Here is a 53329-nt window from a genome sequence, read left to right as displayed (position 1 = left end):
CAGGAAGATTTCCTATCATTTGGATTCTACTGTTTCTAGAGAAAAAGTCACAGCTTTCCCCTCCTCGAAAATCTAAAACGGTATAACCACCTTTATTACCTATGTAAGCAAATGCTGCTGATGAGCATGATCCTTTTGTTCTATCTCCACCACCAACAGCATCAATGATTTGATTCTCTGTTAGTTTTTTACGACTTTTTTTAATAGGGTTCGAAGAAATTCCTTCTTGAAGCGCAAGTCTTCTCACTTCGCTCATTTGAGATTTCCCATTGATATCTTTTCTTGCTTCTATCTTATCACTTTCATCTGTTTTTCTCCAAATTTTGCTCCAAATGTCTTTAACTTTCCCGCTTTTTGGATCATAGTCAACAATACAACGACAATGTTGATGTCTTCTATATACATTTTTTGGAACTTTTGGATATTTATAGCTACCTTGAACCTCTTGACACCAATCACAGCAATGGAGATAAGATTTTCTAATAATTTCGGGTTGTAATCCAGATTTATGATGAAACTCAGCATTTTTTTGAATACTATCATCAATAATTGATTGCGTGAAATTGACAATAGGCTCACCGAGCAGCCACCTTACATCTTCAAAATTATCTTCAGACGAAAAGCGATTTACGATACCATCTATTCGATCTTGATTTAGTAAAGGAATTTGAACTTTAAGCCCTATTTTTGCCTCTCTGTTCAAATTTTCCTGAACATCTCTAGTATAAGCGCTTATTATCTCATAATTACGACCCAGCACGTCCATCAACAAACGTTGAGCAATATTGTAATACATTTTACCATCTGGTAATTTATCGGCGCTTAGAGAAGCTTCCAGAGCCTTAGAGAGAATTTCTCCAACTTCGATAGCGAACTCATTCGCTGTCTTATAAGTTGCTTTTTTGGCCTGAAGTTCTGCAAAAGCTCGACTGACAACTTCGCTCTTCCCATATTCACTTTCAAAAAGATGCTGTACTTCCTTTAGAATACCAGGTAATACATCATGTTCCATCTGGTTCTCCTTCATTTGTCACAGGAACAGCAGACATATCACCAGCAATACCTGTAAGATCTCGAACCGTTTCAGCATTGATATAGCCAGGCAAGGCTTGATTCAATTTAAGAGCACCATCACCAATCATGGTCATCATATTAGCATCCGCTTCAAATAATGGTTCCCATTTCACGGTTGTTTTCACGAATTGGCTTCTTTCGTAATGAAATTCATCACGCAAACAAGCAGCTACATAAGCTACATTTAGGAAACCAGCACCTAATGATCGCTGAGCCTTTCGACCTGCTAAACGCAAGTTCTCATGACTAGCTTTAATCGCTTCTACAGATGATGGGTTATCTGAAACGAATCCCAAATCATCCAAGGTCAAACCCATTTCTCCAGCAAATCCAGCTGCTGCTGTCCTCAATTGCTCTGTGAATGGTGTCATGCTAGCAGTCGTAAACTGTCCGATACTTGGTTTTTCTCCAGTATCACTTGCTGAGATAGTTAGTAGGCTAGAAACTGTTGCTTTCCACTTTTCTAATGGTTCTGCATCAGGATCCAGGCCAATGATATATTTTTGTGGCCATGAGTAAAATTCAGCAGTAATATCAGCACGTTCTAGAGTCCGTTTAGCGTATTTTTGATAATACATCCCTGCCCTAGTAATCCGTGAACGACCAAAAGGACGAACTGCATCTGGCCTGTGAATAACAGGGACCAATAAAGGAATATTAGCAGGGTTCTTGACTGAATAAGGCTCTTCATCTTTTGGAATGAAGTGAGTGGCATTCGACTCAAAATATGCTTCCAAAGTTGGTTGTCCGTAATCATCACGAGCTAATACTGCATACCCTTCATTTAACAGTCCAGTGATCGGATCAATAATTCCTGTTGCATTGCTTGATTCAATCACCTGCAATCGCACTTCTTCATTATCCCCTTTCGAAAGGTAGATAAAACTACACGATCCAATCAAAGCGGATAAGATTGCACTATCAAAAAAGATATCCGGGTTATTTTGTTCAAAAATCTCAGTAACTTCAAAATCATCATTTTCGAACTTTCTAAACACTAGACGATCTGCAAGGCTATCAACCCCCTTAGCAGTCCACCCCAACGTTGATTTGTATTGAGCACGGACATTTATAGGGATAGTAATCCCTATGGGGTTGTCATTATTTTTCATAGCATAATGCTTATACCGCAAATTAACTCTAGGCCTGCAAAATTCTAATTTTCTTCTGAGATATTCAATTCCTCTTAGTTCCAATTTCTTATCCTTTCGTTTTGGCACGAGAAAATATGTACAGTGACGGCGTGAAGCTCGGCCAGAACCGAGGGGAGGGGGTAACCCCCCCTATCAGTTCTGGGTCAACTGTGGTATTTCAGCCAATTGGTTGATTGTGGCAAATTGCGATTTCCAACAATTGCATTTTTTTCAAAATTTTGTTCAGCATATAACTTATCAGACTTTTGTCTATTGCATTGCCAATGCGCAAGCTGTAAGTTCTTGATGTCTGATGGATGTCCATTCCTATTCACTGGAATGATGTGGTCTATCACTGGGGATAGTGGGTGAGGGTACCTGAGTGATTTATCTACAGGCTGGCCACAGATCCCACAGGTATTCTGAGTCTTGAGTAGTATCTTCTTATTCTTTTCAAATGCTACTCGATGTGGTCCGTTACGGTCTGCCCGTAGTTCTTTCATTGTATACCTCGATTGTCTTCTCTGTTTTATATCATCCTGCACACCTTATCCTCGTTCCCTTATTCGGTATCAATACCCTGGTATTGAATAGTGGGGGGTATTATTTTGTTAGATAGGGGGGAGTAAATTAATAAGGGAAGGTGTAATAATTAGGCCTGGTATTTTTAAGTTGATGGGTGTTATTTTATTAGAGGGGGAGGGTCTTTGAATTTAACATATCTTATATTCTGTTAATTTGAATCATAAGACTTTCCACCTTACTCTCTCATAGTTAAGTAGGCCATCGTCAATAAATGAATTTACTTTATTTCATTTTGTTAAATACATAGCCTTAATAAGCAAAATTCAGCATGCTATTATCTAGCTCATCTTGCTTGAACCCTATATAGCCCAGTGTGATATCTGGTGAAGAATGATTAAATAATTCCATCAATATCCCAACATTTTGATTCTTTCTGTAGTGATGGTATCCAAACGTTTTCCTCATGGAATGTGTTCCGATATTTGTTAAACCAATATGCTCTCCTGCATCCCTCAAGATCTGATATGCTGCCACCCTGCCAATGTGTGTTATTCTAAGTCCTTCATTGCTTACTTTTTTTCTCGAAGGAAACAAGTAATCATAATCCTTTAATTCATTTTCCTTTATATAATGATCCAGGGCTTTTCTTAGAGCTGGGTTAATAGCGAACCTTTTTGTTTTACCTGTCTTTCGTTCGGTAACTTCAATGTGAGTTCCTTTAACACTTCTTACTTTCAAGGGCAGGATATCACTAACTCGCATTCCTGAATACAGCCCTGTAACCATCATTACATAGTCTCGTTCATTCTTACTCTTTAAGTAATCCTTCATGCGTTCAATATCATCTGTATCACGAATCGGTTCTACTTTACGCATTTACCTACTCCTTTCAAATAAAAATAGTCAGTCCGTTAGAACTGACTTAAAATATTAGCTGTATGGGATTCGAACCCATGCCACCCCGAATTTCTCCTGGTGAACAGCTAACCAAAAAATACAATTAGGAGATTCACAAAAAACTACCCGGCTACCGCCTTCATTTTCTGATAATACTATTTTAAGTCATAATTTGTGTTATGTTTACCGTATTTTTACCGCAAAAATACCGTTTTTTTATTACATACTAGCACAGCATCTCGATACTGTTCTGCGAATGCTAACAAAGCATTATTGTATAGTTCCTGAAATTTAGTCCTCTCTATACCTAGATAGTTGTAAATTTCGTAGTTTAGATCTTTTTGATTTTTTAAAAACTTGGAAAATAGTATGTACCGATAAGTAGGATTGAATAGCCTGCTTACCGCTTGTTCAATTTCTTCTAACTCAATCATTGCATCCACACGTCGAACAGCTAAATTTTCAACAGCTTTATTAGGTCCTGCTCCTCCCCTTGGTTGAAATGTGAATTCCTGCGTTACTTTTTGAATTGGGTCATCACATGCTATTTCTCTCCAGCGTGGATATTCTGAGAGCTTTTTCTTAGCCCTTCTTATTGTTTCTTTTTCATCGATATCATCAAAAAGCTGCATTCTTCACCTCCGTTTCCTGAATCGCTATATCTGTTAGTTTATCTTGCTTTCCACTTCCGATTTTGTTTCTTAATCTTAAAATCTTTAACGATCTTCTTCCACTCGTTATCACATGAAGAATGTATGAAGTGACTTATTCTTTCTTTAAGTTTTTTATTTTCTACCTCAAGAGCTTCAATCTCTTTGTAGCATCGTCGAACTTCTTCACGATAGAAATCATCAAATATAATCATATATACCTCCTAAAATGGAAGATCATCGTCGCTGATGTCCATTGGATTTGAAGCATGAGAAGGTGGCATTTGTTCCATCATCGAATTTTGATTGCCGGAATTATCACGTTTTTCTAGAATTTGAAAATTCTCTGCTACAACCTCTGTGACATAAATACGTCTACCATCCGTCCCTTCATAGTTTCTTGTTTGGATACGTCCAACAATTGCTACAAGGTTCCCTTTCTTGGTCCAGTTTGCAAAGCGTTCTGCTTGTTCACGCCACATCACGCCATTTACAAAATCCGCATCGTATTCTCCGTTAGCATTTTTAAAATTACGATTGCAAGCAATTGTAAATTGTGCAGTAGCAATATCTGAAGGAGTACGTTTCAACTCTACATCCTTTGTTAATCTTCCGATCAAAGTTACATTGTTAATCATTATTCTTATCCTCCTACTCCGTTCTGTTCGGCAATTTCTTTCAGCTTCTGAGCTCTTTCATGCTCACGCATTTGATATTCTCTATTTAATTTATTAAGAATAGTATCCTGCATTGTATTTTTTTCAGCCATGCGCTGGATGCTTAATTCGTGCTCTTCTACTTCCCATTGCAAATCCCTATTTTCTTGCTCAAGTTTTCTTATTCGTGTGTTTAGATTTATGCTTGATAGAAAGAGTATTAAAAATAGAGCTGCAATATTAACAATCAGTAATTGATTTTTGTTCATACTCTTCAATCTCCTTGTCTAAATCTATGACTTTACGTTTCATCCATTCTTTGTTCGCTGTGGCATTTTGTTTTCCTATTTGATTACATAAAGATATGAACAATTTCTCATCTTCTAGTCTTTTTTGATAGGCATTTCTTGTTTTAACTAATGTCTCTAATTTCATCTTTTTTATCATCCTCTGTATTTGATAGAATAGCCACCAAAATGGCCCAAATCAAGCCAGATAGCCAGACTGCTGTGAGTAGTATGTAGATAAAGTTTTGAAGGGTCATTGGTTATCCTCGCTTCCGTATCCAACTAAATAAACTACCTCTTTTGGGTTAATGCATACATTCTTAACACGCATTAAATGTCCATTGTTGAATTGACTAACCAATCTAGTTAAATCTTTCTCACTGCATCCATGTGCTTCAACCTTATTGCCATTTTTTAAATAAAATACAATATTCATCATTTCTCCTCCGACACAGTTATGTTGAACGTGTGACTGTCTAAAACAAACTTTCCATTGCTGCCCAAAAGATTATCGTCTACGATAATTGCTTTTGCTGTATCTACTACAAGTTTTCCTACTTGTAATGCAAACACAAAATCGTCTATCTTGGGCATTTTCTCTTTTTTCATCATTTTGTCACTTGGTGGTTTTGGATATCTCATCCAGAATACTGTGTCTTCATCAGTATCCTCAAAACCAATTCCTTCCCCATAATCAATCCAAGTATCTGTTATTATCCGCTTTGTCGTTGGATTATAGACAAGGACCTCTTCGTCGATTTCCGGGGTTTTACCTTCCCAAACAAATTCAATGCCACCATTAAAATATTCCTTTTCATCTTCAGCAATATTTCTTGTTGTTAACTTATTCCATTCCATCACTCTACCTCCTCAAAATTTCTTTGGTTTATTTCTTTTGAAAATAGGATTTTTCTTTTCTTTTTTCTTCTGCTTGTGATATTCACTGTCTTTATTGAAGATAATATCTTCATCTTCAATAAGTTCTCTAATAAATTGGTCGTCTGGAATCATCCTTCCAACTCCTCTACTTATGCTTCGTTCAAGTATTGGTTAAATACATCTTCATTAAGAACTCCGTTTTCAATTAAGTTCTCAACAGCAATTTCAATTTTAATCAAACGATTTAATTCTTTATTTGGCAATGAAGCCATAATAATTTCTTCCATCAATTCACCTCTTCAAACTTTACAAATGTCATCCAGTGGGTTGTCCCTCTTTGCTGGCCGAACAAAGGGGTAAATGGAATGACCTTTAGTATTTCTTTTACATTTACCTGGCAATCTGACCATTTGAAAATTAAGGTTCCCCCTGTTTTTAAGACCCGCATGCACTCTTCAAAGCCTTTAGCCAAATCTTCAGACCAAGTCTTTTTATCAAGTTGACCATACTGTGCTCTCATTATCGAATTTTGACCAGCCCATTTTAAATGAGGCGGATCAAAAACAACCAAATTAAAAGTATTATTTTCAAATGGCATATCACGAAAATCGCCGATAACATCAGGATCTACATTAACTTTTTTACCATGGATTTCAAACTTTTCTTTTCTTATGTCCATGAAAGTTGTATGGCTTTCGTTTTTATCAAACCAAAACATACGGCTTCCACAACATGCATCAAGTATTTTAGTTTCCGTCATTTATTCCACTTCCTCAATCTCAATCCCCGGGCAATCAAACACCCAGCCGAAGTTGGCTTCTTCTAATTGTTTTTTGGTGTGTTCTGTACGAAATTTTTTATCTAGCTTTATTGACGATAACACCCAAGCGTGTTGAAATTTGATAAAGTTTAAATAATTAAAATCATCACTTTCCATCCCTTTAAATCTTACGTAATACCGCTTCTCTTCCTCGACTGTGTGGCCATAAAGCCAAGCACGGGCTAAAATATTGCTTTCTTTCCTACACCATCTTATACATTTTCTAACATCTCCTTCAAAAGTTTCATTTACTAAACTTTCAAAACCGTTTTCTGGATCAAGACATCCAAATAATGTAAAATCATGTTTTTGGCAATACTCAATCCAATCTGCAACATACTGAGGGACTGTGACTTTTTTCGTATCTATTTCATTCAATTGTTCCAAGTCTCTTAAAAAGCATTGACGAGCTATTTCAGCGCCATTTGCGTCCCATACGCCCTCAAGGCCTTCATATTTTTTAATTAAATCTTCTTTATTCATCATCATTCCTCACTTTTAACCACAGTTAGATTTCCTGTTTTTTTACCTTGAGCATGCAATTCTGCATAATACTTAAGCATACCTGCATCTTTGCCGATAATACGACTCAATTCTTTAAGTGGCCCTCGACAGATGTATCTGCCATCTTTATATAATTTGTAATCTGCTAACTCTTCTGGATCCCCAACAATGGAACTTTCTGTCACACCAAAATAATCACAAAGGCATTGAACTTGAAACTTTCCTAACTGCACTCTACCATTTAACCATGAAGTAACTGCATCTCTCCCATATCCTAATTCAAAGGATAATTGATGCCTAGTCATACCTCGACTTGCTAGGAGTAATTGCACTTGTTGTTTAGCATGTTCAATCTGATTCTTTGTGTACTTGCTCATTCTCTAACTCCTTTACTAAAGAACTGAGGAATGCTAAAGATTCTTTTTTACCTGCGATTTCCTCAAGAACCCATACCAAATTGCGGAAGGCTTTTTTTACATCCTCTATGCCGTTCTTCTTTTGGAATCGTAAAAGGTATTTCATTGAATTGCCCCATGCCCAACCTGCCTTTCCTGCTAAATCACCTATGAAGTTTTCTATCACATCAATTGCTTCCATCCCATTTTTTCCATGATAATGGCTGGGGTTGTTGATAGTATCATACTGTTTCACTTTGTTTTCGCCCATCATAAATCCTCCTCTTTCACCCAAACACCGTCAACTAAGCGCCCTGTTCGATCTTTGATCTCCTCGTATGCCAAACCTAAACACTCTGTGAAATCGATATTCAAAAACTTAGATACTCGAATCAATTCAAATGCTACATTTTTTAATTGATAATTTTGGCGACTAAAGTAAGCAGCAACTGATTGATCTAGCAATAAAATAAAATGATCTTCTTCCTTGTTAGAATTCGTAGAAGGAACTGATTCTGTATCTGGAAATACTTCTTTCGTATCAATTCCTAATTGTAGAGTAAGGCCAATTAACACTACAGCAATGTCTCCGATGCTATCTTTTATAACGTCATCTTGTTTTTTTGCTAGCCCACTAGCTAATTCCCCAATTTCCTCAAACAATTTTAAAAATTGTTTATCAGGATTCTGAGTCTGTAAATTACGATCATAAAACCATTTTTGAGTTTTCTTAATTAACTCAATCAATTTTTTATTTTCCATTAATACCTTCTGCTTTCCATCCCATCAGGGAATTTAAAAATATGTTTACTTGCACCCTTAAAAATTCTATCTGCAAGTGCTGAATTATAGATTTTTTTGATTTCGATACTAGATAAGTTAGTATTTATAAAAGTTGTCTGTCGATTGTCTAAGATCTTGAATAGAACCCTTTGCCTCCATTCGTTTGCTTGTTTGAGGGTGTCACTCATGCTGCTCTCTTTTCCTAGATCATCGAGAAAGAGATAGTCTACATTGCTAAGCATTTCTACAGCATAACTTTCTGTAAAATCGCCTTTCCCACCAAAGCTATTTTCTATCTCAGTAAATAACCTAGTTACCGATATGAAAATAATACTTTTAGGACTACCTATGTCCTTGAATTTATTGTTCAGAGAAGATGCTAAAGCAATTGACAGATGACTCTTACCGACTCCAGGAGGTCCAGTGATAATAACGTTTCCAGTTTCTCCCTTAATGTAGTCTCTCAGCATCCTTTTTGAAAAATTTAAACCTTGCTCTGCACTCTGATTATCAGTGCTAAAGTTATCTAGATCTTTCCCAATCAACTCAGCAGGAAATAAGCTGAAGCGATTGAATACTTCAAATGTTTTAGCTAATTTTGAATTAATTGCTGACTCATTATTTAACTTTTTCTCTATTCGTTTAATTTCTTCCTTCTCACACTCTGGACAAACCTGCAAATATTTCAATTTTCCAGCAATAACTACTGGACTCTCCCATAATTGGCAAGAGTGCACTTCACAGATTTTATCTAGTAGCTTTTTTCTTTCAATATCTTTTAGAGCTTCCATTAGAATCCCAGCCTTTCATCAACTGCTGAAGCAAATGAGCGGATATTTTTTGGTATGCTACGATTAAGATAACTATCAAACTTATTCCCAAAAAGCGTTTGAGGTTGTAGATATCGTTCATAATCTGTTCCCATCCATGTAGCTGCCATAACATTAACCACATGTTTAAAGTCTTTTAGTTCATAACCTTCCTTCAAGCGTGCTTTAATGTATTTATGATGGCTAGCTGTATTTTTGTTGAAGTTCTTATTTGTAACCTGATTGAGATAAGTAATAACTTCCTGACAAATCGACTTAATATTGTTATTATCAGTATCGTTAATATCTATCTTGTTTGTCTGTACTTTTTCCAGTTCAAGAACTGTATTTTCTACAGCTCCATGCTGTACTTTTTCCAGTTCAAGAACTGTATTTTCTACAGCTCCATCAACTTGACTGATATAAATTCTATTTGGTAGATTATTTCCTTGTCGAACCTCTTCTAGTAAGCCCACCTCTCTTAATTCTTTCTTCACTTTAATGATTGTTTTTTCACTGCTATTTAAATCAATCATTAATTGCTCATTTGTATAATATTGAAAAACATCTCCCTTTCTGTCATGCCAGCCATTTTTTATCGATAGCTCAAGCCTACCAAACAGTAACATATACATTAGTTTTGCATTGTTACTAAGTTTTTTATATTTTTCATCATAAATAAATGGTTTAGGGAATTTAAAGAAAGCTAGAAAGCCTGCTACTTCAGATTTTTTAATCATTTATTGTACCTCCATATTTGTAAATTTTGTAAATTCTTTGTGGAAGAATAATTTGACGGTACCTAATCCCCCATGACGGTTCTTTTCAAAGATCACTTCTGTCACATTATCATCTTCCTCTTGTCCCTCACGACGGTAATAAGAATCTCGGTAAAGAAATGCTACAATATCAGCATCTTGTTCAATTGATCCTGATTCACGAAGATCTGACAGAACTGGCCTTTTGTCATTACGTTGTTCTACTCCACGAGAAAGTTGACTAAGTGCAATTACTGGCACTTTTAATTCCTTGGCTAAAATCTTTAATTGTCTAGAGATCTCAGATACTTCTTGCTGTCTATTTTCTTTTCCTCTGCCAGTAATCAACTGTAAATAATCAATAACAATCAAACCTAACTCTCCTGTTTTTTGAGCTAATTTCTTTGATCGTGCTCGGATGTCAGAAATTCTGATGCCAGCGGTATCATCAATATAGAGTTGAGCCTTTGATAACTGTTCCTGTGCTAAGAGCATCCGTCTCCACTCACTGTCAGATAACTTTCCTGTCCTGATGTGATAGGATGGAATCACTCCTTCAGCGGATAGCATCCGTTCTACCAGGCTCTCTGCCCCCATTTCCAGTGAGAAGATAGCTACTGGTTTACCCGCTCGTATTGCGACATTCTGTGCAATATTTAGAGCAAACGCTGTTTTACCCATAGCAGGTCTGGCTGCCAAAATAATTAAGTTGTCTTCGTGTAGTCCTGTTGTTATTTTGTCAAAATCGGTAAAACCTGTAGCAAGGCCAGTAACATCTCCAACGTGCTTAGATCGTTCATCAATTCGAATATTAGTGGAATCCAATACATCCATGATGTTTCTAAAACCTGAGTATTGATTGGCACTTACCGATGTCAGTGTATTTTCAAGTCTTACTATGACATCATCTAAATCTTGGTGATCTTCATATACTTTTTCAAGTGCTTTACCTAGATCATTGATGACCTCTCTTGCTTTAGCTTTTTCGGCCACAATCTTTGCATAATGTTCAATGTGAGCACTAGTGGGAACTGAATTGATCAAACTAGCAAGAAAAGCCATTCCACCAATACGCTCAAACTCTCCAATAGAGTCAAGTGCTGATTTTACAGATACAGGGTCAATTGGTTCCCCCTTATCTGCCAAATCTTCCATAACATTGAAGATAATACCGTGAGATAACTTATAAAAACTTTCCTGTGTAAGAAATTCTGATGCGATAAAGATTTTTTCTGGGTCAACGAAAATTGATCCAAGTACCGCCTGTTCAGCTAGTATGTCGTGAGGCAGGATATTTGTTTTTTCTGCCATTTTTATTTTTCCTTAATATTGATATAATTAAATTAAAAACAATAGGGGTCTATCTATGAGAAATAAATATTCATTAATTTTTCCTTTGCTTATCACAATACTAATGTCATATTTGTATTTGAAATATTTACCTACTAGCATGGAGTCAACTCTTGAAGTTTTGAAAGGAATACATTTTGAGACTTTATTTACGTTTTTAATTTTAGCTTTTATTATTTCATATTCAGTGTTAGTTACTGTATACAATTTCCTTTTGTTTTATGATCTAGTTGAAAAAAATGATATTCAACTTTCAACATCGATCGCAATGATTTCTTTTATCCTTCTTTTCGGTTGTTACCTTGTTAAGAGCTTGTCTGAGAAAGAGTTCAACCTGATCGCTATTTTTATCAGTTTCCCTTTTCTCTATTTGATCCCTAATACCTTCCAAGGTATTTTCAAGGTTACAAAGAAGTTTAAAAATATTAAAAAGGGTAAAGGAAATAATGAAACCGAAAGAGATGAATACTAATGTCTCGTTTCCCATACAATCCTCTCCTTATCTACGACGTCCAAAGCGCATAGCTTGCCGAGCTTCTTCGATTTGTTGTTTTTCCTTGATCAACTTTTTTAATTCCCGTTTCGACTCTTTGCATCGTTGGCTAATTGCACTTACCATGATCGCCTCAAATAACACCACGATTACCAATACACCAATAATAATTTCATTTAACATTTTCTGATCTCCATTTCTTGTTATATTCATCTAAATCAATTGCCAATACTGCTGCTAAATTCTTTTGTTCAGTTAGTATTTGCCTTTTGTAGGGTGCTAAACCTGCATCTCGTTCTTCCTTTGTTTTTGGCAAAAAGTATCCATTCGGCTTTTCTTTTTTTGCTACAATAGGATGGTTAAAGTTCACTTTCAGGCTTTCTACAATAGTTTCTAATTTTCGTTTACTTAAATTGAAACGTCTTTGTAAGACTCTGGCTTGAATTGGCGTTTCAAATGATGCACTTTGTAGGATTGTGTTTAGCACCTGTGTTTCTAATAATGTCATTTCTCTAGAAACTGCCATTTTTATCTCCTTTGCTATCTAAATAACGATATTACTTTGAATGAATTGATCTAATTCATTCTTGTCAATTCGTTTTGTTCCATCAATTTGATAAAGATTCAATCCCATCTTGATCCATTTTCTGATGGTGTTTGAACTGCAATTTGCATAGTGCGCTGCACTTTCTAGTGACAACCATCGTTTCTCTGATATCTCCTGGTCTAAGAATTCAGTGAAAGATTCTTTAAATTGAATTCGAACCACTGATCTTATTCCGTTTTCAAATTCTTCACTTAGAATATTCATTGTCATCTCCAATTTGTGTTATACTATTAGTAGTTTCTTTTTCTAGTGCGCCTAACCTCGTTAGGTGCCTTTTTTATATTCCCTACTCCTCAAATTTTTCCCATGACTCATTAATTCGCAATTTTTTGTTAATACGAAGCTTCAAGTCATCACTCCCTTTTCCATCTTTTAGCAGCTGTGTGATAGCTGATGGACTAACACCTACAACAATGGCCAAGTCCGTCTGTGACCATCCACGTTTTTCAATTCGCTCTTTTACAAGCTCGATCCACTTGCGATGTTGTTGGCTCATGTAACTTCCTCCTTTTGAAAATAAAAAATGCCCTATCTAACTGATAGAGCATGTGATATAATATTTTGTGGCACTTCTACACCGCCTGCGAAAGGAGGTGAGATAGCCCATGATGGAACTAATCCTTAAAACTATCATCGGACCGATTGTGGTCGGTGTCGTTCTTCGTTTAGCTGATAAATGGCTGAACAAGGACAAATAGTGTCAAAAAAGACCCCAAGCTTAATGTGGAAGTTAGCCTGGGGTCTTTTCTAGTCCATGATATAGAACTAATCCTTAATTCCCCTATATTATCTCACATGCTCTATTCAATTGTCAAGGGACAAGGTTAAAGAGTTAGTAAATTAATTTATAAAACGCTTGACAACTTTCACCCAAAAGGTTAAAATGTAGGCATAGTTAAAAACTTGATAAAACCTTACATCTATCAATTATCTTGCTCGCCAAAGCTATTTATTTTTAGATAAGTTTTAACTTCGTTTTTTACTAACTCATTAACTTACAAAAACTATTTTACACCCAATTAGGTGTATTGTCAACAGTTTTACACCTAAAAAGTTGAAATATTTTTTGTTATGCTTCTGAAAGGTTGATTTAACAATGTTTCCGACATACGAAAAAATTAAAGAACTTGCCGATAAAAGGGGAATTTCCCTCACGAAACTAGAAGAGGATTTAGGTTACAGCAGAAATACACTCTATAAGTTGAAATCTCAAAAACCTAACGCTGAGAGAATATCGGAAATCGCTGACTACTTCAACGTGTCCACCGACTACCTCTTGGGACGCACAGATAATCCAAAAATTACAACAGGCGGTGATGCTTCTGCACCGCTTGACCTTCGAGACATTGCTGCGCAATCTATGTTGTTCGATGGTAAACCACTTACTGAAGAAGATATTGATTTTATTACAGCAGTCTTGGAGGCACACTTAAAGAATAAATAGAGGTGCATTTATGACTGTAAAAGAGCTTTGTGCCCTTGAGGGTGTAAGCTTATGCTACTTTGATGGGAGCGAATGGCATAGTCCAGGCTTCTTTAATCCAGCATTGAATGTTCTTGCAATTGATATTAATCTATCAGAGCAAGATCAAAAGCAAGTTGCCCTACATGAATTGGGCCATAAAGAACATACTCCAGTCCAGTATGAGATTAATAGGGAGTTGTGTGAACTTCAAGCTGATCGTAGCATGATTCATCATCTATTAGAAGAAGAATTAAAAACTATGGATGATGTGTCAGAATTTAATTATATCCATTTTATGGAACGATATAATTTGAAAACCATCACTAATGAAACGATGGTGATTGATGAATATAGGTCTTTAATTGATTAAAAAAGGAGAAATTATTATGGGATTTTTTGATAATGTTAAACAAGAAAGTTCTTTTTCTGGTGCTTCAGGAGCAACTGGATTGAACTATGTTGTGCTTCAAGTGACACTAAAAGAAAAGTTATTTGGTACTGGATCTGGGAATCTCACTGAACTTGAAGATGTGATTAACAAACAAGCTGCCAAAGGATACCGACTCCATACCATCAGCACAGCTAACGGGGGTAGCAAAGGACTAGGTGGAGGAGATCGCATCCAGGCTACAATGGTGTTTGAGAAAATTATTTAGTTAGATTTTTTTTATTATCACCTTCACAAAAGATATTGGAGAAAATATGAAAGAAATAATTTATTTAGATACGAAGTTAATTAATTCTTTATTAGCTCAATTAGATCAAGGATTGATTTTAAAACAAATCGTAGAGGAAAACACTTCTCAGTCAAATCATGAGGAAACTTCCAGTAAAAAAGGAAAGTCTGTATCTGGAAGATTAGATGTAGCAGTTGCTTCGGGGACATTATCTAATTCAAAAGAAGAGATTGATAAATCTGCTCTTGTGTACTCAAATGGAAACCGTGAATTAGTGGAAACTGCCATTAATGACTATTCGTTGGACCTATTAATAAACAAAATCAGTCCTTTGATTTCAGATATTGATGGATGTTCGGAAGGTGATTTTATTAAGGAGGAAGATCATTTCAAATCATACGATTTCAGTTTATTAAAAAATGCTATGGATATAAAATCTCTCGAATTCCTTGTTTCAGATGAGAAGGAAAAATTCGATAAAGCAACTAACGAGTTATCTAAATTAAAGAAGGCTAACCAGACAAAAAATCAAAAAAGGATAGAAGAGTTGCAGAATGTTATAGAAAATTCTACTATATATAGTTTTGAAAGACTCAACAAATTATCATCCTATGTTGAATCATTGTTGTCTGATTGTAAAATTTTTAAATTAGGGAAAACACTTTCAATCTGCGAACAAGAGAATATAAGGATTCCGAGAAGTTCCTTATCATTACTTAACAATTCAAAAAGAAAAGCCACTATTATAGGAATAGTAGCTTCCGATATCGAAAATGAAACTAATTTTGAAAAATTTGCTGATGACCCTAATCAGCTTTTGGCACATGGTTCAAGTACATTCATTAATATTGTGACGAGTTCTTTTGAAATTACACAAAATGGTGATAAATTTATAAGACCTATTGCTATTTACTTTGAACAGTTGTAAGAGATATCTTTTTTCTCACTCTTTCATTTTGAAGGTTAAAATATTTCTCGTTTTCAGCAAATTTTAATGCATGGTGTTTACGCATTTGTGAATTAGACGATTGGAGATTTTTGAATTCTTCATTCATCTCATGTTGTGTTTTCTTTACAGAATTTAAAAATTGCAACATTTTTAACCTCCTTTTGAAAATGTATATAGTAATTTAAAACTAAATAAATTAAAAATCAAAAAATAGGAAATCCTCACACCGCCTGGCAGCTTGAATGTGAGGAAATGTGTGATAAGAAAAGCCATTAAAAAGGTCTTTTTCTTATACCCATTTTAACAAGAAATGAGGTAAAAATCAATGATCAAAAAATATAAAAAAGGTGATGGTTTCGCTTACTATTTTAAAGCCTATCATGGAATTGATCCTTTAACTGGAAAGAAGATTGTAACTCTTAGACGTGGTTTTAAAACCGAACGTGAAGCTAGACTTGCTGAAGCTAAGTGTTTGGCTGATTATGAGAAGAAAACATTTAGAACCAGAAATACAACCACTACTTTCAAACAGGTATATGAAACTTGGAAAGAGCATTATAGAAATACTGTAAAAGAATCGACCTATGTTAGTCAAATTGACAAAGCAGATAGACTTATTATCCCCCATTTTGGAGATAAGCCCATAAATAAAATTACTCTATCCATGTGCCAAGCTCAGGTCAATAAATGGGCTGAGGACTATAAGAGATTTTTTGGGATCATCAGCATTGCTAATCAGATATTTGATTATGCAATATCGATGGAATTGATTGACAGCAATCCAATGAGAAAAACTCTAAAACCAAAAAGAAAAAAGAAAGATAAGGAAGAGCTTGAACAATTCTATAATAAAGAAGAACTGAAAACTTTTTTTGAAATGGTCCAGGAGCTTGATGACATAGAAATGCTCACTTTCTTCCGTCTGTTGGCTTTCACAGGAATGAGGAAGAATGAGGTTGGTGCATTAAGATGGACCGATATTGATTTAGAGAGCGGACAACTAAAAGTTAATCAAACACTAGCCAAGGGAGAAAACAATAAAATCATATTTCAAACACCGAAAACGAAAAAAAGCCAGCGAACAATATCGCTGGATCCAAAGACTATTGATATTTTGAAAGATTGGCACAAATACAGTACAAAAGGCTTATTATTTAAAAATGAATCAGGCAGCCCTAAAAGTATTGTGCATGTAAATAATTTACTGAATAGAGTTTGGAGAAAGTATCCTGATTTCAAGCGTATCACTCCTCACGGCTTCAGACATACTCATTGTTCCCTATTGTTCGAGGCTGGAGCAACGATCAAAGAGGTCCAGGAACGACTAGGACATGAAAATATACAGACAACAATGGACATATATGCTCACGTCACCCAAAAAGCAAAAAATGAAGTTGCTGACAAATTTGCTTCCTACATTGGTTTTTAGAATATGGGTATCACCGTGGGTATCAAAACAAAAAAACAGGCTCTCCGAATATATCGGAAAGCCTAATTTTATGCTATTTAAAGCAATTATTTTGCGATTGGGTAAACAGAAACTTGTTTTTTATCGCGACCTTTACGTTCGAAGCGTACTACGCCTTCAACTTTTGCGAACAAAGTATCGTCTCCACCACGTCCAACGTTCACACCTGGGTAGATGTGTGTACCGCGTTGACGGTAAAGGATAGATCCACCTGTTACAGTTTGTCCATCAGCTGCTTTAGCTCCAAGACGTTTTGCTTGTGAATCACGTCCGTTTGATGTAGAACCTCCACCTTTTTTGTGGGCGAAAAGTTGCAAGTTAGCAAGATTCAATTTCAACATAATTGTTTTCCTCCATGTTAGTTTTCTGTGATAACTCTTGTTTGGACGAACTCTGAAGAGTTCTCCGATAAGTTTGCCATCCCTAAGAAAAATGATTCAAAGAATAGTTGGGTCATTTCTCTTTGATGTGGTGGAATATCTGTCGGGATTGTGACCCGAAGAAAGCCACCTTCTTCTTCGTTTAATTCTAGATCCGGTTCGTAGCCTGCAAATTTCTCAACAGAGTTGACAAAGTTAATGGCTAGAGTCGAAACCGATGCACACACGACATCAAAGCCATATTCACCGCTTCCAGCGTGCCCAGTGATTTCTGCACTCCTCAGCTCGCCATCTTCGGCTCGTTCAAAGACTGCTTGTATCATGTGTTCTCCTAAAAATTAAGCGTTGATAGCGTTGATGACAACTTTAGTGTAAGGTTGACGGTGACCTTGTTTACGGTGGCTACCTTTTTTAGGTTTGTACTTGTAAGTAACAACTTTCTTTTGTTTTCCTTGTTTTTCAACAGTTCCAACAACAGTAGCTCCTGAAACAAGTGGAGTTCCGACAACAGTGTTTTCACCACCAACAAGAACAACTTCGTTAAATGTAACTTCTTGACCAGCTTCAACGTTCAATTTTTCAACGTAGACTGCTTGACCAACTTCAACTTTAACTTGTTTTCCGCCAGTTTTAATGATTGCGTATGTGCTCATTATGCACCTCCTATGTATTTTTGGGTTTCCCCGTATTTTTGTGAAGACTCGCCTAGCATCGTGGGACGAACCACTTACTCTCATAGAAATGAGCGACGATGTTCGAGCGGTTGCACAGGCATGTGCATAGTCAACTCTCTAAGTATATCACTTCTATCAGACAAAGACAAGTATTTTTGCGCTTTGAAAGCGAATTTTCTTTGAAAAATCTATTTTTTGTATCTTGTAGTTTAAGATCGCATTCAAAACCTGCCTTTATCTACTTATCCTTAAATTTAAAGTCATTGAAGCTCATTTTGGCTTTAGACGAATCGTTCATCCCCTTCATTTTTTCTTCTTGTTCCTTAGTAATTTTTATCGGAATCGCTGCAGCAGTATTGGGTTTTAACACACCCGATTCGCTCACTTCATAGTCAACTGTGACATCTTTAAAAAGTGGCTCTCCATCATATTCCAAATTCAGGACAAAGGATCCATCACGATCGATGGTTGTGGTGGTACGATTCACAATAAAGAATAAGGCGAAGCGATTTTCCTCATTTCCAAAGGTATATCCTGGAAAAAAGACAAATAATTTTCCAGCTTCTCCAAGCGTTGGATGTTCCTTGATAAATTTCTCAGATGCTTCCAAGACTTCGTTGTCCTGATCTTTGTACTGGTCGGCTCTGACAAATGTGAGCGGTTCTTTTTTACTGCTGGTTGACTGGCTGGTCTTTTCTTCTTTTTTCGGGCCAGTAAATGATACTTTGACACAGCCTGTCAACAGAAGCAAACTTGTCATTAAAACGATAATTTTTTTCATCTTGTCTCCTTTAAGTTGGTTAGAAAAAGAGGCTGGATACTCCCAGTCTCTCCTATAGCAAATCCTCGATCAGGTCATCGACCTCATCTTTTTCTGCTTTTGGTGTGATCTCTGTTACGATGATACCTGCTACCGCACGCTCAACCAAAGCTTCCACATCCATCCGTTGCTCATACTGCTCCGCATTTTTGAGTTTCGGATTGGTCTTTGGACGATCCGGTGCAAAGATGGTACAACAATCTTCGAATGGCTGGATAGAGATTTCAAAGGTATCAATGGCTTGGGCAATATCGATGATTTCCAACTTGTCCATGGTCACCACCGGACGGATAACTGGCGTATTGGTTACCGCATTGATGGCCTGCATACTCTCTAAGGTTTGACTAGCCACTTGTCCCAAGCTTTCACCATTGATAATCACCAAACCACTGCGAACCTCGCGAATACGGTCTGTAATGCGCATCATAAAGCGACGGGTCAAAGTCATGAGGTAAGCTTCTGGCGCTTTTGCCTTGATTTCCTCTTGGATCTCTGTGAAGGGCACCTCGATAAATTGGATATTGCCCCCAAACTTGGTCAACTTCCGTGTTAAGTCATGGGCTTTTTTAAGAGCTCCTGGGCTGGTATAAGGTGGGCTAGCAAAGTGTACTGCCTCAATGTCCACACCCCGCTTCAAGGCTAGGTAACCCGCTACTGGAGAGTCGATCCCACCAGAAAGCATGAGCATGCCCTTGCCAGACGTACCAACAGGAAGGCCGCCTGCCCCCTTAATGGTTTCATAAGAAATATAGGCTGCTTCTTCTCGAATTTCAACCTGCAAGTTGATATCTGGTTTTTTCATCTGAGCTTGGATGGTTGGAATCGCTTCAAAGACAGCACCACCCAAGGTTTGATTGAGTTCACGGCTATCGAGTTCAAAAGTGTGATCGCTACGCTTACTTGAGATTTTAAAGGTCAAGCCGTCCTTGTAAATCTCCTTCATAATCCCTTGCACCGCAGCTTTCAAGGCTGGGACTGATTTTTCAATCTTGTAAACAGGTGAAAAATTTTGGATCCCAAAAACTTGCTTGAGGGATTCTGCCACCAGCTCATAATCCGTCCCATGTAGATAAGCATGGGCCCGATCGCGGTCCGCTGTCACTTTGACAGCCGGATAAATAGATAAAACATCTTGGATATTATTGCGAAGTTTATTGATGAAACGCATGCGGTTTTTCCCTTTAGTAGAAAGTTCTCCATAGCGAATCATAATTTCTGAATAGGTTAAGGTCATATTGATTTCCTTCTATATTTAACGTACTTTTCGTGTTTGTTCGTAAATCAGTTTGAACTTGGTCAAGAATTGCTCGACTTGGCTCATGTCATTTTCAATATCGAGACTGAGGCGAACTGCTGTCTGAGCGATGCTCTTGTCCACTCCCATGGCAATCAAGGTACCAGCTGGTTTTCCAGCCTTGGACGAGCAGGCACTGGTGGTCGAGATGTAAATATCAAACTCTTCAAAGGCATGGACCACTACTTCACCACGAACTCCCTTGATCCCGAAAGTCAAGATGTGAGGGGCAAAGTGATCCTCACCAGAAAAGACAGTGACATCTGGATAGTTGGCCAATTCTTTGCGGATGACTTCTTTCATCTGCTGGGTCTTGCTGGCAAAAACTTCTTGGTTTTCCATAGCTAAGCGTAGGGCTTTTGCGGTTGCTGCGATACCTGCCACGTTCTCAGTTGTCGAGCGCATTTCTTTTTCTTGACCTCCACCCGTTAAGAGAGGGGTGATCTTTTTGCCTTCTTTGATGTAGACAAAGCCAACTCCACGAAGACCATGGAATTTGTGACTAGAGAAGGTCGCAAAGTCCACGCGCTCTGGTAGATAAACTTCTGTTGCTACCTTGGCTAAAGCTTGAACAGCATCGACATGGAAACTAATCGTTGGGCGATCCTCAAGGAGAGCCGCAATTTCATGGATGGGCTGGATGGAGCCAATCTCATTGTTGACGGCCATGACAGAGACCAAGGTCGTATCTGGACGGAGAAGACTAGACAAGGCATCCACTTTGACAAAGCCACGCGCATCCACTGGAGCATAATCCACTTGGAATCCTTGCGTCTTTAACCAAGCAGCGGACTCCTTGATAGCGGGATGCTCGATGTCAGAGACAATGATATGCTTGCCATAAGGAGCTTTCTCAAAGGCGACACCCTTAAGGATCCAGTTGTCCCCTTCGGTCCCACCAGACGTGAAGTAAATTTCCTCAGCTTTCTTGCCAATTAACTCAGCAATCTGTTTTCTAGAAGCCTCTAAAATACGAGTAGCTTGACTACCTAGATTGTGCAAACTAGAAGGGTTCCCCCAAATCCGAGTGGCCACTTCTGTATAGGTCGCTAGGGCCTCTGGATAGGGTTTGGTCGTTGCTGAATTGTCAAAATAAATCATGTCCTACGCATCCATCACTTTCTTTTTACGTAACTTCTATTTTATCATTTCTAACCGCTTGGGACAAGGATTTGATAAAGAGAGATGAGGTAAAATCACTCCATAAAATTCAGTTCTTTTTAGACATTTTTCAGAAAATGACTTATAATAGGAAAGTGTTAAAAAACAATTTTTGATAGAAAGAGAATGAACATGTCACAATATTCAAGAAGCAACAAAAACCAAAAAACTGAGGATACTACAGATTCTAGACCCTCACGTGGTGAAAAAGTCAAACAAGGCCTATCCGTATTTCAAACAGTTGTAGCTACGATTGCTAGTCTTTTAGGGATTATCGTCACTTCCTTTACCATTATGAGCCTGCTCAATAAAGACAATCAAAAGACAGAAGATAAACCATCTAGCAGCACCAGCGTCGTCGTGGTCCACGATAAGGGATCTGACTCAAGCGCTACCAATACAGATGCTAATACCAATACGCAAACCGATTCAAGCAATACAGATGCTAGTTCACAAAAAGAAACCGATAGCTCATCCGCTACAGACACCAGTTCATCTGCAGCACAAGACCAAGGTTCCACAGCAACAGACAGTGGCGCAGATACAGCATCATCTGGATCCAACTAAAAAAATCAGTAAGGTTGCCCTTACTGATTTTTTTTAGCTTCTGATTCCAGCTTTTTCTGATTTTTATAGAATGCATCTATTTCATTGTCATACTCCCATTTGAGCTTTGAACGCTCTTCCTGTATTTGATCCAATTGTTCAAAGACGTCACGTCGAAATCGTTCACTATTTTCATCCATTTGGAAAAAATAAGTATGAACTTCTGCAGGTAACTCACCTTCTGCCATGCGATAGACTTCTTCTTTCAACTGGTCCGTTTGCTGTAGAAAATAAGAGAGATCTTCTTCAAGAGATTCCTCTTTTTTCTTTAACTGTTTCATTTTGCTATCAAATTCAAGTTCTAATTTATAAAGATCTTCCTTCATCTTCTGTCAATTCTCAATTTCTAAGCGGACTAGTCAGTTCTGGTTTACTCACTTTAGATAAATAGTCTTTTGCTGCAGTTGCGGCTTGCCCCTCAAGACCATCCGTGATATTTTCACTGTAAGTCTTTTTTGCATAGTTTTCTAATTCCTCTGCTTTTATATGCAGTCTTGCTTGGAGAGATATATTCTTTAGCTTTATAGTGTTCACTGCTACTACAACAGCCGCTTTTATTGCCAATCTCTGTTGTGCTTTCAGTCCTTCCAGTATTTTTTCATTCATAAACGGTAAACTTATTGGCATCGTTTCCTCCTTCTTTTATGATAGGGATCCAAAAATATCAGCAGCGCCTTGTTCGTCAACCTCTACAAGTTTCTGTGCACATTGAATCATACTCTTTGAGAAGCCACTCATTTTTTCTTTGTAGTTCTTTAAATTACTTTTATCGGTCTCCGCAATTCCGCTATCCCACAAATGTTCAAAAGTCAAGTCAGTCATTAAACTTTCTCTTTCACTTGCTGACAATGCCCATCCCAATCCAAAAATAACATTTCTAGATAATTCGACCGAAGCTTTTACATTTTCTTCCGCAGTCGTGATCATTTTCTCTGTTTCTGACACCTTCTGCTCAATATCTGCATCTGCCAATTGAACTGCTGCATATAACAATTCTGTGCGAAGTAAGATTCGCTCCGCATAGCTCCCAGCACTTTTAATTCTGTTGTGCAAATTATTAGGATTCTTGAGGTCTAAATTTTTTCGATCCCATTCCAAAGAAGCTTTCTGAGCATCTTTTATAATTTTATCATATTGATTTTGATAATCATAGTATAGCCACGCCAGATCTGGGAGATTGGAAGCAATCATTACGATCGCGTCACCATCTATTCCTAAACCAGAAAGCCCATCAAAAAAATCATCGTAATTATGCCAGAAATCTTTACTTCCTTTTTGTATTAGGGAAGCAAATTTACTAAATTCCTCTGGACTCATCGTTACGATTCGGTTGATTGTTTTTCTAGGAATGTATTCCTTTAGTTTATCAATTTTTTCTCTATTAAGTTTTGCAAGTCTCTGACCTGCAACTAACAACTCTGGATGATAGGATTCCGATGCCGTTAGGATATTGCCATAACTATCTATTTGATAGGCACCAAAATCATGGGAAGAATACTTGTCCGTCATACTAGTATACTTAATTGGGACAACTACATTAACTTGACCAAGTTGTTGATCCCAAGGTCTATCCCGATTGAGCATACTAACTGGATCAAAAGGGTTCACATAATAAACAATTTTTTCATCCAATATTTTCAGTTTTTCTGGGCTATATCCTGCTTTTATCAAGCTCAACGTTGTATCTGGTCCATCAAAAAGAACAGCTTTTCCAATGTGGTTTAATTCCGAATCATCTAATCCTGCTAAACCTTGAACAGATACCATTGTTCCAAGTGAATGAGCTGTCACATCCATCTTAGCATCCGGGGCAGCTTTTTCTTCTAATTCAGCGATCTTTTCTTTCATACCTTTTGTAGCATACTGTGCTTGAGGAACGATCGCATCCGTAAGAGCAAAAGCTGCATCATTATTGATCCAATCTTTGGAATTAAACTCCTTTAAATCTTCATCCAAAATATTTGAGAAATCAATACCAAAACCGTCACTTCCACGAATCGAAAAATACGTCTGGTGAGTATTCGCATTGATCGTCTCAGTATCTGTGACATAATAGGCATTGTATCCTGTTTCTTCATCTTCTAATAACTTTTTACTATCCGGTTGAAGATAAACCTTGCCACCATTCGGTAGATCCGTACCGCCGCCTTTAGTGGTTTGCCCCTTATATTTTCCGGATAACGAAAAATCAAAAATTACAGATTCCCCATTTGTAATTTTTTTCATTTGTTCATCATTTAATTCATCCGTGGGAAAATTTTTCGGGCGGTGATGATAAGCACTTTCAGCTATATTTGCATGCATATTATCAAAAGTTTTCAAATTCCAATTGTTATCAGCCATTAAGAATATCTCCAATCATTACTATAAAAAATGTTATTACGGAAAATTCGAACCAGAAATTGAATCTATTGAAATTGGATTCTCGATATTTGGTTTTGGGACAATAAAAAAAGAATAACCGTTGATTTCCGCATCATCCGCTCCGTAGACTTTCAAGCGTATGTCAAATCCAGATTCCGTAAAAGCACCACTGTCACCTACTTTCACGCTATCCCAGTCATACTTGACCCAAACAACTTCTGGATCATTCTCCTTTATGTAGTTCGTGATTTCTGACTCATGTTTTTTTAAAAAGTCGACTTGTTTTTGCTTCTTTGCTTCTTTGGTTGATGAAGAAACTGGATTTTTTTCTTGCTTCGCATCTTCTTTATGTTCCACGGTACATCCTCCTATACTTAGTAGTGCTACAATTGATGCAACTGTTATCATGATTTTTCGACTTTTCATGAGTCCTCCTATCATTATGTACAGATTATTCTCTAAAATTTCCACCTGTCATTTCTCATAACAAACTTATTGTAATAGTCATTCTCTCAACTCATACTATTATCTGCTAATTTCTATTCTAAGATTGGAAACTAGATAAATATTATTTTAATTATTATAGCATTTATAGTTTGAAAATCAAGTTATCTCACTAGATAGAGATTTTTAAATACGAGTTAATTGAGTATTTAATGATAATCATCAAAGTTTTAAATTAAAGAGCTATGATTTTAGTGACAATTTGCACTATTGTTCTATTTCAAACTCATAGCACATTTTTTCCTATCCTTTAAATTCCAATTACTCAAATAATCTTCCCCCTATATTAATGTCGGATCCCACATACATCTCATCTAAATTTAATGTATTGTCCTCATTAATTGGGATATATACTCCCCAACCCGATTCTTCAATATGATTTATACGTCCATAAATATTCATATAATATTCAGGAGTTGTCAGTCCACCATCACTCCATTGTGTATGATCCCAATCAATCTGAACGGATTCAACTTTTGAATTTTGTGCTTTGACTAAATCAATAACCTTCTGTTTGTGTTCTTTTAGATAGTTCAGTTGTTTTTTCTTTATAGTTTCTTCATCTTCCTTTAGGTCTTTCGTAGATGAAGTAGTAATCGTTTTTCCTTGTTTTGTATCATCTTTATGTTTCACGGTACACCCTCCTATACTTAGCAACACTGCAATTGAAGCAACTATTATCATGATTTTTCGACTTTTCATGAGTCCTCCTATTATTCTGTACAGATTATTCTCTAAAATTGGAAACTGGATAAATGTTATTCCGATTATGATAGCATTTATAGTTTGAAAATCAAGTTATCTCACAACATAGAGCTTTTTAAAACATGAGTTAATGATTTCTTTACCTTTAATCATCAAATCTTTAAATTTAAGAGCTATGATGTAAGTGACAATTTGCACTATTGTTCTATTTCAAACTCATAGCACATTTTTTCCTATCCTTTAAATGCCAATTAGTCAAATAATCTCCCCCCTATTCTAATGTCGGATCCTATATACATCTCATCTAAATTTAATGTATTGTCCTCATTAATTGGGATATCTACTCCCCAACCCGATTCTTCAATATGATTTATACGTCCATAAACACTCATATAATATTCAGGAGTTGTCAGTCCACCATCACCCCACTGCGTCTGATCCCAATCAATCTGAACGGATTCAACTTTTGAATTTTGTGCTTTGACTAAATCAATAACCTTCTGTTCGTGTTCTTTTAGGTAGTCCAGTTGTTCTTTTTTTATGTCTCCTTCTGGTTTTTGTACGACTTTCTTTGAAGATGGGGTCGTTATCTTCTGTTCGGGTCTTTTAGTCAGGGTCATGATTTTTCCTCCAAGAAAAACCAGTCCTAGGATCGGTAACAAAATGATCAAAAATAGTTCCATTTGTCTCTTCATAAATCCTCCTTACAGGCTTTGAATCTTCCAGTTCTTACTCAATATTATCACCCTTAATACTAATATGTTGGCCCATACTGAATGTCATCTTTTGATCAGAATCAAATACGACATCCACTCTCCATCCTGAATCTTCAAGTTGATTGACGGTACCAAAAATTTCTATGACCTCATCTCCACCTTGTGGTGTCCCATTTCCACCCTCAATCCATTGCGTTTCGTCCCAATAAATTTGAACAGATTCAATCTTTGAACTCTTTGATTTCACAAAATCGACGATTTCTTGCTCGTGATCTTTGAGATAAGCAAGTTGCTTTTGTTTGAGCACTTCTCTATCTTCTTTGGTGGAGGAAGAGGTGATAGTTTGTGCTTGTTTCGTATGAGCTTTTTGCTTTACCGTACAACCTCCAATACTTGTGAAAATAAGCATTAAAGCTAATAACTTAAGTGTACATTTCATTTTACTTTTCATTTTCCTCCTAACACTAATACTTCTATTTACTTAGGAAAAAATTTTCCAGCCACCATTTTCCTCGATATAGATATCATTAAGCATGCCCATTTTTTTGATAGTTGGTATGCTATTTTGATCTTCTAGATAAAAATCAACGGAGAATTTTGTATTTTCTAATTGATTAATCTTACCAGAAATAGATAAATTGTATCCACCACCCTGAGGCGTTCCATTTCCAGACTCTTCAATTTGCATACTGTTCCAATCAATCTGGACGGATTCAACTTTTGGATTTTGAACCTTCACAAAATCGACGATTTCTTGCTCGTGTTCTTTCAGATAAGCGAGCTGTTTTTGTTTAATGGCTTCTTTGCCTTCTTTAATTGATGAGGATGCGACAATTTTCTCTTGTCTGCTCTTTTCACGTTCTTGCTTCACACATCCTACTAGACATCCAAGTGTTGAAATGAAAGCAAGTGCGATCATCAGATTATTTATTTGTTTTTTCATAATTTTTTCGTTTAAAGGTGATTCCTCTATTGCATCTCTAATTGTCTAACGGACGAATCAATTCTTTTCTACTCGATACAAATTGTCTGAACCAATTGAATCTATTTTTGGCATCCTATTTTCGTCTAACGTAAAATTCAGACTAAAATTTGTTAGATCACTTCCATTGGCATAACCATAAACTAATAGTATTTCGTCACCTCCCTGAGGTGTTCCATTACCTCCTACAACTGTTTTAATACTGTCCCAGTCATAAGACACCTGATGAATATTGGCATTTTGTGCTTTCACATAGGCTGTCATTTCTTGCTCGTGTTCTTTCAGATAGGCGAGCTGTTTTTGTTTAATGGCTTCTTTGTCCTCTCTGCTTGTCGAAGAAGTTGCAATTGAGGCTTGTTTTGTTTGCTCTTTTGATTTTATAGTGCATCCTTCGATACTAAATAAAGCAACTATTGATGTTACTGTTAGCAAAATAATTTTAGTATGTTTCTTCATAATTTATCCTTAAATTTCAACATAGTTCAAAAAAACTACTACTCCAATATTTCTTCACCGATGGTTATATGGTTAAATATGGAAATTTTTTTCAAATCAATTGAATCGTCATCATTTATCGGCATAGAGGCGCTCCATCCAGAATTTTCAATATGATTTACTGTTCCATAAACTTCAATAGAATAATCAGGAAACAAGAATCCTCCATCACTCCATCTCACATCAGTCCAATCAATCTGAACTGACTCAATTTTTGAATTTTGAGCCTTCACATAATCAACAATTTCCTGCTCGTGTTCTTTGAGGTATGCTACTTGTTCTTTTTTTATTTCTTCTTTTGATTTTTGTACAACTTTCTTTGAGGATGAGGCTGTTACCTTCTGTTCGGGTCTTTTGGTCAGGGTCATGATTTTTCCTCCAAGAAAAACCAGTCCTAGTATCGGTAACAAAATGATCAAAAATAGTTCCTCACGTCTCTTCATTTAATCTTCTCCAATCCTTCCTTTCATGACTGAACGAATCAGTCACTTTCCTTACTATTATAGCATCTTTCATTTGAATCTCAATCTAACTCACTAGTTAGAGACTTTATGCAGCAATCATAAAAGAACCTGCGGTGTTCTGCTAGAATATAGATAATCCTTTTTTACAAATAACACCTAAGTGATGCTAAAAATTCAAATGTTGCATTTTTGTAGAGCATCTAAATATATAATGAAACTTTCCGCTGTGATAAAAGTGCTAGAAACACCATTGTTTCTAGCACTCGGGAGTTTTGGAACCTTAGATCCAAAACTAAGTCATGGAACTTCTTCGAAGTTCGCTTACGTCCGTACTCACTTAAGGAAAGTTTCTAAGAGGAGTTTATCTGCAATCAAAAAGGAACCCGGAGGTTCCTTTTGTGTTATTTTCGATACATCTTGACCTGAAGGTAAAGATCGTTATAGACTCCAAGCAATTTCTTGCCTAATTGTTGATAGACTTCCAAATGGTCCAGTGTTTCATCGCTTGGATAGAAGGATTGGTCATCTTGGATTTCTTTTGGCAACATGGCTTTGGCTTTTTTATTTGGCGTTGAGTAGCCGACATAAAGAGCATTTTTCAAAGCATTTTTAGGACGAAGCATGAAGTTAATGAAGGCATATGCTGCTTCTTTATTTTTCACGGTTTTTGGAATGACAATGTTATCAAACCAAAGGTTGCTGGCTTCAGTTGGAACGACATAGCGAAGATCCTTATTGGCTTCGAGCATTTGGCTAGCCTCTCCTGAGAAAGTAACCCCAATAGCCGCATTGTTTTGGATCATATAGCCTTTCATCTCATCGGCCACCAAAGCTTTGATATTTGGCGTCAAGGTGTAGAGTTTATCTACTGCCTCTTGCAATTTCTTTGGATCCTTTTCATTGAGGCTATAGCCCAAGGTATTGAGACCAATTCCCATGACCTCACGCGCACCATCGTACATCATGATGTCATTTCTGTACTCTTCACGCCAGAGATCTGACCAATGTTCAGGAGCATTTTTAACCATCTTGGTATTGTAGACAATCCCCAAGGTACCCCAGAAATAAGGTACTGAATATTGGTTACCCGGATCAAACGATTGGTTCAACAGTTTTGGATCAATATTTTCCATCCCTTTGATCTTAGATTGGTCCAACTTTTCAACCAGATGCTCATCCATCATCTTGGCAATCATGTATTCACTAGGAATCGCAATATCGTAGGTGGTTCCCCCTTGCTTGATCTTAGTGTACATGGCTTCGTTGGAATCAAAGGTATCATATTGCACCTGAATCCCTGTCTCTTTTGTGAATTCCTTGAGCAAGTCTGGATCGATATAATCTCCCCAGTTGTAGATGACCAGCTTGTCACTATTTTTGGTATTCATGCTCGCTTCGATCTGGTGGCTAATTCCCCAGAGGACCAGAATGACAAGGACAATCCCTGTTAGGAATGAATAAAGTTTTTTCATGCTGCTTCCTCCTTTTCACGGGTAATAAAGTAATAACCGATGACCAAGAGCACACTAAAGAGAAAGACAAGGGCGGACAAGGCATTGATACTGAGGGAAATCCCTTGACGCGCACGTGAGTAGATCTCTACAGACAAGGTTGTAAAGCCATTTCCGGTTACAAAGAAGGTCACGGCAAAGTCATCAAGCGAATAGGTAAAGGCCATAAAGTAGCCAGCAATAATGGCTGGTGTCAGATACGGCAACATGATCTCTTTGAGCATTTGCACTTGGGTAGCTCCTAAGTCATAGGCAGCATTGACCATATCCCGGTTCATTTCCTTGAGTCGTGGCAAGACCATCAAGACCACAATAGGAATCGAGAAGGCCACGTGGCTAGCCAGAACAGATAGGAAACCTAGCTGGTACTTCACCGTCGTAAAGAGAATCAAGAAGCTGGCCCCGATCATAACGTCTGGCGCTACCATGAGAATGTTGTTGATGGAGAGCAAAGGACCTTCTAACTTCTTCTTCGATTGGTAAATATAAATGGCTCCAAAGGTTCCAATCACTGTCGCAATCAAGGCTGACAAAAAGGCCAAGAGGAAGGTCTCTGATAAGATCAGCATCAGGCGACTATCTGCGAACAATTCATTGAAATGCTCAAGCGTGAAGCCTGTGAAGGCATTCATATCTCCCCCTTTATTGAAGGCATAAAAGATCAAATAAAAGATAGGAAGATAGAGGATCAGAAAGACGAAACCTAGATAGAAATGAGATACTTTTTTCATCGTTCTCTCCTTTCTCTAGTTGCCCACATGGTAAAGAGCATAGCAAGGATCAGAACAACTCCGATGGTAGAACCCATTCCCCAGTTTTGTGTTGTCAGGAAGTGCTGTTCAATCGCAGTCCCTAAGGTAATGACGCGATTTCCACCGATCATCCGTGTCAACATGAAGAGACTCAGACTAGGAATAAAGACAGACTGCACACCTGAGCGGACTCCATTCATGGACAAGGGGAAGACCACATGACGGAAGGTATCCCAACGATTGGCTCCCAAATCATAGCTGGCATTAATCAAGTTTGGATCTAAGTCATCTAAGACATTAAAGATCGGCAAAATCATGAAAGGCAACTCGATGTAGCTGGCTACAAAGATAAAGGAGAAATCGGTAAAGAGGATCTGCTGGGGAGCGACTCCGAGAAAGCTTAAAAAGCTATTGATGGAGCCGTTTTGACCAAAGATTCCGATAAAGGCATAGGCCTTGAGCAAGAGATTGACCCAGGTTGGCAAGACGATCAACATCAACCACAACTGCCGGTGTTTGAGCAGCGTCAAAAAGTAAGCAGTCGGGTAGGAGATCAAGAGCGTCACCAGGGTGACGATTCCGGCATAAAGGACCGAATTAAAGCTCATCTTTAAATAGGTCAAATTTTGCGAAGTAAAGAACTCTTTGTAGTTTTCAAGTGAAAACTGCCCTTCAACGTTAAAAAACGATTGAAAGATGATCATGACTACAGGAGCCAAGACAAAGAGAAAAATCCACAAGAAATAGGGGAGGATAAATAGATTAGAGGTTGTTTTCTTCATCTCTTTCCTCCTCAATGGCATTAATCAAACCAGCTTCTTGCTCTTCCACTTCAACGTACTCTTCGATCCGCGCATCGAATTCTTCTTCGGTTTCGTTGAGACGCATAACGTGGATATCTTCTGGTTCAAAGTCTAGCCCGATGACTTCTCCCACGATGGCTTTCCGAGTGGAGTGGATCATCCACTCATTTCCCAAATCATCATAGGCGATGATCTCGTAATGCACACCACGGAAGAGCTGGGTGTCCACCTTCACTTGGAGCTTGCCTTCTTCAGGAAGAGTGATTTGCAAGTCTTCAGGACGAATGACGACTTCAACTGGTTCATTTGGACGCATCCCTCCATCGACGGCTTCAAAGCGTTTGCCATTGAACTCAACCAAGTAGTCCTCGATCATACGCCCATCTAGAATGTTGGACTCCCCGATAAAGGTGGCTACAAAGTGGTTGATCGGTTCATCATAGATATCTACTGGTGTACCAGATTGGACGATCTCTCCTTCATTCATGACAAAGATCCAGTCACTCATGGCGAGGGCTTCTTCTTGGTCATGGGTAACAAAGACAAAGGTAATTCCCAAGCGTTGTTGCAATTCTCGCAACTCATACTGCATGTCTGTCCGCAGCTTCAAGTCAAGTGCAGACAAGGGCTCATCTAAAAGGACCACTCGTGGTTCATTGATAATAGCCCGGGCAATAGCTACCCGCTGGCGTTGACCACCCGATAATTTTTGGATTGAACGTTTTTCAAATCCTGCTAACTGGACCATTTTCAAGACTTCTGAAACACGGCGTTCGATCTCAGCCTTGTCTACCTTCTTCAAACGAAGGGGGAAAGCCACATTTTCAAAGACTGTCATATGCGGAAACAGGGCATAGGACTGAAAGACGGTGTGGACATCCCGCTTGTTGGTAGGGACATCATTGATCCGTTCCCCATCAAGGTAGACATCTCCAGAGCTAGCATCTAAAAGACCGGCAATGATATTAAGGATAGTTGATTTTCCTGATCCAGATGCACCGAGCAGGGTATAGAACTTCCCTTCTTCCAATTCAAAATTGATATCCTTTAAGACAACGGTTCCGCTATCTTCAAAGACCTTTGTAACATTTTTAAACTCAATAATTGGTTTTTTCAATTCACATAAATTCCTTCTTTACTACGATTACCAAACTGCTTTTCAAACGAAAACGCAGCGGCTGACAGGAAGACCTGTCAGACCACCAATACCTCTCGGGGACTTATTAGACTGCCCCACCTATTTACGGTATCGATAGGCACTCACCCCCTTTCCGACTGATGCTATCGATGTTTACACTATCAATTGTTCTTCAATACTAACGTTCTTAGGCTTGACCGATAATACGAACTTCTGGTTCTAAACGAACGCCTGAGTGAGCTTCTACTGCCTCAATAACATGGGCGATCAGGTCTTCGTAGTCCTTGGCTGTTCCATTGTCCACATTGACCATAAAACCAGCATGCTTTTCAGAGACTTCAACACCACCGATTCGATAGCCTTTCAGACCTGCTTCGCTGATCAATTGACCTGCAAAATGACCGACAGGACGCTTAAAGACAGATCCACAAGAAGGGTATTCAAGGGGTTGTTTCAACTGACGTAGATGGGTCAAACGCTCCATCTCCTGTTTGATTTGCTCATGATTGCCTGGTGACAAAGCAAATTTGGCAGAGATGACGACAGCACCTGTCTCTTGAATCTTAGAATGACGGTAACCGAAAGCTAGTTCACTCGCTGACAGAGTTTCGATTTCCCCGTCTTTGGTCAAGACCTTACAGGATACAAGGACATGAGCAATCTCTCCTCCGTAGGCTCCCGCATTCATAAAGACAGCACCACCAACACTGCCTGGAATGCCACTAGCAAACTCGAAGCCTTTCAAACTATGGTGCAAGGCCACATGGGTGGTGTCGATGAGTTTAGCCCCTGCTTCTGCTTCGACCACATAACCATCCACACTGATATCTCGCAAGCGATCAAACATAATGACAAAACCAGGAATGCCCCCATCTCGGACAATAATATTAGAAGAATTCCCCAGGACCATCCATGGAATATTCTCCTGGTTCGCAAAGCGTACGATGCGTTTTAATTCGTATTGGTTGCGAGGAAAGGCTAGAAATTCAGCATTTCCCCCAACCTTTGTATAGGTATAATATTTTAATGGTTCTTGAAAACGGATATCAATCCCTTCAAGAATTTGATTCATTTCTTCAATCATCTTTCTGTCTGTTCTCTCTCTATATAAAATACAAACCATTATACCAAATTTTTGACTATTTTTCGACCCTAAAAAACAAAAGAAGACCTATAATATTCAGGCCTTCCTTTTATCATTCATTATGCAATTTTACGAGCAATGGCACGATTCTTTTGTCCATCTAGAGCTGATTTGACCGAAATCCAAGCACCACCAAGAGTGAAGACAGCTAAGAGTCCTAGATTCAAGTAAAATTTATCAGGGACATCCCCTGAGAATGTCGCTTCATTGAGAAGCGTCCAGGACATATCAAATGGCAAATCCAGTTCACTCATAAGCGCCAAAGTATAATCTAATTGGTTGACCAAAAAGACGGTCAAGACCATCAAAATAGCTGAAACTACCACACCTTTTTTAGTCAATTTCTTACCAAGAATCTCATAACCTTTGATGGTACAATAACCGAGGGCTGCACCTGCCAAAACAGACACATAGCCAAGACGCGCTACTAAGAGGGCAACTGCTCCACCGATGATCACACCGATCACAGCACCTACAATCCCTAAGAGGAAGTTTTCTTCCCGCGCTTCATAAGCCTCAACTGTATCTTGCACTTCGGCTTGGTAAGCTCTAAAGGTTGCATCGTCGATTAAGAAGATCGCATCTCCAATTTGATACAGACCAATTGGTCCTTCCTCACCCGTTTGCGCATTCACTTGCACAAATTGGTGGTTGAGCAAGAAATCAACAATATCTTGGATGGCTGTCCATAAGGTTTCGACAGCCTTGCCTTTGGTCATTCCGCCTTTGACAACGATCGAGGTCAAGTAACCATCAAAAGAGATAGCATTAATGGCTTTTGATTGTTCTTTTAATTCATTCCAAAGAATTTCACTATCTTCGATCAAGTCTCCTTCGGAACCTTGTTTCACACTGAGTGAAATGGTAAATACATTCTTGGTTTGAGCGCCTTCAATGACTAACAAGAAGCCTTCACGCTCCCCGTACATCACACGAGCTTCGCCATCAAATTGCAGACCAAGATCGGTAGCAATGCTATATAAATATTCTGGTTTCATGTTTCCCCCTAGCTTTTCGGGAAAGCTTGAGCTTTTCCCCATACAGTTCCATTCTACCATAGGAGAAGCAAAAAGGACATATACAAAAGTATACATCCTTTTTTCAATTGTGTTACATTCAGTCTTATTTCTCGACACGAACGCCAAATGTGTCGATTTTAAGTTGGAAAATCTGACCATCTAGCCCGAGTTTTTCAAGAGCTGCGACAAAGGCTGCTGTATGTTCTGGCGCTAAGAGGTTCATGATTGTTGGGCCTGCTCCTGACAGATAGGTAGCGTAGGCCCCATGCGCATGTGCGACTTCTTTGACCTGAGGGAACTCTTTGATAAGAGATTGACGGTAGCGCTCATGGAAATGATCTGACTCGATAGAGCGACCGGCCGTCAGCAAATCTCCCTTGAGGAGAGCTGCGATAGCGACATTGGCTACGCTACTAGCTGCAACAGCTTCTTTATAAGACCATTCTTTCGGTAGGACATTTCGACTATCACTGGTCTTCAATTGGTAGCTCGGTACAAAGGCCACAAGGTCACAGCTTGGGAAGTCAGCCGTGACATATTGGACATCTTCACTGATGTAGCTCGCGATGACCATATTTCCAAAAATAGCTGGAGCTACATTATCTGGATGACCTTCGATCTCGGTCGCGATGCGTAATTTCTCAGCATCTGACAGCTGGAGGTTGGCTAATTGGTTGGCCAATTCAATCCCTGCGACAATGACCGAGCTAGAAGAACCAAGACCACGCGCCAAGGGCACTTGACTGGTCATCTTGATCCGATGGGGTTGCATGTCTGTTGAAATAGAAAGAGCTGTTGAGAGCAAAAGGTTTTTCTCATCTGTCGGAATCCCTGCTCCTAGATCATGCTCAATAAACCAAGCATCAGCTGATTCAAGGACTTCAATAGTCAAATAGCGAGTCACGGCAATCCCAACAGAATCAAAGCCTGGCCCTACATTGGCACTGGTTGCTGGAACAATAATTTTCATGCTTATTCTCCCAAGACTTTAAAGGTATTCAAGAGTTCGAAATTCGCCTCTGAATCCAATTTTTCAACCAAGTTCTTGAATTGTGTTTGGTTGACTCGGTGAGTAATGATGACGACACTTGCAAATTGACCATCTGAGTCTTCTTGGAGGATTTGTTTGAAGGAAGCTCCTTCTGCATTAAAGATCTCCGCAAGACGCAAGATTTGACCAGTCGCATCTGGTGCCTTAATTGAGAAGTAATAATTGTTCTTCACGTCTTCTGGCTTAGCCAATTGAAGAGGGCGGCTGTATTCATTGAAGGCTTTACCGATTGTTCCTTCTTTTAGTCGACGGACAATGCGAACGAGGTCGGCTACGACACTTGTCGCAGTTGGTTTTTGACCAGCACCTGGTCCGTAGTACATAGACTCCCCAATACCGATGGATTCTACATAGACTGCATTCATAACGTCGTTCACTCCTGCGAGTGGATGCTGTTTTGGAAGGAAGGTTGGTGTCACTTCTGCTGCGATCCCTGACTCTGTTTCAACGATGGAGCCGACCAGCTTGATGACATATCCAAGGCTTTGAGCGACCGAGACATCTTGAGGAGTGATTTGGCTGATTCCTTTGTGACCTACTTGGTCAAATTGGATATTCATTCCAAAAGCGAACTGGCTCAAGATCACCATCTTGTAGGCAGCATCTATTCCTTCAACGTCGTTGGTTGGATCACTTTCAGCGTAACCCAGGCGTTGCGCTTCTGCTAAAGCATCTTCATAAGTCCAGCCTTCTTCGACCATTTTTGTCATCATGAAGTTAGAGGTTCCATTGACCACACCGAGCACTTTGGTCACCTTGTCAGAAACAAGGGAATTCACCAAGGTCCGAAGGATTGGGATCCCACCAGCTACGGCAGCTTCATAATAAAGGGCCACTTGGTGTTTTTGAGCAATCTCTAGCAACTCGCTTCCATGAACGGCAAGAAGGTCTTTGTTAGCAGAAACTACATGCTTGCCTGCTTCCAGGGCACGGGTGATAAAGGTCTTAGCTGGCTCGATACGACCCATCAATTCGACAACGATGGCAATGTCTTTGTCTTGAATGATCTCATCAACATTGGTCACAAAGTTGTAGTTGTGACCAGCAGCTTGCAATTTTTCCTTTTCCGCATCATCACGAACAAAGACCTTAGCGATCTCGATTTCATCTTGAGCTGCCTGGGTGATTTTTTCATGGTTTTCTTTTAATAAAAATGGTACGCCACTTGCAACAGTACCAAATCCTAGTAAGGCAATCTTAACAGACATCCTATTGACTCCTTGAATTTTCTATAGTAGCTCCATTATAACAAAAACTTGAGCGTTTGACAGCCAATTGCCTTAAAAATTCTGAATTTTCATGACAGGATCTGCCTGTAGCAAGTTCTGGAAAAGAACATAGAATTTGTGGTACAATAGAGAAAATGATGAAAACGGTGACACTATGAGTAAACGAAGAGTACCTAAAAAAATCAAAGCCCTACTTGGAATCAATGCCTTCCTACTGGTCTGTATCTTCATTTGTAGCTTTCTTCTGATCAAACGGATCACTCAGCCAAGTGACGGGAATACAAGTGGCACTGCCGTGACGCGTTCTCTCGAGGAAGGTAGCTCCTCTATCGAGTGGACTCGAGTGAAAAAGCCGGTCAAACTGCCCATTCTCATGTACCACTCTGTACACAATATGGCTGAGTCCGAAGCTGCTAATGCCAATCTGATTGTCGATCCAGAAACCTTTGAAAGCCAACTAAAGGCCCTGAAAAAAGCGGGTTACTACACCCTGACACCTGAGGAAGCCTATCGCATCCTCGCAAAAAATGAAGTGCCAAAAGGAAAGAAATATGTCTGGTTGACCTTTGATGATGGCGTCGAAGATTTCTATACTATTGTCTATCCGCTTCTTAGGAAGTACAAGATGACCGCCACTAACAATATCATCACAGACTTTACCCAAAAGGAAAAAGAAAATGTCCTGACCTTTGACCAAATCAAAGAGATGAAACATGCTGGCTTGACCTTTGAAAGCCATACGGTCAATCATCCAGACCTAGCCAATTCCAGTCTTGAGACCCAAAAAAATGAGCTGGTCGCTTCTAAACGCCTGCTGGATAAGGTGCTGGATCAAAATACCAGCGTTATCGTCTACCCATCTGGTCGCTACAGCCAGGTCACGATCGACCAAGCCAAGAAAGCCGACTACAAACTAGGCCTCACCACTAAAAATGGACTCGCCAGCTCCGCTGATGGCCTCTATTCCCTCAAACGAGTCCGGATCCTTCCAACCACTACAGGAGAGGATCTCCTAGCCATGATCCAAGAATAAAGAAAGACCCCTGTTTGAGATAGGGGTCTTTTGTTAGAGTTCCTTATAAAAAATTTTTTAAATCGTTGATTCATAAAATGTAATAGGATTCAAAAATTCTTAAAAGAGCTTCATTATTGATTCGCTATAGTCTTCGACTTTCTTTTATAAATGTTCAAAACAATTGCAAATGACAACAACTGCCAAAGAATAATTCTCACTATCTGCAAGCTATCTGATTCAGAATTTGAGACAACATGAACCAGATTTGAAGCAAGATTGTTGAAAAGATGATCTCCTAGTCCTAGCCACAAGGAACCTGTCATTTTGTATAGTAAGGACCATTTAATGCTCATCATTCCCGCTAGGATAACATAGCCAATCCCCATGGTAATAAGATTTAAGAGTGACGATTCTCCTTGAAGATAATCTCTGAAAGGCATTGCCAAGTGCCATATTCCAAATAGGAAGGCTATAAAGAATAGACTCTTACGGTAAGAAATCCCTTCAAGAATTTTGGTGAAAAGGCCACGAAAAACTCCTTCTTCCATCCACACGTTTATCAGGTTAAATAAGACACTTAACAAGATAAACAAGATGCCTGCTTGTGATTCTTTTTCATCAGTTAAAGAGAAACCACTCGCATAAAATGATAAGTGAACATTGTCATGAAGAAACAAGAGAACAATACACTCAACTGTATATGCAAAGATGGAGCACACTAAACCAAAGAGTAGGCCATTTCCTATACCTCTTATTATTCCATTAGGTGTAAAACCAATATCTATCCATCTTAATTTGCTAATTGAAAGAATTCCCCACAATAAAAGTATTCCAAAAAGCTTGTGTAGAAAATTCTACGATAAAAAGGTTTCATCTGTCCTCATATAGAAGTATTCGAATAGCCTTGCTACTGAACAGATAATAAATATAATTGAACAACTTAAAATGGGGGTTTTCAATAGTCTATTTAGCATATCTTCCTTTCAAACGAGTCTTTTATAAAAGTTAATTTCAATATTTTACTCAGTCCAGTTCCTTCTCTAGTTCTTTTAGAAAGGTGATTAAAAACTGATGGCGATTTTCTGCCATTTGTTTGGCAGTCTCCGTGTTCATTTCATCTTTTAAGAGAAGCAACTTGTCATGGAAATGTTGGACGGTATCAGTGAGGGACCTCCCTTTGTAGCCACCATAGGAAAAAGTTCGCGCAATTCCTACAGCTCCTATCGCATCCAGGCGGTCTGCATCCTGGACAATCTTGCCTTCTAAGGTTTCTGGATGTTTACCACGATTTTTACTGAAAGAAACAGCATTGATAACCCGACAAATCTGGTCGATTTGGTCTTGAGGAATACTGATCTCTTCTAGAAACATGCGAGCATTCGCATTATTCTCTGTATGAAACAATTTATCATCATCAGCATCGTGAAGAAGAGCCGACAAGCCTACTATCTCCAGATCACATGAACCTTCTGCTTGTGCGATTCTCATAGCATTGCTATAGACGCGGAGGGTATGCTCTACATCATGACCATCTGATCTATCAGCAAATAAGGTTTTCACATACTGCTTAGCAGCAAAAATTCGTTCTTCGATCATCGTTCTTGTCCTTTGTTCAATCTGTGCTCAGTTTTATCTATTCATATGAGCTCGTTACGGAGATGTGCAGTTTACTTTAAAACCACCTCTCGGTGGTGTTTACTTTTTCTTTTGTGGAAAGAGGGGTAGGCCTAACGTAGCGATCTTCTCAGCGGGAATCTTCATGCCATCCTTGATCCATTTGGAGATGACAGAGACAATGGCTGAGCTCCAGAAGGAATTGAGGTAGCTGCCAGCGCCATTCGAGGAGCTGCCATTGCGTTTTTCTAAAAAGTCATAGACTGCCTTGGTCAAGAGTCGCTCAAAATTATAATCAATGGCCAAGCTAATGATTTTGGCTTCTTTCTTGACTTCCTTAAAGAGGTAGACCCAGACTTGGTAGAGATCTGTCTTGAGGTTGTAGCCATCTAAAGACTTGGTAATCTTTGCGATACTAGATTGAAAGATGGACTCTAGAATCTCTTCTTTGGAGTCATAATTACGGTAAAAGGCTGCGCGAGAGACACCCGCACGCTGAACCAGCTCAGAGATAGTGATCTTTTTCAGATCTTTTTTCTCCAGCAATTGCAGGAGAGAGATTTCGATGGATTCTCGTGTAATCGCATTGTTTTCTTGGTTAAATCGTTTGAGATTTTCCAATGATTTCTCAGATATTTTTCTTTCTGCCATAACATTTACTTTCTATCTGTCTCACCTGATGATATCTGCTTGGATAGCATTGTACTTCATGATATAATTGTAAAAGAAGACATACTACTTGTCAATGTACATTTTTAACAATTATGAGGTATGAACTGATGAAATGGAAAATTATTGCGGATTCAGGCTGTGACTACCGCTCTTTGGACAATCTGGCACCGGATACGGAGTTTGTCAGTGTCCCATTGACCATCCAAGTGGGAGAGACCATCTATACAGATGACGCCCAACTCAATATCGATCAGATGATGGAAGAGATGTATGCGACTACGACAGCTTCTAAGTCTGCCTGTCCAAGTCCAGATGATTATATGAAGTCCTTTGAAGGAGCTGAAAATATCGTCGTTGTGACCATCACTGGAACCCTTTCAGGTAGCTACAATAGTGCTGAGGTGGCCAAGAAGATTTATCTAGAAGAGCATCCGAATACCAATATCCACGTCATTAATAGCTTGTCAGCTGGGGGTGAGGTGGACCTGATCGTTCGCAAGCTCAATCAGTTGGTCGCTGAAGGCCTTGATTTTGATCAAGTGGTCGATGTGATCACGACCTACCAGTCTAAGACGAAGTTGCTCTTTGTTTTGGCCAAGGTTGATAATCTGGTCAAAAATGGGCGTCTCAGCAAATTGATCGGGACTGTTGTCGGGCTCCTCAATATCCGTATGGTCGGCGAAGCTAGTAAGACGGGTACCCTTGAGTTGCTTCAAAAAGCACGGGGCCAAAAGAAAGCGATCAAGGCAGCTTTTGATGAATTAATCAAGGCAGGCTATAATGGCGGACATATTACCATTGCCCACCGCAACAATGAAAAATTTATCGAGCAGTTCTCTGCATTGGTCCGTGAAAAATTTGCCCGTGCAAACATCGAAGTCCTTCCTACTTCCGGACTATGTAGTTTCTATGCCGAAGAAGGCGGGCTCCTCATGGGCTATGAAATTTAAGTTTCCACTAAAAAAGAGGCTGGGACAAAAGTCCTAGCCTCTTTATTGTTTTTGGATTGTCGAGCAAGACGCAGTAGTTGAGTAGGCTCTACTACGCTGATTTCATCATCTTTACAGCCCTACTCAACTGTGCGGAGGTGGGACGACGAAATCGAATTCTTACGAATTACCGATTTCTGTCCCACTCTCTCTTTTTATTGTCCGATCTCTTGGTAGAGAGTGCGGATTTTTTTGCGGTAGATGGTATAGCTGATCCCAGCTCCAATTAGCAGGATGACACTATAAAGGATCACGGCTAGTGGAGTGCTGATGGAATGATAGGTCCAAATGAAGCTGACAATGATCAAGAGAAACATCACAAAGAGGAAGACAATCAAGAGAATAGACTGAAGAACTGCATTCCCACGATGACGGGTCATCAACTCCGTGATATTGGTCCAATTGGTGCTAAAATTTTGAAAATCTTTGACATAGCCTCGAATGCAGATCGGAATGGTTGTTACCACCCAGATCAATAACATAGCTAGGATAGCCAAGGGATGGACGCCAAAATAGAGACAAACGCCAACTAGAAGTATGACAGGAAGGATGGATTGCACCAGATAGAGCAACCAAAACTTCATGAAGAGATAGCGTTTAAAATCAATAGGGAGCGATCTCAAGTATTCAAAGTTTTCGCGCTCTAGCGAAATACCGATACTGGTCAAGCCTCCAAAACTATTGAAAACACCGATCAAGATGGCAACAAGGGTCAGTGGCACCAGATACTGGGGCGTCAGGTAAGGACTGAGGCCTCCTATATTTTTCGATGCTCCTGCTGCTCCACTGAGGAGGAAAATATATGGCAGAATACTCATCATCAAGAGGACTTGCACCATAAGTGTTCCATCGCTCAAGAGTCTACGATGATACTGAATGACAAACTGTCTAAAGGAGTCTTTCTGGCCCACATGGATGGCTTTCACGCGCTCTTTAACGGTTTGGTTGGTCGCAACTGCAAGGGCCGCATCATAGAACTGCGGTATCACGATTTTGCGAACCAGGCCGATCAAGACCAGAAGGACCAGGATCCAGCCCATGAGACCAAGGATCGCTTCTCCATCAAAAGGATGGAGGATGAACTGATGAAAGGCCGTAAAAGGTGGAAATAGAATGGGAATATCTGCGCCCCCTGTCACTTCTACCCGATGGGTCTGGACTAGATTCAGATAGAGATAAGCTCCTAGACTCAGAAGAGAACCAATTCCGACCATGATGTTGGAGACCAGGGTCGTGTGTTTTTTGAAAAATAGGGTCTTAGTGATCAGATGGGATAGGATGATCGTCGCTAAAAAGAGAACGCCTAAGAGAATTAAGGCACAAAAGAGGCCAAGCAGGATCCCTAACGGATTGAAGCCGCCTGCTTGGACAGGCAGGATCAAAAAATAGCTGACCAAGGGAAGGATAGCCATGAGAAGGGTCAGGATGACCGAGATACTCTTTCCAGCAATGACTTCCGCATCTGAGAAGGCATAGGGCCGGTAAAACTGGAGGTCCTTGCTTTCATAAAAGACATTGTAAAAGCTCATAAATCCTTGGGAAATGGTCATCAAGGAAAAGAGGGCCACCATATTGACAAAGAAGGCTGGTTGATGGACAAAATCATAGATGCTAAAAAGCAAGCCAAATATGACGAAATAGACCAATCCTAATAAGAGGTAGTTGAGCACTGATTTACGGGCGACATCGAGTTTGACGTCCGGTTTTTTGGCCTGTTTGGCACGTAATTTTGCGATCTGAGCAGGCTGACTGGCATAGATGATATTAACATTGACCAGCTGCTGGATGATCTTAAGACGCATGATCGCCACCTTCTTCCTTCCGACCCGCTAGGCTGAGATAGATACTTTCCAGACTTTGTTCGGGGTGTTGACCTTTCAATTCCTCGATCGTCCCATAGAAAATAAGATTACCTTTTTTAAGAATGGCGATTTTATCACAGAGTTGTTCAGCCACTTCTAAGACGTGGGTAGAGAAAATAACCGTCTTGCCACGATCCGCATGCTGGCGCATCATTTGTTTTAAATCGTAAGAAGCCTGTGGGTCTAAACCGGTCATCGGTTCGTCCAAGACCCAGATATCTGGATCTGACAAGAGGGCTGCAATGACGAAGACCTTCTGGCGCATCCCATGTGAAAAGGATTCAATCACTTCATAGCGGTGGCTCTGAAAATCAAAGATCCTAAGAAGCTCCTCTAGGCGTTGGTCACAGTCTTTCTGACTCATATCATAAGAGGTCGCAACCAACTCCCAGAATTCATTGGCTGTGAGGCGCAAGAAAAGATCTGGCGAATCTGCCACATAACCGATCTTCTTTTTGATCGCCAGTCGATGGCTATAGAGGTCCTGACCATCCACTTCAATCGATCCAGTGGTTGGGGTGATGACACTGACCAGGCTCTTAATCGTCGTTGACTTACCGGCTCCGTTGTGGCCAATCAAGCCGACAATTTGCCCATCCTCGATGGTCAGATCCAAGTGGTTGAGGGCAATGTGCCCATCGTAATCTTTGGTAACTCCGTGAAATGTAATCATGTTAACTCCCTAATGGATCCTCATTGGGACCGTTTTTTCTTATTCTGTTGATAAGCGATCATCGAAATGGTAGAGCAATTCTAGTAAATAGTTTGGAATGATCTCCAAAAAGTCTTCTTTGTAGACCCGCTCTCCTCGCTTATGCAATTCTTTGCCCCAAGGGCCTAGATTGACCGCTGGAACCTGAATTTGAGCAATTTTTTCCAGATCCAGATCATAGACCTGGGCTGGTGTGGCTAGGCTATCTAGGACGACTTGATAAGAAGCCACATCCTTTTCTAAGGCACAATAACTGGTGTCGTTAATCCCCATAAAGTATTCTTCCACTTTTAAGAGGTAACCTCTTGTGTCCAGATACTCACGGTAATCAGTGATGAGGGACACAATATTGAAATCGGTATTGTCTAAAAAGCGGCAATTCATGGAAGGATAATAGGGGGGCGCAAAACCGATGACCACCATAGGATCCTTATCTCCGAGAAACTCAAGGAGTCGCTGGATTTGCTGAATCGCAAGGCTTTGGTAGCTGGTCCCATTACGAAAATCTTGCTCCGCTTTTTTATTAGAAGCTTCTCTAAAGGCTTGGTAGCCCTCTATGGCTTGGCAACGTTCCTCTAGTTCTTGATAGGTGATGACTCTTGGCCTTGCAATAATATGTTCTTGGCCAGCCTGATCCTGCAAGTGCTCATACTTCTTGTAAAAGGCGTCCAAGGCCTCTTGACTAAGCTCATAGATTCGTTGCAAGAGCTCTTGAGGTGTTTTCTTCAAATGCAATACACTGAAATAACCAGCCGCATAGAGCACGGTCGATACATCGTACTGCTCCTTCAAATCTCTGAGATAGGACCAAGAAGGAAGGGGAGACGTTTCTCCCAAGGCCTGATCTGCCAGATCGGGATGAAGATCTAGCTGACTTGCGATGGCTACTAAGAGGGACAAGGCATTGATCCCTTTAAGGGGCTCCTTCATATGGGACAAGACGCCTTGCGCCACAACGACTGGCATGAGTTTGCCGACTGTGCCAATGTGAAGGACCTTTTCTTTTCCAACCTCTGATTCAAAGGGTTCTGAATCCACTGCTAATACATAATTCAGATCAAAGGTTTCCTGCAAATCTGTGAGGAGACCCAAAGCTCCCCGCATCCCACGTGAATAGGATTCCTCGTCTCCAACAGAGAGATAGAGCAGATTGACCTGACCTTCTGAGGGGTCTGCTGCATAGGCTTCTAGAACCCCCAATTGAAGGGCTAGGGCTGCTTTCATATCGCAAGACCCTCTGCCAAATTTCCACTCCCCAGAAGCTAAATCTTCCTGCATATCTGGTCGTCTATCCAGTGTTTTCAAGGCTTCTGCAACTTTATCAGAATCGAGTGCGATCTCCGACAAGCTTCCATAGTCTTCTAAATCGACTGTATCATGGTGGTGGAAAAGGATAACTGTTTTTTTCTTGCCCTTATCGACCAAAGCCCAATTGACCGACCGATGCAAGTGATCCTGTGGCACCTGATAGCGCCCAAAGTGGTCCGGATGTTCCTTGAAATAGGGGATCTGGCCAATCCGTTGATCCAGGTAGGCTTCGATTCCTTGCTCGGTCTCAGTGTTGGTAAAGCTTGGGATTGCCAAGGCTTCAGTAAAAATCGTTTCGATGCTCTCTCTATTGGTGGTTTTCACTTTCAAACCAATCCTCCTTTGATATGATCAAACTATAAAATGAATAGAAATATATGTACCAGACTGATATTTCTACGTAAATAAAATGCTACTTTTTATATTCTCACTTCATTTCTTTCATGTATGCGATTTCTTTTCTAGAAAGGGCTTGCTTCCAGCGCAAACGTTTGTCGCATCCAACTATTTTTGGTAAAATAGGGACATTCACATGAAAGAAGAAATAAAAATGGAAAATCAAACCTTAATGCAATATTTTGAGTGGTATTTGCCCGCTGATGGGAACCACTGGTCGCGTCTTGCTGAAGATGCGCAACACTTAGCAGACTTGGGTATTCGCAAGGTCTGGATGCCGCCTGCCTTTAAAGCTACTTCTAACAATGACGTTGGGTACGGAGTCTATGACCTCTTTGATTTGGGCGAGTTCGATCAAAAAGGAACAGTTCGTACCAAATACGGTTTCAAAGACGATTATCTTCAAGCCATTCAAGCCCTCAAAGATGCAGGGATTCAACCAATGGCCGATGTCGTTCTCAACCATAAAGCTGCTGCCGATGGCTTAGAGGAATTCGAGGTCGTTGAGGTGGATCCAATGGATCGAAACAAGGTCCTCACTGAGCCCTTCACCATTCAAGGATGGACCAAATTCACCTTTGATGGCCGAAATGGCGCCTATAATGACTTCCACTGGCATTGGTACCACTTCACCGGCACTGACTACGATGCTTCACGTAATAAGAATGGGATCTACCAAATCCAAGGGGACAACAAAGGTTGGGCTCATGGAGATCTGGTAGACAAAGAAAACGGAAACTACGATTACCTCATGTACGCCGATATCGATTTCAAACATCCCGAGGTTATAGAAAATCTCGACCAATGGGCTGAATGGTTTATCGAAACAACAGGGGTTGAGGGCTTCCGTCTGGATGCAGTCAAGCACATCGACTCCTTCTTTATGAAGAATTTCATCCATAATATCACCAAAAAATATGGAGAAGATTTCTACGTCTTTGGTGAATTTTGGAATGGCGACACAGAAACCAACGATGAGTACTTGGAAAGCATTGATTACCTGTATGACCTGGTCGACGTAGCCCTCCACCAAAATCTCTTCAGAGCTAGTCAAGAGGGTGAAAATTTCGACCTTCGAACTATTTTTGATGGAACACTAGCGCTCAATCATCCTGAACAGGCCGTGACCTTTGTGGACAACCATGATACCCAACGAGGGCAAGCCTTGGAATCTACGATCCAAGAATGGTTTAAGCCTGCAGCCTATGCCTTGATCTTACTTCGTGAAGCTGGTTTGCCTTGTGTCTTCTATGGAGACTACTACGGTATCGAGGGCCAATTTGCGCAAGAAAGTTTCCAAGGGGTCCTCGATCGACTCTTATGGGTTCGTAAAGATCTGGCTTATGGGGAACAAACGGACTATTTCGATGATCCTAATTGCATCGGTTGGACACGTTCAGGTTCAGAAGAATCAGCACCAATCGCCTGCTTGATTTCGAATAACCAAGCTGCTACAAAAGTCATGGAGATCGGCTCATCCTACGCAGGCCTCACCTACTATGATGTACTAGAAAATTGTAGCGAAACCGTCCAAGTCCAAGAAGACGGTACTGCTGAATTCCCAGTGGCAGAACGCTCCGTCAGTGTCTGGGTAGCCCAAGATACAGAGGGCCAATAACCTTTATATGTAATGTTCTCCTAGGATCGACATCTTCCTAGGAGAATTTTTTCCTGTAAAAATTTTATAGGAAATACAGCTTCATTTTAGCACTATAAGAAAGCGCTGTCAATGGGTATCGCGTCTATTTGAAAGAAATAAAGAGCATCAAAAAAAGCTGGAAAAAATTATCCAGCCTTCGATGTTTGATAGAAATAACTGTATGACGTAGTGGTTGATTGGTATCTTCGTTCGCTTATTAAGCTCCGAAGATAACCTAATGAGGGAAACAAAGTTTCCTTTATCCACAACCTTCAACAGTCTCCCAGACTGTTGAAGCTATACGGGGGTGGGAAAACGAACTCTTTTTAACTAGTCGGAGTTCTTTCCCACTCCCTTCTTTTTAGCTCAATTCTGCAATGATTTCTTTCAATTGGGCTTTCGTATGAACTCCAGCCACTTGTTTGACAACTTGTCCATCTTTTTTAAAGAGAAGAGTTGGGATCGACATGATACCGAATTGACGTGCTGTATTTGGATTTTCATCTACATCCATCTTACAGATTTTCAAATCATCTTCATGTACTTCTTCTGCCAACTGATCCAAGATTGGAGCTTGCATGCGGCATGGACCGCACCAAGTTGCCCAAAAGTCAATCAAGACAAGGCCTTGGCTGGTTTCTTGTTCAAAAGTTGCATCTGTGATTACGTGTGCCATATTTCCTCCTTTTTCAGTAGTGACTACTGATTCTGCATTTCTACTTTTATTTTACACTAAATGATGCCATTTTAGAAATATTTGCTACGGGGACTCCTCAGGCATCTTCTCTCTTTTTGCGCCAAAAGATGAGACTAGAAGCTGTTAGGCTGATCACCCCTAAGAGACCCAGAGCATGATCTTTGCTCCCTGTTTGAGGAAGCGTAGGGTCTGCTTGTTCTCTTCCTACTGCAGAGGTCGCAGACTTAGGATCTTCTACCAATCCTTGTGAAACAAATTGAGGGATATAGGATACTGCTAGGGCAAGATGAGGTTGCTCTTGTGTAGCTGATCCTGTCTTCATCTCCTCTACCTTGTCAGGAATATTTGGGCTTGGTTGGACAAGGTGTTCTGGGGTTGGAAGCGTATATTCTGCCTTGTAGTGTACTTCTGGAGCGACTAAAGCACCCCCTTCAACTTCTGGCAAGTTCGCATAGTCTATATCTGTTGCACTCGGTACATAGGCTGCCTTTTGGGCGCGGGTCTTTTCGACAATTGGAATCGCTGCCTGGATAGAATCTGTCTTGAATGTCACTTCATAGGGATGCTCCACCGTTAAATCAGACGGGTCATAGGTGTTGAAAACAAGCGCTAACTTGTGACCTTTCTTAACCGTATAAAGATTTGGTTGGAGATAAACTGTGTAATCGTGGTATTCTCCCACTTTAGGCTCGATGCTAGCGCGTGAGCTTGCGGAATCGTAGCCAGACTCAGGGTTCGCAAGGTTGATCCAGCCTTTAGCAATCACCTTGTACTTGGTCTTAATGGTTTCGTATTCGGCAACAGATAGGTTGCTTAAATTGCTTCCCATCCAGAAAGCGTCTGCTGTTTTATCTTGCTTGACGCTTCCATTTCCCACCACATCAAAGTCCTCATCTGCCACATCTACCAAGAGGGCGTTGATTTGGAAATTCTTTCCTTGACCTTTGGCAAGAGCTGCCTTGAAATGAACGGGGATGTGTCCCTTGATCGTAGTGTCCTCAGTAACATCAGAAACAAAGGTCAGATTGGCCTTAGAGGAGGCTTTGCTGACTGTTTCATTACGGTTAGCGATCTCAACACCTGCAGCCGCATAATCACTAGAAATGGTTTCTTCTAGCCGTTTCGAGCTTGCATTCAAGAAGAGACGTTGACTGCTCTTCCAGTTATCATAGCTGGTCCATTTGCTTGGATCATAGTTATTTTGAGCTAGAACCGCTGGCAAACTTTCGACGTGATTGTTCACTCCGTAGAGGTAATGGGTCAGCCAGGTATTGAGCAGGTCATAAAAGTCCTGACCATTGGCGGTGATGCCGTATCCCCGTGACATAGCCGCTGGATAGACGTGATCTCCTTGGTGGAGATAGAGCTTAACATCTTGTCCTGCTTTCTTGAGGGCATCGTACATGAGTTCAAAGTGTTTGGTCTTGACATTGTCATCATTCAAGCCATGGACGATCAGGGCACTGGTCTTGAGATTTTTTGGATGAAGGGTATAATCCCGCTCCTTCCAGACATCGCTGTAGTTACGATCATGGGCGTACTGGTCCTTGTTCAGTTGGTTGATGTAGTTAGAATAGTTTTGCCAAATACCTGCCCAGTCGTCTTGGTCCAGCATCCGTGTGCTAACGTAAAGGGAGAGCCATGAAAGGTCACTATAAGGTGCATTACCAAACTGGGTACCTTGGCTATTGAAATAATCATACCATGAGGCGATTCCTGCTGCCGGAACGATGGTCTTTAGGCCTTCTACGCCTGTCGCTGCCACACCAAAGGTCGTGGTTCCAGCCCAGGAGAGACCTGTCATAGCGACATTGCCTGTTGCCCAGTCTGCCTTGATTTCAACATTGCTAGTCTTATCGGTGTAGGCCTTGCGTTTGCCATTGACCCATTCGATAATATTCTTAAAGGCATTGATTTCGAGATCAGACCCCGTCGTGTTAAAGCCTTCTGATCCCTTGGTACCAAGTCCGGCACTCGAGATAAAGGCATAGCCTCTAACTAAGAAATAGTCGTACCAGTTCAGATCTTCGTAGTCATAGATATACTCGTAGGGACTGTAGTAATACCAATCCGAAGCCTTGGCTTTTTTGGCTGCTTCTACTGTTGTTTCACTGCTTACTGGCTGTCTCTTTGCAGGTTGGCTGTGCAGTTTCTTCATATCGTAACTACCGTCCGTTGGAAGCCCCAAACTTTCAAGGGTCACGTAGTTTTCATCAAGTGTCCCCGCTACGTAAGGGCGCGCTTCCAGAATGGTGGCTGCCTTAAAATCCCCTTGCGCTACGGCTTTTGGTAATTGAACAATGGCTTTGACTAAGTCTGGCTTGCCATCTGCATCGGTATCATAGTCCGTTTCGACATAGACTGGGAAGCGTACAATTTGGCTGTCTTCATATTTGTAGTCTTGGTCTTCTTTTTCTCCCGTCGTATAAGGGAAAATAGGCTGGGCACGACCATTTAAAAAGAGCGGACTTTTCTTTTCAGCACGATAGGCATCGTAGAGTTTCTTAGCTGTTTCATACATCTTGGCCAATTCTGGCTGACTAACCTTACGAGTCAGATCTTCTGATTTTTCAATCAAGCCTAAACTCTTGGCAAAGCGTTCGCGATCTGCTTGGCTTTGGCCCAATTGGCTAGGATCTGTTGCTGCCCATTGGAGCAAGCCATTAACAGCATCTTGGACCGTCAACTCTTTAGAGGTCTGATCCTCTGCAAGGGTGCTACCTGTGACCTTTGCCAAATCCTGACTTGTTGCCGGAGCTTCTGAAGGAGGAGCAGATTGAGGGGCTGCTTCCCTGTTGGTTGCTGCTGGAGTTGCTACTGGGACCGTAGGCTCACTTTGTCTTGTGTGTTCTTCTGTAGCAGGGTTTGCTTGATTGGCAACTGCTGTCCGATCCAGCGATGCCTCACTTGAGCTTGTCCCTTCTTCACTAGCGGCAGTGCTTGCGTCACTAACTTTCGGTGTTGCTTCAGTAGATGGAGCTTGCACCACTTCTGTCGATGGTGCTAACTCTTCTGTCTGCTCATCTGCTGCTGCTACTTGGTGCAAAACCATTGGCGCGATCAGTAAGCTCGATGCGACAATGGAAACCATTGTTTTCTTTTTCATGTCAGTCTCCTAACTTTTTGTAATCAACACTCCCATTATACTATGTAAGCGTTTTTAGATCAAACAGATATTCATCTGATCCACAAAAAAACCGAGGCATCAGCCTCGGTTATCGATCCTTATTTAACGTGTTTCTTAAGATCTTCTTGTGATTTTTTATTTGACTCTGCTTGTTCTTTTTGCCATTTTTCAAGGGCTTTGTTGTAGTCAGCAGTTGTCACAGCTTTGTCTTGGAGTTTCATTCCTTTGTAGATCACGTGGTCTTTTCCTTTACCACCAGTCCATGCAAATGGAGCTGAGAATGGTTCGATACGTGTCAAGAATGGACGTCCAGTTGATGAAGAAGTTGGCATAACAAGGGCGCTATCAGTCAACCAAGCTTGCGCAGCCGCATATTTTTCATAGCGTTTGTTGACGTCTTGTGTTTCAGCACCAGCATCTTTGATCATCTTTTCAAAGTCGTACAGACCAACTTTTTTAGCTGCTTCATTGTTTTCACTTGGGTCAAATCCAAGGAAAGTCTTAGTATTTTCACCAGATGAAGCTTTCAAGATATCCATGTAAGTTGATGGGTCTTGGTAGTCGGGGCTCCATCCAACATTATCAGAGAGATCCCAGTCTTCGCCAGCCGCATTTGGCGCAAAGAGGGTCACATTTTGAAGGTCTTCTTTCGAAAGCATTTGGATATCGATGACGACATTTTCTTTACCAAGCGCTTCTTCAACTGATTGTTTGAAAGATTGCACCCGTTGAACTCTTGATGGAGTGGTTTGGTCCACAGGCATATCGATGTGAATTGGGAATTTCACACCTTCTGCTTCTAAGGCAGTCTTCGCTTTTGCAAACTCTTCCTTCGCTTTCTTCGCATCGAAGAGACCGTTTTGACCATCATCTAGTTTAGTAGATTTCCACTCATCTCCATAGGTATCCAATTGTGTTTTTACCATTTCACCGAAGGTCTTGCCATCAGCTTGGACAAATGTTGGTGGAATGTAGAGGTTACGGATGATCTTGCTTGCTCCGTCTTTTCCGTTCAATTGAGCAGCATAAGCTTCACGATTGAAGGCAAAGCTGATCGCTTGACGGAAGTCCTTGTTCAAGAGGGCTTTCTTAGTAGATTGTTTTTCTTCATCGGTCTTCTTAGCTGTGTGTTTGTAAGATTGACGGTCGATGTTGGTACCAATGACATAAGAAGCAGCATCTTGAGGAGTGTAGGTGATTTCATCTTTAAATTCTTTGGCTTGCTCTGAGTAACCAGATCCAGTTGGGAAAAGTTTTGCCAAGCTAAGAGCATTTTCACCGAATGATTTGGCCAATTTACTTTGGTCTTGTCCATCGTAGAATTCCAATTTTACATCTGAGACGTAGACCTTGTCTTTATCCCAGTAGTTTTCATTCTTGGTCATTTCGATAGAAGATTTTGAAGTAAAGCTCTTCAAGATGTAAGGACCATTGTAAAGAAGGGAACTAGTATCACTTGCTTGAGCGAATTTATCCCCTTTTGATTTTACGAATTTTTCGTTGACAGGGAAAGTGATCCCAAGAGTCAATTTAGAGTTCCAGTAAGATTCTGGTTGGTTCAAAGTGATTTGAAGGGTATGATCATCAACTGCTTTTACTCCTACAGCTGAGAAATCTTTATTTTTACCACTGACGTAGTCATTCAAGCCTTTGATAGAATCTTGGATGATGTAGAGCATTTCTGATTTGTTATCAGCCGCATATTTAATCCCTGTGACGAAATCTTTAGCTGTTACATCCGCATACTCTTCGCCTTCTGAATCATACCATTTAGCATCGTCACGAAGTTTATAAGTATAAGTCAAGCCATCTTGCGAAACTGTCCAATCTTTTGCAAGAGATGGAATCAAGTTCCCGTATTTATCATTTTCAAACAAACCATCAATCAAGTTTCCAGTGATATCGTGGGTTGCTGCTTTACCAGATGTGATATAGTTTAGGTTTTCTGGCTCAGTCTCATAAACATATGAGAATTTTTGACCGTTGCTTGAGCTAGATGATTTAGAACCACCCGAACAAGCTGCTAGGATACCTGCTGAAAGGAGGGCAACTCCCGCAAGTGCAATGACATTTCTTTTTTTCATGTAAATCTCCTCAAGAAATTTTAAGTTTATTTTAAGATTATACCACAAAGGTTTTCAGAAGAAAAGGAATTTTCAGAAAATTTTTGTATTATGAAAAAAACTACTCCGAAGAGTAGTTATTAATTTAAGTTTAAAACTTATTTGAGACTTTCCTTAGGTGAGTACGGACGTCAGCGAACTTCTACGAAGTTCCATGACTTAGTTTTGAACCTAAAGTTTCAAA

69 protein-coding genes, 1 pseudogene and 1 other annotated feature (1 of these 71 cut by a window edge) are annotated in these 53329 nt (G+C 39.9%); of the genes and pseudogenes, 11 read left to right on the top strand and 59 right to left on the bottom strand.

Annotation, left to right across the window (positions count from 1 at the left end):
- The 21 genes and pseudogenes from H7T92_RS08765 to dnaB all read right to left on the bottom strand — a co-directional run.
- Positions 1 to 1012, bottom strand: partial view of a hypothetical protein gene (locus H7T92_RS08765; RefSeq protein WP_201037564.1) — the 5' portion only. 380 nt of this gene lie to the left of the window's left edge; 1012 of the gene's 1392 nt are visible here — the first part of the coding sequence; its start codon is at positions 1010 to 1012; its stop codon lies beyond the left edge, outside the window.
- Positions 1002 to 2270 (bottom strand): phage portal protein, encoded by a 1269-nt coding sequence (locus H7T92_RS08760; RefSeq protein ID WP_201037563.1) that lies wholly within the window; start codon positions 2268 to 2270, stop codon positions 1002 to 1004. The genes H7T92_RS08765 and H7T92_RS08760 overlap by 11 nt, the downstream gene beginning before the upstream one ends.
- Positions 2271 to 2371: 101 nt before the next feature.
- Entirely contained in the window at positions 2372 to 2710 is a 339-nt protein-coding gene (locus H7T92_RS08755) for an HNH endonuclease (protein WP_061455150.1), read from the bottom strand.
- Positions 2711 to 3041: 331 nt separating this feature from the next.
- Positions 3042 to 3608, bottom strand: coding sequence for a site-specific integrase (locus H7T92_RS08750; protein ID WP_061455149.1), 567 nt, complete (start codon positions 3606 to 3608; stop codon positions 3042 to 3044).
- A gap of 215 nt (positions 3609 to 3823) precedes the next feature.
- Positions 3824 to 4261: an ArpU family phage packaging/lysis transcriptional regulator gene (locus tag H7T92_RS08745; protein ID WP_061455148.1), complete on the bottom strand. Its 438-nt coding sequence runs from the start codon at positions 4259 to 4261 to the stop codon at positions 3824 to 3826.
- Between the two features lie 38 nt (positions 4262 to 4299).
- Positions 4300 to 4494: a hypothetical protein gene (locus H7T92_RS08740; protein WP_061455147.1), complete on the bottom strand. Its 195-nt coding sequence runs from the start codon at positions 4492 to 4494 to the stop codon at positions 4300 to 4302.
- A 9-nt stretch (positions 4495 to 4503) separates the two neighbouring features.
- Positions 4504 to 4917: a single-stranded DNA-binding protein gene (gene ssb, locus H7T92_RS08735; protein ID WP_201037562.1), complete on the bottom strand. Its 414-nt coding sequence runs from the start codon at positions 4915 to 4917 to the stop codon at positions 4504 to 4506.
- Positions 4918 to 4922: 5 nt separating this feature from the next.
- Entirely contained in the window at positions 4923 to 5204 is a 282-nt protein-coding gene (locus H7T92_RS08730) for a hypothetical protein (RefSeq protein ID WP_061455146.1), read from the bottom strand.
- Positions 5176 to 5370: a hypothetical protein gene (locus H7T92_RS08725; RefSeq protein WP_201037561.1), complete on the bottom strand. Its 195-nt coding sequence runs from the start codon at positions 5368 to 5370 to the stop codon at positions 5176 to 5178. The genes H7T92_RS08730 and H7T92_RS08725 overlap by 29 nt, the downstream gene beginning before the upstream one ends.
- 105 nt (positions 5371 to 5475) lie before the next feature.
- Complete coding sequence (locus tag H7T92_RS08720; RefSeq protein ID WP_201037560.1) at positions 5476 to 5658, bottom strand: hypothetical protein; 183 nt, start codon at positions 5656 to 5658, stop codon at positions 5476 to 5478.
- Positions 5658 to 6080 carry a hypothetical protein gene (locus H7T92_RS08715; protein ID WP_201037559.1) on the bottom strand — a complete coding sequence of 141 codons (423 nt, stop codon included), beginning with the start codon at positions 6078 to 6080 and terminating at the stop codon, positions 5658 to 5660. Before H7T92_RS08715 ends, H7T92_RS08720 begins: the two co-directional genes overlap by 1 nt.
- A 12-nt stretch (positions 6081 to 6092) precedes the next feature.
- The gene (locus H7T92_RS08710) at positions 6093 to 6233 is read right to left on the bottom strand and encodes a hypothetical protein (protein WP_176744601.1); all 141 of its coding nucleotides are present in this window, start codon (positions 6231 to 6233) and stop codon (positions 6093 to 6095) included.
- A 17-nt stretch (positions 6234 to 6250) separates the two neighbouring features.
- Complete coding sequence (locus tag H7T92_RS08705; protein ID WP_201037558.1) at positions 6251 to 6388, bottom strand: hypothetical protein; 138 nt, start codon at positions 6386 to 6388, stop codon at positions 6251 to 6253.
- Positions 6388 to 6861 (bottom strand): class I SAM-dependent methyltransferase, encoded by a 474-nt coding sequence (locus H7T92_RS08700; protein ID WP_201037557.1) that lies wholly within the window; start codon positions 6859 to 6861, stop codon positions 6388 to 6390. The genes H7T92_RS08705 and H7T92_RS08700 overlap by 1 nt, the downstream gene beginning before the upstream one ends.
- Positions 6862 to 7404 carry a DUF1642 domain-containing protein gene (locus H7T92_RS08695; RefSeq protein WP_201037556.1) on the bottom strand — a complete coding sequence of 181 codons (543 nt, stop codon included), beginning with the start codon at positions 7402 to 7404 and terminating at the stop codon, positions 6862 to 6864.
- 2 nt (positions 7405 to 7406) lie between these two features.
- On the bottom strand, positions 7407 to 7802 hold the full coding sequence (locus H7T92_RS08690) for a helix-turn-helix domain-containing protein (protein WP_201037555.1): 396 nt from the start codon (positions 7800 to 7802) through the stop codon (positions 7407 to 7409).
- Between the two features lie 55 nt (positions 7803 to 7857).
- A pseudogene (locus H7T92_RS08685) lies at positions 7858 to 8091 on the bottom strand (DUF3310 domain-containing protein); the annotation flags it as partial.
- Positions 8091 to 8582, bottom strand: a complete 492-nt coding sequence (locus H7T92_RS08680; protein ID WP_201037554.1) for a MazG-like family protein — start codon at positions 8580 to 8582, stop codon at positions 8091 to 8093. The gene H7T92_RS08680 and the pseudogene H7T92_RS08685, both read right to left, overlap by 1 nt.
- Positions 8582 to 9394, bottom strand: a complete 813-nt coding sequence (locus H7T92_RS08675) for an ATP-binding protein (RefSeq protein WP_201037553.1) — start codon at positions 9392 to 9394, stop codon at positions 8582 to 8584. The genes H7T92_RS08680 and H7T92_RS08675 overlap by 1 nt, the downstream gene beginning before the upstream one ends.
- Positions 9394 to 10152 (bottom strand): conserved phage C-terminal domain-containing protein, encoded by a 759-nt coding sequence (locus H7T92_RS08670; RefSeq protein WP_201037552.1) that lies wholly within the window; start codon positions 10150 to 10152, stop codon positions 9394 to 9396. The genes H7T92_RS08675 and H7T92_RS08670 overlap by 1 nt, the downstream gene beginning before the upstream one ends.
- Entirely contained in the window at positions 10153 to 11487 is a 1335-nt protein-coding gene (gene dnaB, locus H7T92_RS08665; RefSeq protein ID WP_201037586.1) for a replicative DNA helicase, read from the bottom strand. It lies immediately after the preceding gene.
- 49 nt (positions 11488 to 11536) lie between these two features.
- Here dnaB and H7T92_RS08660 point away from each other — a divergent pair, with 49 nt between their 5' ends.
- Complete coding sequence (locus H7T92_RS08660; RefSeq protein WP_201037551.1) at positions 11537 to 11992, top strand: hypothetical protein; 456 nt, start codon at positions 11537 to 11539, stop codon at positions 11990 to 11992.
- A 27-nt stretch (positions 11993 to 12019) separates the two neighbouring features.
- Here the strand turns inward: H7T92_RS08660 and H7T92_RS08655 are convergent, their stop codons facing one another.
- From H7T92_RS08655 to H7T92_RS08640, 4 genes are all read right to left on the bottom strand, one after another.
- Entirely contained in the window at positions 12020 to 12196 is a 177-nt protein-coding gene (locus tag H7T92_RS08655; protein ID WP_201037550.1) for a hypothetical protein, read from the bottom strand.
- A complete protein-coding gene (locus H7T92_RS08650; protein WP_201037549.1) occupies positions 12186 to 12539 on the bottom strand; it encodes a hypothetical protein in 354 nt (117 codons plus the stop codon). Before H7T92_RS08650 ends, H7T92_RS08655 begins: the two co-directional genes overlap by 11 nt.
- A gap of 18 nt (positions 12540 to 12557) precedes the next feature.
- Positions 12558 to 12824 (bottom strand): helix-turn-helix domain-containing protein, encoded by a 267-nt coding sequence (locus H7T92_RS08645; protein WP_201037548.1) that lies wholly within the window; start codon positions 12822 to 12824, stop codon positions 12558 to 12560.
- A gap of 82 nt (positions 12825 to 12906) precedes the next feature.
- Positions 12907 to 13116 (bottom strand): helix-turn-helix domain-containing protein, encoded by a 210-nt coding sequence (locus H7T92_RS08640; RefSeq protein WP_084940178.1) that lies wholly within the window; start codon positions 13114 to 13116, stop codon positions 12907 to 12909.
- A 109-nt stretch (positions 13117 to 13225) separates the two neighbouring features.
- Between H7T92_RS08640 and H7T92_RS08635 the strand changes: the two genes are divergently transcribed.
- From H7T92_RS08635 to H7T92_RS08615, 5 genes are all read left to right on the top strand, one after another.
- Positions 13226 to 13318, top strand: coding sequence for a type I toxin-antitoxin system Fst family toxin (locus tag H7T92_RS08635; protein ID WP_000970295.1), 93 nt, complete (start codon positions 13226 to 13228; stop codon positions 13316 to 13318).
- A 398-nt stretch (positions 13319 to 13716) separates the two neighbouring features.
- Positions 13717 to 14064, top strand: a complete 348-nt coding sequence (locus tag H7T92_RS08630) for a helix-turn-helix domain-containing protein (RefSeq protein WP_049472185.1) — start codon at positions 13717 to 13719, stop codon at positions 14062 to 14064.
- A gap of 10 nt (positions 14065 to 14074) precedes the next feature.
- On the top strand, positions 14075 to 14455 hold the full coding sequence (locus H7T92_RS08625; protein ID WP_201037547.1) for an ImmA/IrrE family metallo-endopeptidase: 381 nt from the start codon (positions 14075 to 14077) through the stop codon (positions 14453 to 14455).
- A 16-nt stretch (positions 14456 to 14471) separates the two neighbouring features.
- The gene (locus H7T92_RS08620) at positions 14472 to 14741 is read left to right on the top strand and encodes a DUF4177 domain-containing protein (RefSeq protein ID WP_201037546.1); all 270 of its coding nucleotides are present in this window, start codon (positions 14472 to 14474) and stop codon (positions 14739 to 14741) included.
- Between the two features lie 46 nt (positions 14742 to 14787).
- A complete protein-coding gene (locus tag H7T92_RS08615; RefSeq protein WP_201037545.1) occupies positions 14788 to 15690 on the top strand; it encodes a DUF6414 family protein in 903 nt (300 codons plus the stop codon).
- Here the strand turns inward: H7T92_RS08615 and H7T92_RS08610 are convergent.
- Positions 15668 to 15859 (bottom strand): hypothetical protein, encoded by a 192-nt coding sequence (locus H7T92_RS08610; RefSeq protein ID WP_201037544.1) that lies wholly within the window; start codon positions 15857 to 15859, stop codon positions 15668 to 15670. The genes H7T92_RS08615 and H7T92_RS08610 overlap by 23 nt on opposite strands.
- A gap of 177 nt (positions 15860 to 16036) precedes the next feature.
- Between H7T92_RS08610 and H7T92_RS08605 the strand changes: the two genes are divergently transcribed.
- Positions 16037 to 17140: a site-specific integrase gene (locus H7T92_RS08605; RefSeq protein WP_201037543.1), complete on the top strand. Its 1104-nt coding sequence runs from the start codon at positions 16037 to 16039 to the stop codon at positions 17138 to 17140.
- A gap of 86 nt (positions 17141 to 17226) precedes the next feature.
- On the opposite strand, the gene rpmA is transcribed toward H7T92_RS08605, so the two are convergent.
- The 6 genes from rpmA to H7T92_RS08575 form a co-directional block, all read right to left on the bottom strand.
- Positions 17227 to 17520: a 50S ribosomal protein L27 gene (gene rpmA, locus H7T92_RS08600; RefSeq protein ID WP_003002805.1), complete on the bottom strand. Its 294-nt coding sequence runs from the start codon at positions 17518 to 17520 to the stop codon at positions 17227 to 17229.
- A 17-nt stretch (positions 17521 to 17537) separates the two neighbouring features.
- Positions 17538 to 17882, bottom strand: a complete 345-nt coding sequence (locus H7T92_RS08595; protein ID WP_003002581.1) for a ribosomal-processing cysteine protease Prp — start codon at positions 17880 to 17882, stop codon at positions 17538 to 17540.
- Between the two features lie 15 nt (positions 17883 to 17897).
- Positions 17898 to 18212 carry a 50S ribosomal protein L21 gene (gene rplU / locus H7T92_RS08590; RefSeq protein WP_003007734.1) on the bottom strand — a complete coding sequence of 105 codons (315 nt, stop codon included), beginning with the start codon at positions 18210 to 18212 and terminating at the stop codon, positions 17898 to 17900.
- Positions 18213 to 18246: 34 nt separating this feature from the next.
- Positions 18247 to 18334: a sequence feature (ribosomal protein L21 leader region), on the bottom strand.
- 137 nt (positions 18335 to 18471) lie between these two features.
- Positions 18472 to 19014, bottom strand: coding sequence for a membrane lipoprotein lipid attachment site-containing protein (locus H7T92_RS08585; protein ID WP_151191264.1), 543 nt, complete (start codon positions 19012 to 19014; stop codon positions 18472 to 18474).
- A gap of 52 nt (positions 19015 to 19066) precedes the next feature.
- Entirely contained in the window at positions 19067 to 20287 is a 1221-nt protein-coding gene (gene thiI / locus H7T92_RS08580; RefSeq protein ID WP_201037542.1) for a tRNA uracil 4-sulfurtransferase ThiI, read from the bottom strand.
- A gap of 18 nt (positions 20288 to 20305) precedes the next feature.
- On the bottom strand, positions 20306 to 21448 hold the full coding sequence (locus H7T92_RS08575; RefSeq protein WP_201037541.1) for a cysteine desulfurase family protein: 1143 nt from the start codon (positions 21446 to 21448) through the stop codon (positions 20306 to 20308).
- A 192-nt stretch (positions 21449 to 21640) separates the two neighbouring features.
- Here H7T92_RS08575 and H7T92_RS08570 point away from each other — a divergent pair, with 192 nt between their 5' ends.
- A complete protein-coding gene (locus H7T92_RS08570) occupies positions 21641 to 22075 on the top strand; it encodes a DUF6556 family protein (RefSeq protein WP_201037540.1) in 435 nt (144 codons plus the stop codon).
- Between the two features lie 20 nt (positions 22076 to 22095).
- On the opposite strand, the gene H7T92_RS08565 is transcribed toward H7T92_RS08570, so the two are convergent.
- The 18 genes from H7T92_RS08565 to H7T92_RS08480 form a co-directional block, all read right to left on the bottom strand.
- Positions 22096 to 22440 carry a hypothetical protein gene (locus tag H7T92_RS08565; protein ID WP_201037539.1) on the bottom strand — a complete coding sequence of 115 codons (345 nt, stop codon included), beginning with the start codon at positions 22438 to 22440 and terminating at the stop codon, positions 22096 to 22098.
- A 13-nt stretch (positions 22441 to 22453) separates the two neighbouring features.
- On the bottom strand, positions 22454 to 22741 hold the full coding sequence (locus H7T92_RS08560; protein WP_134981167.1) for a hypothetical protein: 288 nt from the start codon (positions 22739 to 22741) through the stop codon (positions 22454 to 22456).
- 15 nt (positions 22742 to 22756) lie between these two features.
- On the bottom strand, positions 22757 to 24457 hold the full coding sequence (locus H7T92_RS08555; RefSeq protein ID WP_201037538.1) for a hypothetical protein: 1701 nt from the start codon (positions 24455 to 24457) through the stop codon (positions 22757 to 22759).
- Between the two features lie 36 nt (positions 24458 to 24493).
- On the bottom strand, positions 24494 to 24904 hold the full coding sequence (locus tag H7T92_RS08550; protein WP_201037537.1) for a hypothetical protein: 411 nt from the start codon (positions 24902 to 24904) through the stop codon (positions 24494 to 24496).
- Between the two features lie 339 nt (positions 24905 to 25243).
- Positions 25244 to 25684, bottom strand: coding sequence for a hypothetical protein (locus H7T92_RS08545; RefSeq protein WP_201037536.1), 441 nt, complete (start codon positions 25682 to 25684; stop codon positions 25244 to 25246).
- Positions 25685 to 25938: 254 nt separating this feature from the next.
- Positions 25939 to 26382: a hypothetical protein gene (locus tag H7T92_RS08540; RefSeq protein WP_201037535.1), complete on the bottom strand. Its 444-nt coding sequence runs from the start codon at positions 26380 to 26382 to the stop codon at positions 25939 to 25941.
- Positions 26383 to 26416: 34 nt separating this feature from the next.
- On the bottom strand, positions 26417 to 26854 hold the full coding sequence (locus tag H7T92_RS08535) for a hypothetical protein (RefSeq protein WP_042766245.1): 438 nt from the start codon (positions 26852 to 26854) through the stop codon (positions 26417 to 26419).
- Between the two features lie 30 nt (positions 26855 to 26884).
- Complete coding sequence (locus H7T92_RS08530) at positions 26885 to 27346, bottom strand: hypothetical protein (protein ID WP_260314298.1); 462 nt, start codon at positions 27344 to 27346, stop codon at positions 26885 to 26887.
- Between the two features lie 57 nt (positions 27347 to 27403).
- Positions 27404 to 27841 carry a hypothetical protein gene (locus H7T92_RS08525; RefSeq protein ID WP_201037534.1) on the bottom strand — a complete coding sequence of 146 codons (438 nt, stop codon included), beginning with the start codon at positions 27839 to 27841 and terminating at the stop codon, positions 27404 to 27406.
- A gap of 38 nt (positions 27842 to 27879) precedes the next feature.
- The gene (locus H7T92_RS08520) at positions 27880 to 28323 is read right to left on the bottom strand and encodes a hypothetical protein (RefSeq protein WP_201037533.1); all 444 of its coding nucleotides are present in this window, start codon (positions 28321 to 28323) and stop codon (positions 27880 to 27882) included.
- 422 nt (positions 28324 to 28745) lie between these two features.
- Positions 28746 to 29816 (bottom strand): ABC transporter substrate-binding protein, encoded by a 1071-nt coding sequence (locus H7T92_RS08515; protein ID WP_031573562.1) that lies wholly within the window; start codon positions 29814 to 29816, stop codon positions 28746 to 28748.
- The gene (locus H7T92_RS08510; RefSeq protein ID WP_003002847.1) at positions 29813 to 30586 is read right to left on the bottom strand and encodes an ABC transporter permease; all 774 of its coding nucleotides are present in this window, start codon (positions 30584 to 30586) and stop codon (positions 29813 to 29815) included. Before H7T92_RS08510 ends, H7T92_RS08515 begins: the two co-directional genes overlap by 4 nt.
- Positions 30583 to 31389: an ABC transporter permease gene (locus tag H7T92_RS08505; RefSeq protein ID WP_003011144.1), complete on the bottom strand. Its 807-nt coding sequence runs from the start codon at positions 31387 to 31389 to the stop codon at positions 30583 to 30585. Before H7T92_RS08505 ends, H7T92_RS08510 begins: the two co-directional genes overlap by 4 nt.
- Positions 31370 to 32527, bottom strand: a complete 1158-nt coding sequence (locus H7T92_RS08500; RefSeq protein ID WP_049472556.1) for an ABC transporter ATP-binding protein — start codon at positions 32525 to 32527, stop codon at positions 31370 to 31372. Before H7T92_RS08500 ends, H7T92_RS08505 begins: the two co-directional genes overlap by 20 nt.
- A gap of 208 nt (positions 32528 to 32735) precedes the next feature.
- Positions 32736 to 33632 carry a UDP-N-acetylmuramate dehydrogenase gene (gene murB / locus H7T92_RS08495; RefSeq protein WP_201037532.1) on the bottom strand — a complete coding sequence of 299 codons (897 nt, stop codon included), beginning with the start codon at positions 33630 to 33632 and terminating at the stop codon, positions 32736 to 32738.
- Positions 33633 to 33751: 119 nt separating this feature from the next.
- The gene (locus tag H7T92_RS08490; protein ID WP_201037584.1) at positions 33752 to 34732 is read right to left on the bottom strand and encodes a hypothetical protein; all 981 of its coding nucleotides are present in this window, start codon (positions 34730 to 34732) and stop codon (positions 33752 to 33754) included.
- An 82-nt stretch (positions 34733 to 34814) separates the two neighbouring features.
- Positions 34815 to 35681 (bottom strand): homoserine kinase, encoded by an 867-nt coding sequence (gene thrB / locus H7T92_RS08485; protein ID WP_201037531.1) that lies wholly within the window; start codon positions 35679 to 35681, stop codon positions 34815 to 34817.
- Between the two features lie 2 nt (positions 35682 to 35683).
- Positions 35684 to 36970 (bottom strand): homoserine dehydrogenase, encoded by a 1287-nt coding sequence (locus H7T92_RS08480; protein ID WP_070466149.1) that lies wholly within the window; start codon positions 36968 to 36970, stop codon positions 35684 to 35686.
- A 175-nt stretch (positions 36971 to 37145) separates the two neighbouring features.
- On the opposite strand from H7T92_RS08480, the gene H7T92_RS08475 reads away from it, so the two are divergent.
- Positions 37146 to 38024 (top strand): polysaccharide deacetylase family protein, encoded by an 879-nt coding sequence (locus tag H7T92_RS08475; protein WP_250317750.1) that lies wholly within the window; start codon positions 37146 to 37148, stop codon positions 38022 to 38024.
- A gap of 113 nt (positions 38025 to 38137) precedes the next feature.
- Here the strand turns inward: H7T92_RS08475 and H7T92_RS08470 are convergent, their stop codons facing one another.
- The 3 genes from H7T92_RS08470 to H7T92_RS08460 all read right to left on the bottom strand — a co-directional run bounded on the left by H7T92_RS08470 (position 38138) and on the right by H7T92_RS08460 (position 40271).
- A complete protein-coding gene (locus H7T92_RS08470; RefSeq protein WP_260314296.1) occupies positions 38138 to 38827 on the bottom strand; it encodes a CPBP family intramembrane glutamic endopeptidase in 690 nt (229 codons plus the stop codon).
- A gap of 202 nt (positions 38828 to 39029) precedes the next feature.
- Positions 39030 to 39602, bottom strand: a complete 573-nt coding sequence (locus H7T92_RS08465; RefSeq protein WP_201037529.1) for an HD domain-containing protein — start codon at positions 39600 to 39602, stop codon at positions 39030 to 39032.
- Positions 39603 to 39701: 99 nt separating this feature from the next.
- Positions 39702 to 40271 (bottom strand): TetR/AcrR family transcriptional regulator, encoded by a 570-nt coding sequence (locus H7T92_RS08460; RefSeq protein ID WP_013903748.1) that lies wholly within the window; start codon positions 40269 to 40271, stop codon positions 39702 to 39704.
- Between the two features lie 128 nt (positions 40272 to 40399).
- On the opposite strand from H7T92_RS08460, the gene H7T92_RS08455 reads away from it, so the two are divergent.
- Positions 40400 to 41242 (top strand): DegV family protein, encoded by an 843-nt coding sequence (locus H7T92_RS08455; protein ID WP_155167635.1) that lies wholly within the window; start codon positions 40400 to 40402, stop codon positions 41240 to 41242.
- A 194-nt stretch (positions 41243 to 41436) separates the two neighbouring features.
- Here H7T92_RS08455 and H7T92_RS08450 read toward each other — a convergent pair whose 3' ends face one another.
- Genes H7T92_RS08450 through H7T92_RS08440 form a run of 3 tightly spaced genes read right to left on the bottom strand, consistent with a single transcriptional unit; the run spans position 41437 to position 45487 of the window.
- Positions 41437 to 43083, bottom strand: coding sequence for a hypothetical protein (locus tag H7T92_RS08450; RefSeq protein ID WP_201037528.1), 1647 nt, complete (start codon positions 43081 to 43083; stop codon positions 41437 to 41439).
- Positions 43073 to 43816, bottom strand: a complete 744-nt coding sequence (locus H7T92_RS08445) for an ABC transporter ATP-binding protein (RefSeq protein ID WP_003010968.1) — start codon at positions 43814 to 43816, stop codon at positions 43073 to 43075. The genes H7T92_RS08450 and H7T92_RS08445 overlap by 11 nt, the downstream gene beginning before the upstream one ends.
- 39 nt (positions 43817 to 43855) lie before the next feature.
- Complete coding sequence (locus H7T92_RS08440) at positions 43856 to 45487, bottom strand: M20/M25/M40 family metallo-hydrolase (protein ID WP_201037583.1); 1632 nt, start codon at positions 45485 to 45487, stop codon at positions 43856 to 43858.
- 208 nt (positions 45488 to 45695) lie between these two features.
- Between H7T92_RS08440 and H7T92_RS08435 the strand changes: the two genes are divergently transcribed.
- A complete protein-coding gene (locus H7T92_RS08435; RefSeq protein WP_201037527.1) occupies positions 45696 to 47177 on the top strand; it encodes an alpha-amylase in 1482 nt (493 codons plus the stop codon).
- 382 nt (positions 47178 to 47559) lie between these two features.
- Here the strand turns inward: H7T92_RS08435 and trxA are convergent, their stop codons facing one another.
- The 3 genes from trxA to H7T92_RS08420 form a co-directional block, all read right to left on the bottom strand.
- Complete coding sequence (trxA, locus tag H7T92_RS08430) at positions 47560 to 47874, bottom strand: thioredoxin (RefSeq protein WP_003002728.1); 315 nt, start codon at positions 47872 to 47874, stop codon at positions 47560 to 47562.
- Between the two features lie 97 nt (positions 47875 to 47971).
- The gene (locus tag H7T92_RS08425) at positions 47972 to 51001 is read right to left on the bottom strand and encodes a CocE/NonD family hydrolase (protein WP_201037526.1); all 3030 of its coding nucleotides are present in this window, start codon (positions 50999 to 51001) and stop codon (positions 47972 to 47974) included.
- A gap of 119 nt (positions 51002 to 51120) precedes the next feature.
- The gene (locus H7T92_RS08420; protein ID WP_201037525.1) at positions 51121 to 53106 is read right to left on the bottom strand and encodes a peptide ABC transporter substrate-binding protein; all 1986 of its coding nucleotides are present in this window, start codon (positions 53104 to 53106) and stop codon (positions 51121 to 51123) included.
- Positions 53107 to 53329 lie beyond the last annotated feature (223 nt).

This window comes from Streptococcus parasanguinis, from assembly GCF_016648855.1.
In the GTDB taxonomy this organism is placed as follows: Bacteria; Bacillota; Bacilli; order Lactobacillales; family Streptococcaceae; genus Streptococcus; species Streptococcus parasanguinis_L.
This window is presented reverse-complemented; position numbering and strand designations above follow the sequence as displayed.

What these genes read in the sequence shown, in the direction of transcription:
- H7T92_RS08525 (WP_201037534.1), bottom strand. Translation starts at nt 27,841, where the DNA reads ATGAAGAAACATACTAAAATTATTTTGCTAACAGTAACATCAATAGTT.
- H7T92_RS08490 (WP_201037584.1), bottom strand. Translation starts at nt 34,732, where the DNA reads ATGGGGAAAAGCTCAAGCTTTCCCGAAAAGCTAGGGGGAAACATGAAA.
- H7T92_RS08450 (WP_201037528.1), bottom strand. Translation starts at nt 43,083, where the DNA reads ATGCGTCTTAAGATCATCCAGCAGCTGGTCAATGTTAATATCATCTAT.
- H7T92_RS08720 (WP_201037560.1), bottom strand. Translation starts at nt 5,658, where the DNA reads ATGAATATTGTATTTTATTTAAAAAATGGCAATAAGGTTGAAGCACAT.
- H7T92_RS08620 (WP_201037546.1), top strand. Translation starts at nt 14,472, where the DNA reads ATGGGATTTTTTGATAATGTTAAACAAGAAAGTTCTTTTTCTGGTGCT.
- H7T92_RS08725 (WP_201037561.1), bottom strand. Translation starts at nt 5,370, where the DNA reads ATGAAATTAGAGACATTAGTTAAAACAAGAAATGCCTATCAAAAAAGA.
- H7T92_RS08695 (WP_201037556.1), bottom strand. Translation starts at nt 7,404, where the DNA reads ATGAATAAAGAAGATTTAATTAAAAAATATGAAGGCCTTGAGGGCGTA.
- H7T92_RS08475 (WP_250317750.1), top strand. Translation starts at nt 37,146, where the DNA reads ATGAGTAAACGAAGAGTACCTAAAAAAATCAAAGCCCTACTTGGAATC.
- H7T92_RS08660 (WP_201037551.1), top strand. Translation starts at nt 11,537, where the DNA reads ATGAGAAATAAATATTCATTAATTTTTCCTTTGCTTATCACAATACTA.
- H7T92_RS08560 (WP_134981167.1), bottom strand. Translation starts at nt 22,741, where the DNA reads ATGCCAATAAGTTTACCGTTTATGAATGAAAAAATACTGGAAGGACTG.
- H7T92_RS08555 (WP_201037538.1), bottom strand. Translation starts at nt 24,457, where the DNA reads ATGGCTGATAACAATTGGAATTTGAAAACTTTTGATAATATGCATGCA.
- H7T92_RS08510 (WP_003002847.1), bottom strand. Translation starts at nt 30,586, where the DNA reads ATGAAAAAAGTATCTCATTTCTATCTAGGTTTCGTCTTTCTGATCCTC.
- H7T92_RS08650 (WP_201037549.1), bottom strand. Translation starts at nt 12,539, where the DNA reads ATGGCAGTTTCTAGAGAAATGACATTATTAGAAACACAGGTGCTAAAC.
- H7T92_RS08575 (WP_201037541.1), bottom strand. Translation starts at nt 21,448, where the DNA reads ATGATTTATTTTGACAATTCAGCAACGACCAAACCCTATCCAGAGGCC.
- ssb (WP_201037562.1), bottom strand. Translation starts at nt 4,917, where the DNA reads ATGATTAACAATGTAACTTTGATCGGAAGATTAACAAAGGATGTAGAG.
- H7T92_RS08710 (WP_176744601.1), bottom strand. Translation starts at nt 6,233, where the DNA reads ATGATTCCAGACGACCAATTTATTAGAGAACTTATTGAAGATGAAGAT.
- H7T92_RS08605 (WP_201037543.1), top strand. Translation starts at nt 16,037, where the DNA reads ATGATCAAAAAATATAAAAAAGGTGATGGTTTCGCTTACTATTTTAAA.
- H7T92_RS08505 (WP_003011144.1), bottom strand. Translation starts at nt 31,389, where the DNA reads ATGAAGAAAACAACCTCTAATCTATTTATCCTCCCCTATTTCTTGTGG.
- H7T92_RS08480 (WP_070466149.1), bottom strand. Translation starts at nt 36,970, where the DNA reads ATGTCTGTTAAGATTGCCTTACTAGGATTTGGTACTGTTGCAAGTGGC.
- H7T92_RS08520 (WP_201037533.1), bottom strand. Translation starts at nt 28,323, where the DNA reads ATGAAGAGACGTGAGGAACTATTTTTGATCATTTTGTTACCGATACTA.
- H7T92_RS08610 (WP_201037544.1), bottom strand. Translation starts at nt 15,859, where the DNA reads ATGTTGCAATTTTTAAATTCTGTAAAGAAAACACAACATGAGATGAAT.
- H7T92_RS08655 (WP_201037550.1), bottom strand. Translation starts at nt 12,196, where the DNA reads ATGTTAAATGAAATTATTATTGGTGTATTGGTAATCGTGGTGTTATTT.
- H7T92_RS08700 (WP_201037557.1), bottom strand. Translation starts at nt 6,861, where the DNA reads ATGACGGAAACTAAAATACTTGATGCATGTTGTGGAAGCCGTATGTTT.
- H7T92_RS08530 (WP_260314298.1), bottom strand. Translation starts at nt 27,346, where the DNA reads ATGAAAAAACAAATAAATAATCTGATGATCGCACTTGCTTTCATTTCA.
- rpmA (WP_003002805.1), bottom strand. Translation starts at nt 17,520, where the DNA reads ATGTTGAAATTGAATCTTGCTAACTTGCAACTTTTCGCCCACAAAAAA.
- H7T92_RS08635 (WP_000970295.1), top strand. Translation starts at nt 13,226, where the DNA reads ATGATGGAACTAATCCTTAAAACTATCATCGGACCGATTGTGGTCGGT.
- H7T92_RS08615 (WP_201037545.1), top strand. Translation starts at nt 14,788, where the DNA reads ATGAAAGAAATAATTTATTTAGATACGAAGTTAATTAATTCTTTATTA.
- H7T92_RS08550 (WP_201037537.1), bottom strand. Translation starts at nt 24,904, where the DNA reads ATGAAAAGTCGAAAAATCATGATAACAGTTGCATCAATTGTAGCACTA.
- H7T92_RS08535 (WP_042766245.1), bottom strand. Translation starts at nt 26,854, where the DNA reads ATGAAAAGTAAAATGAAATGTACACTTAAGTTATTAGCTTTAATGCTT.
- H7T92_RS08670 (WP_201037552.1), bottom strand. Translation starts at nt 10,152, where the DNA reads ATGATTAAAAAATCTGAAGTAGCAGGCTTTCTAGCTTTCTTTAAATTC.
- H7T92_RS08545 (WP_201037536.1), bottom strand. Translation starts at nt 25,684, where the DNA reads ATGAAAAGTCGAAAAATCATGATAATAGTTGCTTCAATTGCAGTGTTG.
- H7T92_RS08565 (WP_201037539.1), bottom strand. Translation starts at nt 22,440, where the DNA reads ATGAAGGAAGATCTTTATAAATTAGAACTTGAATTTGATAGCAAAATG.
- H7T92_RS08705 (WP_201037558.1), bottom strand. Translation starts at nt 6,388, where the DNA reads ATGGAAGAAATTATTATGGCTTCATTGCCAAATAAAGAATTAAATCGT.
- H7T92_RS08640 (WP_084940178.1), bottom strand. Translation starts at nt 13,116, where the DNA reads ATGAGCCAACAACATCGCAAGTGGATCGAGCTTGTAAAAGAGCGAATT.
- H7T92_RS08460 (WP_013903748.1), bottom strand. Translation starts at nt 40,271, where the DNA reads ATGGCAGAAAGAAAAATATCTGAGAAATCATTGGAAAATCTCAAACGA.
- H7T92_RS08585 (WP_151191264.1), bottom strand. Translation starts at nt 19,014, where the DNA reads ATGAAAAAAATTATCGTTTTAATGACAAGTTTGCTTCTGTTGACAGGC.
- H7T92_RS08465 (WP_201037529.1), bottom strand. Translation starts at nt 39,602, where the DNA reads ATGATCGAAGAACGAATTTTTGCTGCTAAGCAGTATGTGAAAACCTTA.
- trxA (WP_003002728.1), bottom strand. Translation starts at nt 47,874, where the DNA reads ATGGCACACGTAATCACAGATGCAACTTTTGAACAAGAAACCAGCCAA.
- H7T92_RS08540 (WP_201037535.1), bottom strand. Translation starts at nt 26,382, where the DNA reads ATGAAGAGACAAATGGAACTATTTTTGATCATTTTGTTACCGATCCTA.
- H7T92_RS08515 (WP_031573562.1), bottom strand. Translation starts at nt 29,816, where the DNA reads ATGAAAAAACTTTATTCATTCCTAACAGGGATTGTCCTTGTCATTCTG.
- murB (WP_201037532.1), bottom strand. Translation starts at nt 33,632, where the DNA reads ATGATTGAAGAAATGAATCAAATTCTTGAAGGGATTGATATCCGTTTT.
- H7T92_RS08740 (WP_061455147.1), bottom strand. Translation starts at nt 4,494, where the DNA reads ATGATTATATTTGATGATTTCTATCGTGAAGAAGTTCGACGATGCTAC.
- H7T92_RS08645 (WP_201037548.1), bottom strand. Translation starts at nt 12,824, where the DNA reads ATGAATATTCTAAGTGAAGAATTTGAAAACGGAATAAGATCAGTGGTT.
- H7T92_RS08455 (WP_155167635.1), top strand. Translation starts at nt 40,400, where the DNA reads ATGAAATGGAAAATTATTGCGGATTCAGGCTGTGACTACCGCTCTTTG.
- H7T92_RS08730 (WP_061455146.1), bottom strand. Translation starts at nt 5,204, where the DNA reads ATGAACAAAAATCAATTACTGATTGTTAATATTGCAGCTCTATTTTTA.
- H7T92_RS08445 (WP_003010968.1), bottom strand. Translation starts at nt 43,816, where the DNA reads ATGATTACATTTCACGGAGTTACCAAAGATTACGATGGGCACATTGCC.
- H7T92_RS08435 (WP_201037527.1), top strand. Translation starts at nt 45,696, where the DNA reads ATGAAAGAAGAAATAAAAATGGAAAATCAAACCTTAATGCAATATTTT.
- H7T92_RS08750 (WP_061455149.1), bottom strand. Translation starts at nt 3,608, where the DNA reads ATGCGTAAAGTAGAACCGATTCGTGATACAGATGATATTGAACGCATG.
- H7T92_RS08715 (WP_201037559.1), bottom strand. Translation starts at nt 6,080, where the DNA reads ATGGAATGGAATAAGTTAACAACAAGAAATATTGCTGAAGATGAAAAG.
- H7T92_RS08625 (WP_201037547.1), top strand. Translation starts at nt 14,075, where the DNA reads ATGACTGTAAAAGAGCTTTGTGCCCTTGAGGGTGTAAGCTTATGCTAC.
- H7T92_RS08745 (WP_061455148.1), bottom strand. Translation starts at nt 4,261, where the DNA reads ATGCAGCTTTTTGATGATATCGATGAAAAAGAAACAATAAGAAGGGCT.
- H7T92_RS08630 (WP_049472185.1), top strand. Translation starts at nt 13,717, where the DNA reads ATGTTTCCGACATACGAAAAAATTAAAGAACTTGCCGATAAAAGGGGA.
- H7T92_RS08595 (WP_003002581.1), bottom strand. Translation starts at nt 17,882, where the DNA reads ATGATACAAGCAGTCTTTGAACGAGCCGAAGATGGCGAGCTGAGGAGT.
- H7T92_RS08755 (WP_061455150.1), bottom strand. Translation starts at nt 2,710, where the DNA reads ATGAAAGAACTACGGGCAGACCGTAACGGACCACATCGAGTAGCATTT.
- H7T92_RS08420 (WP_201037525.1), bottom strand. Translation starts at nt 53,106, where the DNA reads ATGAAAAAAAGAAATGTCATTGCACTTGCGGGAGTTGCCCTCCTTTCA.
- rplU (WP_003007734.1), bottom strand. Translation starts at nt 18,212, where the DNA reads ATGAGCACATACGCAATCATTAAAACTGGCGGAAAACAAGTTAAAGTT.
- H7T92_RS08680 (WP_201037554.1), bottom strand. Translation starts at nt 8,582, where the DNA reads ATGGAAAATAAAAAATTGATTGAGTTAATTAAGAAAACTCAAAAATGG.
- H7T92_RS08690 (WP_201037555.1), bottom strand. Translation starts at nt 7,802, where the DNA reads ATGAGCAAGTACACAAAGAATCAGATTGAACATGCTAAACAACAAGTG.
- H7T92_RS08570 (WP_201037540.1), top strand. Translation starts at nt 21,641, where the DNA reads ATGTCACAATATTCAAGAAGCAACAAAAACCAAAAAACTGAGGATACT.
- H7T92_RS08675 (WP_201037553.1), bottom strand. Translation starts at nt 9,394, where the DNA reads ATGGAAGCTCTAAAAGATATTGAAAGAAAAAAGCTACTAGATAAAATC.
- H7T92_RS08425 (WP_201037526.1), bottom strand. Translation starts at nt 51,001, where the DNA reads ATGAAAAAGAAAACAATGGTTTCCATTGTCGCATCGAGCTTACTGATC.
- thrB (WP_201037531.1), bottom strand. Translation starts at nt 35,681, where the DNA reads ATGAAAATTATTGTTCCAGCAACCAGTGCCAATGTAGGGCCAGGCTTT.
- thiI (WP_201037542.1), bottom strand. Translation starts at nt 20,287, where the DNA reads ATGACCTTAACCTATTCAGAAATTATGATTCGCTATGGAGAACTTTCT.